This is a genomic window from Bradyrhizobium sp. LB11.1 (assembly GCF_040549385.1).
Taxonomy (GTDB): domain Bacteria; phylum Pseudomonadota; class Alphaproteobacteria; order Rhizobiales; family Xanthobacteraceae; genus Bradyrhizobium.
On record NZ_JBEPTH010000019.1, the window covers coordinates 57,672 to 99,288 of the forward strand.

The 41,617-nt window shown below is 63.2% G+C and carries 41 protein-coding genes (1 of these 41 running past the window's edge); 16 read left to right on the forward strand and 25 right to left on the reverse strand.

Annotation, left to right across the window (positions count from 1 at the left end; genetic code table 11):
* Positions 1 to 720, reverse strand: the 5' portion of a protein-coding gene (locus ABIA96_RS32610) for a SulP family inorganic anion transporter (RefSeq protein ID WP_354141018.1). The gene continues 984 nt to the left of window position 1, outside the view; 720 of the gene's 1,704 nt are visible here — the first part of the coding sequence; its start codon is at positions 718 to 720; its stop codon lies beyond the left edge, outside the window.
* On the reverse strand, positions 717 to 1,337 hold the full coding sequence (locus ABIA96_RS32615; RefSeq protein ID WP_354141019.1) for a YoaK family protein: 621 nt from the start codon (positions 1,335 to 1,337) through the stop codon (positions 717 to 719). Before ABIA96_RS32615 ends, ABIA96_RS32610 begins: the two co-directional genes overlap by 4 nt.
* A gap of 192 nt (positions 1,338 to 1,529) precedes the next feature.
* Between ABIA96_RS32615 and ABIA96_RS32620 the strand changes: the two genes are divergently transcribed.
* Genes ABIA96_RS32620 through ABIA96_RS32630 form a run of 3 tightly spaced genes read left to right on the forward strand, consistent with a single transcriptional unit; the run spans position 1,530 to position 4,714 of the window.
* On the forward strand, positions 1,530 to 3,218 hold the full coding sequence (locus tag ABIA96_RS32620) for an aspartate:alanine exchanger family transporter (RefSeq protein ID WP_354141020.1): 1,689 nt from the start codon (positions 1,530 to 1,532) through the stop codon (positions 3,216 to 3,218).
* 12 nt (positions 3,219 to 3,230) lie between these two features.
* Positions 3,231 to 4,118, forward strand: a complete 888-nt coding sequence (locus tag ABIA96_RS32625) for an alpha/beta hydrolase family protein (protein ID WP_354141021.1) — start codon at positions 3,231 to 3,233, stop codon at positions 4,116 to 4,118.
* 23 nt (positions 4,119 to 4,141) lie between these two features.
* Positions 4,142 to 4,714 carry an invasion associated locus B family protein gene (locus tag ABIA96_RS32630; protein WP_354141022.1) on the forward strand — a complete coding sequence of 191 codons (573 nt, stop codon included), beginning with the start codon at positions 4,142 to 4,144 and terminating at the stop codon, positions 4,712 to 4,714.
* A gap of 44 nt (positions 4,715 to 4,758) precedes the next feature.
* Here ABIA96_RS32630 and ABIA96_RS32635 read toward each other — a convergent pair whose 3' ends face one another.
* Positions 4,759 to 5,382: a response regulator transcription factor gene (locus ABIA96_RS32635; RefSeq protein WP_354141023.1), complete on the reverse strand. Its 624-nt coding sequence runs from the start codon at positions 5,380 to 5,382 to the stop codon at positions 4,759 to 4,761.
* Positions 5,383 to 5,682: 300 nt separating this feature from the next.
* Between ABIA96_RS32635 and ABIA96_RS32640 the strand changes: the two genes are divergently transcribed.
* Positions 5,683 to 6,366: a helix-turn-helix domain-containing protein gene (locus ABIA96_RS32640; RefSeq protein ID WP_354141060.1), complete on the forward strand. Its 684-nt coding sequence runs from the start codon at positions 5,683 to 5,685 to the stop codon at positions 6,364 to 6,366.
* Positions 6,367 to 6,562: 196 nt separating this feature from the next.
* Here ABIA96_RS32640 and ABIA96_RS32645 read toward each other — a convergent pair whose 3' ends face one another.
* Positions 6,563 to 7,015, reverse strand: a complete 453-nt coding sequence (locus ABIA96_RS32645; RefSeq protein WP_354141024.1) for a potassium channel family protein — start codon at positions 7,013 to 7,015, stop codon at positions 6,563 to 6,565.
* 9 nt (positions 7,016 to 7,024) lie between these two features.
* A complete protein-coding gene (locus tag ABIA96_RS32650; protein WP_354141025.1) occupies positions 7,025 to 8,146 on the reverse strand; it encodes an AI-2E family transporter in 1,122 nt (373 codons plus the stop codon).
* 364 nt (positions 8,147 to 8,510) lie between these two features.
* Here ABIA96_RS32650 and ABIA96_RS32655 point away from each other — a divergent pair, with 364 nt between their 5' ends.
* On the forward strand, positions 8,511 to 10,109 hold the full coding sequence (locus ABIA96_RS32655) for a sensor histidine kinase (protein ID WP_354141026.1): 1,599 nt from the start codon (positions 8,511 to 8,513) through the stop codon (positions 10,107 to 10,109).
* A 112-nt stretch (positions 10,110 to 10,221) separates the two neighbouring features.
* Here ABIA96_RS32655 and ABIA96_RS32660 read toward each other — a convergent pair whose 3' ends face one another.
* From ABIA96_RS32660 to ABIA96_RS32690, 7 genes are all read right to left on the reverse strand, one after another.
* Entirely contained in the window at positions 10,222 to 11,958 is a 1,737-nt protein-coding gene (locus ABIA96_RS32660) for an FAD-dependent oxidoreductase (protein ID WP_354141027.1), read from the reverse strand.
* 15 nt (positions 11,959 to 11,973) lie between these two features.
* Entirely contained in the window at positions 11,974 to 12,792 is an 819-nt protein-coding gene (locus tag ABIA96_RS32665) for a sugar phosphate isomerase/epimerase family protein (RefSeq protein WP_354141028.1), read from the reverse strand.
* A complete protein-coding gene (locus tag ABIA96_RS32670; RefSeq protein WP_354141029.1) occupies positions 12,792 to 13,448 on the reverse strand; it encodes a hypothetical protein in 657 nt (218 codons plus the stop codon). The genes ABIA96_RS32665 and ABIA96_RS32670 overlap by 1 nt, the downstream gene beginning before the upstream one ends.
* 17 nt (positions 13,449 to 13,465) lie before the next feature.
* The gene (locus tag ABIA96_RS32675) at positions 13,466 to 13,960 is read right to left on the reverse strand and encodes a type II 3-dehydroquinate dehydratase (protein ID WP_354141030.1); all 495 of its coding nucleotides are present in this window, start codon (positions 13,958 to 13,960) and stop codon (positions 13,466 to 13,468) included.
* A 27-nt stretch (positions 13,961 to 13,987) separates the two neighbouring features.
* Complete coding sequence (locus ABIA96_RS32680; RefSeq protein ID WP_354141031.1) at positions 13,988 to 15,268, reverse strand: TRAP transporter large permease; 1,281 nt, start codon at positions 15,266 to 15,268, stop codon at positions 13,988 to 13,990.
* Positions 15,269 to 15,323: 55 nt separating this feature from the next.
* The gene (locus ABIA96_RS32685) at positions 15,324 to 15,833 is read right to left on the reverse strand and encodes a TRAP transporter small permease (protein ID WP_283043917.1); all 510 of its coding nucleotides are present in this window, start codon (positions 15,831 to 15,833) and stop codon (positions 15,324 to 15,326) included.
* Between the two features lie 73 nt (positions 15,834 to 15,906).
* Positions 15,907 to 16,926 carry a TRAP transporter substrate-binding protein gene (locus ABIA96_RS32690; RefSeq protein ID WP_354141032.1) on the reverse strand — a complete coding sequence of 340 codons (1,020 nt, stop codon included), beginning with the start codon at positions 16,924 to 16,926 and terminating at the stop codon, positions 15,907 to 15,909.
* Between the two features lie 225 nt (positions 16,927 to 17,151).
* On the opposite strand from ABIA96_RS32690, the gene ABIA96_RS32695 reads away from it, so the two are divergent.
* The 3 genes from ABIA96_RS32695 to ABIA96_RS32705 are packed head-to-tail and all read left to right on the forward strand — an operon-like array spanning position 17,152 to position 19,907.
* A complete protein-coding gene (locus ABIA96_RS32695; protein ID WP_354141033.1) occupies positions 17,152 to 17,811 on the forward strand; it encodes a GntR family transcriptional regulator in 660 nt (219 codons plus the stop codon).
* Between the two features lie 51 nt (positions 17,812 to 17,862).
* Positions 17,863 to 19,035: a M24 family metallopeptidase gene (locus ABIA96_RS32700; RefSeq protein ID WP_354141034.1), complete on the forward strand. Its 1,173-nt coding sequence runs from the start codon at positions 17,863 to 17,865 to the stop codon at positions 19,033 to 19,035.
* The gene (locus ABIA96_RS32705) at positions 19,032 to 19,907 is read left to right on the forward strand and encodes an SMP-30/gluconolactonase/LRE family protein (protein ID WP_354141035.1); all 876 of its coding nucleotides are present in this window, start codon (positions 19,032 to 19,034) and stop codon (positions 19,905 to 19,907) included. The genes ABIA96_RS32700 and ABIA96_RS32705 overlap by 4 nt, the downstream gene beginning before the upstream one ends.
* On the opposite strand, the gene ABIA96_RS32710 is transcribed toward ABIA96_RS32705, so the two are convergent.
* On the reverse strand, positions 19,904 to 20,719 hold the full coding sequence (locus ABIA96_RS32710; protein WP_354141036.1) for a hypothetical protein: 816 nt from the start codon (positions 20,717 to 20,719) through the stop codon (positions 19,904 to 19,906). The two genes, ABIA96_RS32705 and ABIA96_RS32710, sit on opposite strands and share 4 nt — an antisense overlap.
* Positions 20,720 to 20,919: 200 nt before the next feature.
* On the opposite strand from ABIA96_RS32710, the gene ABIA96_RS32715 reads away from it, so the two are divergent.
* Positions 20,920 to 21,492, forward strand: a complete 573-nt coding sequence (locus ABIA96_RS32715; protein WP_354141037.1) for a helix-turn-helix domain-containing protein — start codon at positions 20,920 to 20,922, stop codon at positions 21,490 to 21,492.
* 134 nt (positions 21,493 to 21,626) lie between these two features.
* Here the strand turns inward: ABIA96_RS32715 and ABIA96_RS32720 are convergent, their stop codons facing one another.
* From ABIA96_RS32720 to ABIA96_RS32730, 3 genes are all read right to left on the reverse strand, one after another.
* Positions 21,627 to 23,069 (reverse strand): DASS family sodium-coupled anion symporter, encoded by a 1,443-nt coding sequence (locus ABIA96_RS32720; RefSeq protein WP_354141038.1) that lies wholly within the window; start codon positions 23,067 to 23,069, stop codon positions 21,627 to 21,629.
* 105 nt (positions 23,070 to 23,174) lie between these two features.
* On the reverse strand, positions 23,175 to 24,413 hold the full coding sequence (locus tag ABIA96_RS32725) for a sensor domain-containing diguanylate cyclase (RefSeq protein WP_354141039.1): 1,239 nt from the start codon (positions 24,411 to 24,413) through the stop codon (positions 23,175 to 23,177).
* Positions 24,414 to 24,539: 126 nt separating this feature from the next.
* Positions 24,540 to 25,346: an enoyl-CoA hydratase/isomerase family protein gene (locus ABIA96_RS32730; protein WP_354141040.1), complete on the reverse strand. Its 807-nt coding sequence runs from the start codon at positions 25,344 to 25,346 to the stop codon at positions 24,540 to 24,542.
* Positions 25,347 to 25,467: 121 nt separating this feature from the next.
* On the opposite strand from ABIA96_RS32730, the gene nthA reads away from it, so the two are divergent.
* The 3 genes from nthA to ABIA96_RS32745 are packed head-to-tail and all read left to right on the forward strand — an operon-like array spanning position 25,468 to position 27,133.
* On the forward strand, positions 25,468 to 26,103 hold the full coding sequence (nthA, locus tag ABIA96_RS32735; protein ID WP_354141041.1) for a nitrile hydratase subunit alpha: 636 nt from the start codon (positions 25,468 to 25,470) through the stop codon (positions 26,101 to 26,103).
* Positions 26,100 to 26,762: a nitrile hydratase subunit beta gene (gene nthB, locus ABIA96_RS32740; protein WP_354141042.1), complete on the forward strand. Its 663-nt coding sequence runs from the start codon at positions 26,100 to 26,102 to the stop codon at positions 26,760 to 26,762. The genes nthA and nthB overlap by 4 nt, the downstream gene beginning before the upstream one ends.
* Positions 26,759 to 27,133: a nitrile hydratase accessory protein gene (locus ABIA96_RS32745; protein ID WP_354141043.1), complete on the forward strand. Its 375-nt coding sequence runs from the start codon at positions 26,759 to 26,761 to the stop codon at positions 27,131 to 27,133. Before nthB ends, ABIA96_RS32745 begins: the two co-directional genes overlap by 4 nt.
* 152 nt (positions 27,134 to 27,285) lie before the next feature.
* Here the strand turns inward: ABIA96_RS32745 and queC are convergent, their stop codons facing one another.
* Complete coding sequence (queC, locus tag ABIA96_RS32750) at positions 27,286 to 27,999, reverse strand: 7-cyano-7-deazaguanine synthase QueC (RefSeq protein WP_354141044.1); 714 nt, start codon at positions 27,997 to 27,999, stop codon at positions 27,286 to 27,288.
* A gap of 126 nt (positions 28,000 to 28,125) precedes the next feature.
* Between queC and mazG the strand changes: the two genes are divergently transcribed.
* A complete protein-coding gene (mazG, locus tag ABIA96_RS32755; protein ID WP_354141045.1) occupies positions 28,126 to 28,944 on the forward strand; it encodes a nucleoside triphosphate pyrophosphohydrolase in 819 nt (272 codons plus the stop codon).
* A gap of 167 nt (positions 28,945 to 29,111) precedes the next feature.
* On the opposite strand, the gene hflX is transcribed toward mazG, so the two are convergent.
* The 4 genes from hflX to ABIA96_RS32775 form a co-directional block, all read right to left on the reverse strand.
* Positions 29,112 to 30,491: a GTPase HflX gene (gene hflX, locus ABIA96_RS32760; RefSeq protein ID WP_354141046.1), complete on the reverse strand. Its 1,380-nt coding sequence runs from the start codon at positions 30,489 to 30,491 to the stop codon at positions 29,112 to 29,114.
* 11 nt (positions 30,492 to 30,502) lie between these two features.
* Positions 30,503 to 30,751 carry an RNA chaperone Hfq gene (gene hfq / locus ABIA96_RS32765; RefSeq protein ID WP_007591126.1) on the reverse strand — a complete coding sequence of 83 codons (249 nt, stop codon included), beginning with the start codon at positions 30,749 to 30,751 and terminating at the stop codon, positions 30,503 to 30,505.
* Positions 30,752 to 30,999: 248 nt separating this feature from the next.
* Complete coding sequence (gene ntrX, locus ABIA96_RS32770; protein WP_354141047.1) at positions 31,000 to 32,370, reverse strand: nitrogen assimilation response regulator NtrX; 1,371 nt, start codon at positions 32,368 to 32,370, stop codon at positions 31,000 to 31,002.
* A gap of 17 nt (positions 32,371 to 32,387) precedes the next feature.
* Entirely contained in the window at positions 32,388 to 34,766 is a 2,379-nt protein-coding gene (locus ABIA96_RS32775) for a sensor histidine kinase (protein ID WP_354141048.1), read from the reverse strand.
* A gap of 212 nt (positions 34,767 to 34,978) precedes the next feature.
* Here ABIA96_RS32775 and ABIA96_RS32780 point away from each other — a divergent pair, with 212 nt between their 5' ends.
* Entirely contained in the window at positions 34,979 to 35,116 is a 138-nt protein-coding gene (locus tag ABIA96_RS32780) for a hypothetical protein (RefSeq protein WP_354141049.1), read from the forward strand.
* Between the two features lie 169 nt (positions 35,117 to 35,285).
* Here ABIA96_RS32780 and ntrC read toward each other — a convergent pair whose 3' ends face one another.
* Genes ntrC through dusB form a run of 3 tightly spaced genes read right to left on the reverse strand, consistent with a single transcriptional unit; the run spans position 35,286 to position 38,905 of the window.
* The gene (ntrC, locus tag ABIA96_RS32785; RefSeq protein ID WP_354141050.1) at positions 35,286 to 36,728 is read right to left on the reverse strand and encodes a nitrogen regulation protein NR(I); all 1,443 of its coding nucleotides are present in this window, start codon (positions 36,726 to 36,728) and stop codon (positions 35,286 to 35,288) included.
* A gap of 9 nt (positions 36,729 to 36,737) precedes the next feature.
* The gene (locus tag ABIA96_RS32790) at positions 36,738 to 37,907 is read right to left on the reverse strand and encodes a two-component system sensor histidine kinase NtrB (RefSeq protein ID WP_354141051.1); all 1,170 of its coding nucleotides are present in this window, start codon (positions 37,905 to 37,907) and stop codon (positions 36,738 to 36,740) included.
* Positions 37,904 to 38,905 (reverse strand): tRNA dihydrouridine synthase DusB, encoded by a 1,002-nt coding sequence (gene dusB / locus ABIA96_RS32795; protein ID WP_354141052.1) that lies wholly within the window; start codon positions 38,903 to 38,905, stop codon positions 37,904 to 37,906. Before dusB ends, ABIA96_RS32790 begins: the two co-directional genes overlap by 4 nt.
* Positions 38,906 to 39,186: 281 nt before the next feature.
* Here dusB and ABIA96_RS32800 point away from each other — a divergent pair, with 281 nt between their 5' ends.
* Both ABIA96_RS32800 and ABIA96_RS32805 read left to right on the forward strand, forming a co-directional pair.
* Positions 39,187 to 40,368, forward strand: a complete 1,182-nt coding sequence (locus ABIA96_RS32800) for a bifunctional 2-C-methyl-D-erythritol 4-phosphate cytidylyltransferase/2-C-methyl-D-erythritol 2,4-cyclodiphosphate synthase (RefSeq protein WP_354141053.1) — start codon at positions 39,187 to 39,189, stop codon at positions 40,366 to 40,368.
* Positions 40,369 to 40,372: 4 nt separating this feature from the next.
* On the forward strand, positions 40,373 to 40,984 hold the full coding sequence (locus tag ABIA96_RS32805; protein ID WP_354141054.1) for a CinA family protein: 612 nt from the start codon (positions 40,373 to 40,375) through the stop codon (positions 40,982 to 40,984).
* Between the two features lie 67 nt (positions 40,985 to 41,051).
* Here the strand turns inward: ABIA96_RS32805 and ABIA96_RS32810 are convergent, their stop codons facing one another.
* A complete protein-coding gene (locus tag ABIA96_RS32810; RefSeq protein ID WP_354141055.1) occupies positions 41,052 to 41,246 on the reverse strand; it encodes a hypothetical protein in 195 nt (64 codons plus the stop codon).
* Between the last annotated feature and the right edge of the window lie 371 nt (positions 41,247 to 41,617).

The window sequence follows — 41,617 nt, forward strand, 5'->3', positions numbered from 1 at the left end:
CGGAATCTTGCCGGTTACGGGCACCCCGAGGCCCGGGAAACCGAACACCGTCGCCACCACGATCGCCAGCGCCACGATGGTGATCCCGACCGGCTTGCCTGGCAGAAGCCGTTCGCCGAGCAGAAGCGACAGGAGCGCGACCGCACCGATCGCGAAGACGAGTGGATCGAGATGACCGAGTTGTCCGGTCAGCTTGATGATGCGGTCGAAAAAATTATGGCCGCCGCCCGCAACGCCGAACAGGCTCGGCAACTGGCTCATGATGATGGTGAGCCCCGCCCCCGCCTTGAAGCCGACCAGAATGCTGTCGCTGACGAGGCGGACAAGCACGCTGAGCTTGAACAACCAGGCGATGAAGCACAGCACAGCAACGCCGAAAGCCGCGAGGCTTGCGATCTGCGCATAGCGCGCAGCATCGCCGCCGGCGAGCGTGCCGACGGTTGCAGCGATCATCAGGGAGATCGCCGAAGTCGGACCGATCGCCAACTGCCGCGATGCCCCGAGCAGAGCATAGCCGATGCCCCCGAGCATGTAGCCGTAAACGCCGATCTGCGGCTGCAATCCGGCAAGCGCCGCGTAAGCCAGCGAGACCGGAATGGCGTAGGCGGCAAGCGTGATGCCGGCTATGGCGTCGGAGGAAAGCCATTCGCGACGATAGGCCGCGAGCCAGCCGGCCGGCGGAAAGAGGCGCGTCCAAGTCGGTTCAGAAGGCGAATTCATTTGACCACCTCTTGTGGCACCGTTTGGCAGCGCAACAGGACGATCAGCAGCGCGAGTACGGGAATACCGAGCGAGAGGTTGGGAATGATCTTGGTGGTGAACGCCCCGACCGCTGCACCGAAGCCGAATGCGGCGCATAGCGCGATGAATATCCACGTGCGGCGCGTTGTCCCGGCCGGCGTACCGCCGGCGACCATCGTAAAAATGTTCTCGACGGCCTGGCGCATGTTGCCGGTGATCATCACGGTGCTGCACAGCGTGCCTTCCACCTTGGTAAAGATTCCCGCCTGAATGGCGGCTACAAGCGACAGGCCAAGCGTGCCCGCGACCTCAGACATTCGATTGTGCAAAATGCCGATCGCGACCAGCAGGACGATCTCGATCAGGACGCTGAGGGCGCTCGCCCGTTCGCCCGCAGCGCGGCGCAACCAGGCGGCCAGCACAATGCCGCCGGCAAAGGACAGGATCGGGGGCACGAAGTGCAATGCCTTCGCCCAGATGCCAGCCATCGCGTTGACCCAGAGAAAAATCAGGTTGGCGGTCTGGGCATTCGCCAGCACGCCATGCAGGATCCACGCATAGGCATCGATGAAGCCGCCGGCGAATGCCAGCAGCAAGACGATCGCGACCGTTTCGTCGCGGCGGATTGCGCTGGCTGCGACGTCCAGAGAACTCATATCAGCTGCTGTTGCAAACGCCTCATCAGCTCATAGGCATTGCATCGCACGTTCCGAGGCTTGATCTGGATCAAGCAATCTGCGGCCCTCCCGGATCAAATTTGCCGCAACGCGCGCGGGGGACATGCGACCATGGAGACCGTCAGGTGGATCATCATGACCGCACCGGAAATCTTCCTGCTGCTGGCGATTGCCATCGGCACGATCCTGGGCCGGATCAAGATCGGCGGCTTCTCGATCGGCACCACCGCCTGCATCCTCATCGTCGCCGTATTGATCGGTCAACTCGGCAGCTTTTCCTTCCCGCCGATCCTTCGGACGATCATGTTCAGCCTCTTCGTCTTCACCATCGGTTATCGATCGGGCCCGGAGTTCTTCGCCTCCTTGAGCATGCGGACCCTGGCGCAGGTCGTGCTGGCGCTGGTGATCGGCGGGACTGGCATCGTGCTCGTGCTGATCTTCGCCTACGCGTTCAAGCTTGATACCGGCACGGCGGCTGGCCTCACCGCCGGCGCGCTGACCCAGTCCTCGGTGATCGGCACCGCATCGGGCGCGCTGGCACAGCTTGACCTGCCTGCCGATGTATTGAAGCACCAGGAGGCCAATATCGCCGCCGGCTACGCTGTCACTTACGTGCTCGGCTACATCCTGACGCTGCTGTTCGTTCCGTTTATCGCGCCGCGCCTGATGCGGGTCGATCTCAAGACGGAGGCCGCCAAGCTGGAGGCGGAGCTTGCCGGGGGCGCCCCGGCGAGGACGGACAACCTGTCCTATCGCAAGTTCCAGGCCCGCGCCTATCGCGTTTCGGCGGCTGCCGGCCGCACGATCGAGGCCATCGAGACGGAGATAGGCCAGCGCACGGTCATCGAGCGGATCGTCCGCGGCGATGCCGACGTCGCGCCACATCGGGACGTCGTGCTCGAAAATGGCGACGATATCGTCCTGACCGGGCCAACCGCGGCCATCGTCGTGGCAAAGCCCGTCATCGGCGCGGAAATCGATGCTAACGAGCTCTTGCACAGCCTTCCCGGCAACGTGATCGACGTGCTCGTGGAGAACCGCAAGCTGCACGGCCGCTCGATCCGGAAAGTCGCCGACATCGTCGGCGATAACGCGCGCGGCGTCTTCCTGCGGACGCTGACCCGGATGGGCCGGGAGGTTCCCCTTGGTCCCGATACGCGCGTCTATATCGGCGACATCATGACGCTGGTCGGCAGCACGGGCAATATCGCGCGGGCGACGACGCAAGTCGGCCACGCGCTGAACGCGAGCGACCGGACCGATATCGCCTTCCTGGCAGTCGGCATCGCCGCTGGTCTCCTGGCCGGCCTTGCCAGCGTCAAGATCGGAGCAGTCGCGCTGACGCTCGGTGGCGGCGGTGGCGCGCTGATTGCAGGCCTCGTTTGTGGCTGGCTGCGGTCGCGCAGGCCGACCATGGGCGCGCTGCCACCGGCGGCACAGCAGATGCTGAGCGATCTCGGGCTTGGCGGCTTCATCGCAGCCATAGGCCTCGGCAATGGCCTCGCCGCCTGGTCGGCGATCCAGGCCCATGGCCTTCTGCTGATCGGCATGGGGATCGTCGTTACCCTTGTCCCGCTGGCCGTCGGAACGCTCGTCGTTTACCATCTGCTGCGCATGAATCCTGTCGTGACTTGCGGCGCGCTGGCCGGCGCCATGACCGTCGATGCAGCCGTCACCGGCGCTTGCGACGTCGCCGAGAGCCAGACGCCGGTGCTCGGTGTCGCCGTACCCTATGCGGTCGGCAACGTCGTGCTGACGGTGCTCGGTCCGATCGTCGTGGCGGCTACGTCCACGGGCTGAAGGAAAATCGCAATGGATCGGCGCCTGCCTGCCATCCTCCGGTCTGTCGCGACCGCACTCCTCGCGCTTCTCATCTGCGCCACGTCGGCCCGCGCCGAAGATGAGGTCAGCATCCAGGAGGAGATCTGGGCCCTTCCACTGCCGCTGCCCATGTTCGCCTATCTGGTCCGCCCGGTCGGCGACGGTCCCTTCCCGCTGGTGATCATGAACCACGGCGTCTCGCTCAACCCAACCGATCGCAGCTTCTTTCCGCTGGTCGAATTTCGCGACGCAGCAAAGTGGTTCGCCAAGCGCGGTTATCTTGTGGTGGCGCCGGTCGGCAGCGGCTATGGCGCCATGGCGATCGACATCCCCGAACGCGGCATCTATGGCCCGTTCTTCTCCAAGATCGGCAAATGCACCAACCCCAACTTCCACGATGCGGGCTTAGCGGTCGCACAGACTGATCTCTGGATCATCGACTATCTGGCCGCCGAAAAGCGCGTCATTCCAAGGGATGTGATCGTGGTCGGCCAATCTGCGGGCGGCTGGGCGGCCATCGCACTATCGAGCGTAAACCCGGCGCCAGTGAAGGCCATCATCACCTTCGCCGCCGGCCGCGGCGGCCGCGTCGGCGGCAAGCCCAACAACAATTGTGCGCCGGACAAGCTGGTCGAGGCGACCGCCGATTTCGGCCGTACCTCGCGCGTGCCGATGCTGTGGATCTACATCGAGAACGACACCTTCTTCGGCCCCGATCTGTCGAAGCGCATGCATGCCGCCTTCACCGCCGCCGGCGGGCGGGCCGAGTATCATCTGATGCCGTCATTCGGCAACGAGGGCCACTTTTTCATTGGTTCCCCGGACGCGATTCCGCTCTGGTCGCCCCTGGTGAGAAAATTTCTCGATACGCTAAAATAGAGCCCGGCTCCGGAGACGCGAGCATGCAAGACGCCCGTCACTATCTCGCAGCCCTTGCTGTCGCCGCCATCGCCGCGACCGCGGCATTGCCCGGTCTCGCCGCACAGTCCGATAAGCCTGCCGAAGTCGCGACACGAGGTCAGCGCGAGGCTAAAGACATCACCTATGGCGACTGGCAAAAGCTCTGCTTCAAGGCCGGTGGCGCGCCGATGCTGTGCCGGACCTCGATCACCGGTAGATTCCCGACCGGGCAGATGGCGGTGCGCGTGGACCTGATCGAGCGCGAGGGCAGTCCGACGGCGCGGCTGCAACTCTTCGTGCCGGTCGGCATGTATCTGCAACAACCGGCCAAGCTGACTGTCGACCAGGGCAGTCCTGTTCGTATTCCCTATATCTGGTGCCTGACCAACGCCTGCATCGCCGCCGACGTCGCATTGGCGCAGACCATCAAGCAGATGGAGTCCGGAAAGACGCTGACGCTCGAGACCGTTGACTCAAATCTGCTGGCGCTGATGACATCGATACCGCTGGCCCAGTTTGCGTCGGCTCAAAAGGCCGCCCCGGCCAAGACGCTGGAGCAATATGTGGATGAATGAGCCGACCTCGGGTCGCTCGACCAAGGCGCCATGTCGTGCAGCGGCTAGTGGCTGTTCGGATCAAGCATTCCAAGCCGTTCCGCGATCGAAACGAGCTCCGCGAGCGAATGGACCTGCATCTTCTCCATCACCTGATGGCGGTGCGCTTTTATCGTGCGTTCAGTCGTCCCGAGCTCATGGGCGATCTGCTTGTTGATCTTGCCGCGCACGACGAGATCGAACACCTGCCGTTCGCGCTGGGTCAGCGTTGTGATGCAAGCGCGGAATGCATCGAGCCTGTTGCGTTGATCACGCGCGGCATTCTGTCGCGCCAGTGCGCGTTCGATCGCATCCAGCAAGTGCTCGGAGGATACCGGCTTGGTCAGGAAATCCTCCGCCCCGGCCTTGATCGCCCGCACAGTGGTCGGTGTATCGGCATGACCCGTCAGGAATATGATTGGAAGTGTCGAGCCGGACACGGCCAGGAGGCTCTGCAGATCCGGACCGCTCAACCCCGGGATCTGAACATCGAGCAGGATGCATCCCTGTTGGGTGTTGTCCGGCGCCGCATCCAGCAGATCCTCGGATGAGGCGTAAGTCGCGACATCATATCCTGCAAGCTTCAAACGGCGTTCGATCGCCGTTCGAAATGAGGCGTCATCGTCGACCACGTGAACAAGGCCAGGCACCGCTCACCTCTCAAAATCGAACACACGTCAATTCTGCAAATCAGGGTAGCGCTACTGCCCAATGTGACCAAAAAGCAAACCATGTGCTTCGCAATAGGGTGCGCCGAACTCTTTTCTCAGTTCTCAATTTGTGCAGCAAACGCATGCTCTGTCCTTTGGTACAGTGGCCCTTGGGACAATGGATTGAAATACAGCATTGGTCGTAAATCAACCTCGGCGGGAGCGGGACGGCGTAGCGCATTTCCTCCAATGAATTTCTGTCTGACCGACCAATTCGGCGATGAGCCTGAGGAGTTGGCCATGTTCGTTCGCACCACTACGGATTCCGCATTGCGTCCCAATTCCCTCCGAGACCTTGGCATGGCCAGCGATTCAAATCCGCTCGTCAGTTTAAGCGAATTCTCCTATAAAAAAGGCAGTGAAATTTACGGCGAAAAAGAGCCCGCCGAATATGTCTATCAGGTCAAGTCTGGTGCAGTGCGAAGCTACAAGCTGCTGTCGGACGGCCGCAGGCAGATCGGCGCCTTTCATCTGGCCGGCGACATCTTTGGCCTGGAGAACGGTGGAGAGCATCGCTTCACCGCAGAAGCGATCGTCGATACTCATGTGCGCCTCGTCAAGAGGCAGAGCCTTGAAATCGTGGCCGAGAGCGACGCCATGGTCGCGAAGAACCTGCTCAGCATGACCACGAACAATCTCCATCATGCGGAAGACCACATGCTGCTGCTCGGCCGCAAGACCTCGCTGGAGCGGGTCGCAGCCTTCCTGCTTGAGATGGACAAGCGCTTGACGGCTGCTGGCGTCATGGCGCTGCCGATGTCCCGGCGCGATATCGCCGACTATCTCGGACTTACGCTCGAGACGGTCTCCCGCGCTCTGTCGCGGCTGCATGAGCTCGGCATTCTCGGCTTCATCGGCAATACCCAGCGTCAGATCGTGCTGCGCGACCGGGACAAGCTCGCCGGCCTCGATTTGCAGCCCTGATCCGGCCGGAGCCGGCATTGCGCATCCACGTCAGCCGGATCTGCTGCACCACAGCAAGGTGCGGACGTGGGGAGGCTGGCACAATTTGCACATCACAGCGGCTGCGCCCGGTGATACCGTCGGTCCATGTCGAACGAGATCGCATTTCGGATCGCCGTCGTCGTCTTCGGCGCGCTGCCAGTCGCGTTCACGGCTGTTATCCTCTTCCTGGGATGACGTCGTCTTTGATCAATCCGACGTGGTCGAGCGTCTTGCGCAGGACCTCGAACAGTATCGCGGCCGACCAGCCGAACAGCAGCACACCGTTCATGGCTGTCAACGGCCCGATGAGCCGCCATTCGCGGACCGGCGTGATGTCCCCATAGCCGAGCGTCGTGTAGTTGACGAAGGCGAAATAGAGCAGATCGCTGCCGGGCGCCGCGACCTGGACGATGTGATACGTCCAGGCCCACACCAGGACTTCCAGTGCGTGTGCAACCATCAGTACCGCCGCGGTCGCAACCATCACGCCCATCAGTTGCAATCTCGGTCGTCTGGCCCTTCGATGGCCAGCACTGCGGGCGATCGCGACGGCGACGACAGTAACAAGCGCGTGGCCCCCGATATTGATCGTGCTCACCAGCGCGCCGATCGTCAACTGCAACATCATGAGACTCACTCAAAGGTGCTGTGAGGTGGCATCGATCGTGGGGTTGGCACTCTTGCCCAAGTCGGCCGGCGCAGCGCGCTCGATGCGGATCCAGGCGGCCGCGAGCTCCCAGGCAACAGCCCGGATGATCGGCCCGATGAAGAGGCCAATGATGCCATGCGCCAGCGTTCCGCCGATCACCCCGATCAGGATCACGAGCGTCGGCGTGGTCAACCCGCGTCCCATCACCAGCGGCTTCAAGATATTGTCGAGGACGCCCACGATGACGAAGAATATCGTCAGCGGCAGCGCCGTCATCACGTCCTTGTCGATCCAGATCCAGATGACAACGGGAATGAGCACGATGGCGGCGCCGAGCTGCACGATCGAAAGCAGGAGAACGACGACGGCAAGCAGACCCGCGCTCGGAATCGCGGCGAGCTTGAAGCCGATGCCGGCGAACAGCGCCTGAATGATCGCAACGCCGATCACGCCTTGCGACACCGCGCGGATGGTCGCACCGGAGAGCTCGAGAAAATGCTCGCTCTGCTCCGGCACGATGCGGAACAGGAAGCCGCGGATCGCGGCGGCCAGTTGCGGCCCGTACGGAAACAGGATTCCAGCGACCAGCACGGACAGCAGGAACTGGAGCGTGCCGATGCCGGCACTGCCCGCGAAGGACAGCATGATCCCGGCGAGCGGTTTCAGATATGGAGTCACCTCGCGCAGCACCGCGCGAACATTGGTATAGGCCAGATTCCACAAATCGTAGAGCTGCGGGCCGATCAAGGGCCAACTCTTGACCTGCTCCGGCGCAGCCTGAAGCGCGAGATCGCCGGCGCTGATCTGGCCTGCGATGCTGCTGATCCCCTCGACGGCGCTGAGGCCCAGCCACGCCGCCGGACCGATGACGATGCCGAGCATGACCAATGTCAGAATGGTGGCCGCAGCGCGCGGACTGCCGCCGAGCAGTTTGGCGAGCCAGCCGAAGGCCGGATAAAACGACACCGCCAGCACGGCGCTCCAGGTCAGAATTGGTATGAACGGCCTGATGATCAGGAAAGTCCATACGATCAGCAGCGCCAGCAATCCGAGCCGGAGCACAAGGTGAACGACGACGTCGGTAGATAGCAACTGGCGAAATCTCTTCAAGGACGGCTGCCTGCATGACGGCGGTCGGAGCCCGCTTGCAGAACTTGGCCGCCCGCCCGGGATGATTGGCTTGATCTGGATCAAGCCGCGGCCGGAGTTACGAACTCCCGGACGATACTCCCTCCAACACATTGTCTTGAGAACGCAGGGTTTTTCGACGTTGGTGTTAGCTGCGGTTGCAATCCACGATTTGGTCTCGAAATGCTGCGCTGCGCCAGTCGCCTATGCGCGTCTCGATAAACTCCCGCCGCGAAAGCGGAAGCCGCCGGGCTTGATTGATTGTCCGTTCGTGAGCCCCGAGCAGACATTTAGCCAAATGCCAAGCATTCGATATGCTGCTAACATTGGTACGGACGGGGCCACAATGCTGAACGCTGACACTCGCCAGTTTACGCTCGCTGCAGAACGCGACCCTCCGATGGTGGTGGCTTTGATGCCTTATACCCCACGACACCGAGCGGTGGCTCTTGGTGTCGTGGCCAGCATGCTGGCAGTTTCAGCGCTTCTTGCTCCCTTCGTTAACCTGCAAATTGGCAGAATAGACAGCTTTCTTCCGGTCGTTCAGACGGTCATGAGCGTGGCAGATCTGCTGACGGCGACCCTCTTACTCGCTCAATATTCGGTGCAGCCGCACCGCGCGTTGCTGGCCGTAGCGAGCGGATACATCTTCGCTGGCTCGTTTGCCTTTATACAAACGTTGAGCTTTCCGGGTAGCTATGCCCCCAACGGGCTCATAGGTGACGTCTACAACACACCCGCCTGGCTTTTCGTACTCTGGTACACCACATTTCCCTTGAGCATCCTCTCATATGCGCTGCTCAAGGATAAGGGAAAGATATCGCGGGGATCGACGACAGCGGATATCGCTATCACGCTGATATTTGCATTGGGGATGATGGGTCTGTTGTCGTGGCTGGTGATAACACAGGTCGAATACCTGCCGAAGTTTTTCACGACAGGCCTCATGCTGCAGACGTCGCTCAGCAACCAATTCAACATCGGCCTCACACTATTGGGTTGTTTCGTACTACTGGTGCTTTTCGCCAGCCGACGCACGGTGCTCGATCTGTGGCTGATGGTCACGTTGTTTGCAGCGGTCCCTAACTTTCTAGTAGCGGCATACGCGGGCTCGGCTCGATTTTCCGTAGGCTGGTATACCGCTCGCGGATTTGCCTTGATCGCAAGTTGTATGCTGCTGTCTGTATTGGTCACAGAAATGACCGTACTCTATTCGCGGCTGGCCAACGCCCTGGTGATGCAGCGACGCGAGCGTGCCAATCGCTTCGCAAGCATAGATGCAGCTACTGCGGCGATTGCGCATGAAATCAGGTCACCCTTGGGATCAATCACGTTGAACGCGGAAACCGCTCAGCAGGAGCTTGTTGCAAAACCTCTCCGGCTCGATGAGGTACGTTCCATTCTCGAGGATATTGGACGAGCCAGCTCTAGAATAAATGAGACAATCACAAGCGTTCGCGAGCTATTCAAGGGTACAACGGATCAACCGTCCATGGTCAGCGTCGAGGACGTCGCACAGCAGGTGCTACGGCTGTTGCAGCACGAACTGCAGTTCAACGAGGTGCTCGTCGAGACGGCGTTTGGGACCGAAGTGCCCTTCGTAAATGCCGATCCGGTACAGTTACAACAGGTCATTCTAAACTTGCTCAAAAACGCCATCGAGGCGATGGCTTCCACTCCCCGCAACGGCCGCCGATTGAACATTAGCACGCGGATCGAGCGAAATGGGTTCGTTCTCTTGTCCATCCAGGATAGTGGCACCGGAATTGTCCCGCAGGACCGTGACCGCATCTTTGAGGCTTTCGTTACGACAAAGCCGGCGGGCATGGGATTAGGATTGGCGATCTGCCGCAGGATCATCGAGAGGTATGAAGGCCGCTTGGATCTTGGCAAATCGGGCGCTCAGGGTTCAACGTTTGAGATTGCACTGCCGTTTGTAGGATAGGCCGGAAAGCAGCGTGGTGAGCTTCTTGGTTTCCTCCGGGCCCTCGTCGGCCATGGCCGACGACTCTTGTTCTTCACTTGTGGACCAGATTGGACGAGTACGGCCTTGAGCGCTAATGCCGTATCGGAATGATTTGAGAACAAAACGGTATCTCAGCGCGAAAGTCGCATCCTGCGGCGTCCATCGCGGCGCACCAGCCGAAGACGATGGCGGGACCGATCATCGTACCGGGACCTGGATAGGTGCCGCGGAAGATCGACGATGCGTCGGTTCCGACTGCGTACAGCCCGGACAAACTCTTCCCGTTGCCACACAAGACCCGGCCGCATGAATCAGTGCGCAAGCCGGCGCTGCTCGCAAGGTCTGACGGCCATACGGCGACGGCGAAATAAGGTCCCGGGCCGATCCGCCGCAGACAAGGGTTCGGCTTGTTCGCGGGATCGCCATTGAACCGATTCAGCTCGCTGGAGCCTCTGCCGAAGTCTTCGTCGACACCTGTTTCCGCAAAACCGTTGTATCTCGCGATTGTTTGCGCAAGCTGGTCGGCATCCACGCCGATCTGGCGGGCCAACGCCTCGATGGTTTCGCCTTCCATCAGATATCCGGCCTCAAGGAAGCCGCTCAAAATCCTGGTCGCGGGGTGAACCAGCCCGAGGCCAAATTCCCTGATGAAGCTGCGATCGCAGATCAAGAAGGCCGGTGTAGTTGACGCTGCCAACATCGCTGCGACGAAGTCGTGGTAGGAATCGGCCTCATTGACGAAGCGGCGTCCCGATTTGTCCACGGCCAGCAGTCCCGGCTTGGCCCGATCGAGCATGATATGCGGGAAGACCGAGACATGGCCGTCAGCCTGCGCCATCACCGAGCTCGGCATCCACAAGGCGGGGCTTTCGAGGTCGCGCTCGATGACGGCGTTGACGCGCTCGGCCGCCAAAATGCCGTCTCCGGTATTCGATGACGGCGCGAGCGAAAAGCGCCGTGCGTCGTCCGGAAACAATCGCTCGCGAAGCTCGCGGCTCCATCCGATGCCGCCTGTCGCCAGCACCACGCCCTTGCGGGCACGTATGGCTACCTCTCCGCTCGGAGACGACAGGACGGCACCGACGATGTCGTCGCCTTCGCAGATGATCTCGCGAAGTGCAGTCTCAAATCGCAAGTGGACGCCGGCGCGACGGACGCTGTCGAACAGTCTGGCGACCAGCGCATTGCCCATGATCAGGTGCGTTCCGCGCTTGTGGCTAATGCGATCCAGCGCATGCCGCGTGAGAAGGCCGATGACGTGCTTGAAGCCTGTCCAGCTGTGGAAGGGCGCCAGCAAAGGCGGAATGTCCGCCTTCCCGACCATCATGCCGCCGAGAACCGTGAACTCCCGGCGTGGCGGCCTGACGCGGGCAAAGTCGTTACCGAGCTTGCGACCATCGAACGGAAGCGCCCCAAGGGCCCGCCCCCCGATGGCCGCGCCGGGCAGGTTCTTGTAATCGGGGTGGACCGGCGGTGCAGCGAACTGCACGCTCGTCTTCTGCTCAAGATAATCGAGAACGATCGGGCCAACTTTCAGGAATGTGTCCAGACGTTTGTCCGTCGCGTGCGCGCCGAGCATCGCGGCGAGATAGATGCGCGCGGCTTCGACCGTGTCAGGCATGCCAACGCGCTGTCCTTGCCGGTTGCCCGGAATCCAGACGGTCCCGGCGGAGGTTGCGGTCGTGCCGCCCACCATGTCCGACTTTTCGCAAAGGATGACATCGAGCCCTTCGAGGGCACCGACCAACGCGGCCGTCATTCCGGCCGCACCTGCGCCTAAGACCAGCAGATCGGTCTCGACGTCAAAGGAGCGATCGCCTTGTGGCATCCGGAGCGCCCTCCCTCATGAATTCCCGCGCGCCCTCTCGACCACGGCCTTGCCCGCCCCGAGCGCCCGGCGCGCCCGCGTTTCGGCATCAACGGTCTTCGCCAGTTGAACGGTCGGAACCTCGATGCTGATGGTGAGGTGGTCCGGCATCGCCCTCGTCAGTCCAATCAGATCGATGCCGCCCTCGCCCGGAAACATGCGCTCCTCGCGCGCGGCAAGGATGATCTGCTCCGTCGTCGCCGGACGCTCGGCGGGGCCGTCGCAGAGTTGCCAGTAGTGAAGCCGCTGTGCCGGGACGGTGCGAAGATCCGCAAGCGTGCTCTGCGATCGATCGAAATGCAACGCATCGACCAGAACGCCGGCAGCGGGATGATCGATGTCGCCGACGATCCGCATCGCGGTCTTGAGGTCCGGAACACTGGTCCAGGGCATGAATTCGAGATCGGACGTCAGTCCATACGTTGCAGCCGCTTCGCAAAACTGCCGGTAGCGATCGGAAAACCGGACCAGATCCGGATCGTAGGCGGCAACGAGGATGTGCCTGGCGCCGAGGCGCGCGCCCGCCTCGAAGAACGACGTGAAGGACGCGACGTCCGTCTCGGGCCTGAACGCAACGACCTCGAGATCGGCGACGGTCACGCCCGTCCCCTGCAACCGCGCCAGCGTCTCCCGCAGCAGCGGTGCTTCGTCCATCAGGCGATAGGCAATTCCGCCCGGCGTTGCCGGCAGCAACCTCAGCCCAACCTTCTCGTAGCCGCAGCGGGCCGCTAGCTCGATCATCTCGGGCGGCGCAAGCTCGAGCACGGTCAGGGCGGCGAGCGAGAAATTGGCCATCAGCCATAATCCGCGATGCGGGCGTCGAGTGCAAACATGGCTTGATAGATTTCCGGCTCGCTTGCTCGGCCCAGGACGTCGGGGGCGATCGTGCGCGCCTGCTGCAAAGCGGCCTGCAAGGAGGCCACATCGAGCGCCTCGATCAGCAGAAGGCCTGCGAAAAAGCCCTCGTCCTTGCGCATACCCTTTTCAGCTGTTGGCACCGATGTCCGCGCTTCGTCGGTTGCTCCGATCTGTGCGGCCGCGATCCCGTCGCACGCAACCAGCGCCTCCGCCAATTCCTGCGGATTGCCAGGCAGCTGCTCGATGCGCAGCGCTGTGATCGTCGCCCCCTCGCCGCGCCCTGCCCACGCCACCGTGGTGCCCCCGCCCCGCACGAAATTGCCGAGCTTTGGCATGATGCGCTGCGACCACGGCGTCGGCGCGTTGAGGCGTGCCAGATAGGCTTCGCCATCGAGGACCTCGGGTGTCTCCAGTTCGTACAGGATGAAGATGCGATTGACGTCCTCCCGCGTCGCGCGGAAGACGCGCGATGCCAGAAACCCCCTGGTGGTGACGCGCTCGGTGGTGTGCTCGCGCGTCAGCCAGTGCCGGTAATCGGTCAGATCCTGCGCCGTGACGTCGCTCCAGATGGCGAGAAATCCCGATCCGCGCATCCCGCTTCTCCTTTAGCTTAGGCCTGGCTCGTCGCTGCGAGCCCGTGAAGAGCCGGCGGGATCGTTACAGGCAATTGTCCGAGCCGCTGAACGGCGGCCAGCATCGCGGCGAGATAGCCGTATGGGCCGAGGCCGCAAATCACGGCCGTGCAGGCGCTCGACGTGATCGAGTGGCGGTGAATCTCGTCGCGCGCATGGATGTTCGAGATATGCAGCTCGATCTTCACACCCTCAAAAATCTTCAGCGCATCGATCAGCGCGATCGACGTGAAGGAATAGGCGGCCGGGTTGATGATAATCGCGTCCGCGTTGCCATGAGCGGACTGGATCAGGCTGACGAGCTCGCCCTCCATGTTGGACTGATGGAACGAGATCGACACGCCGATCTGCTTGGCCAGCGCCTGGCAGCTCGCCTCGATCTCCGTCAGCGTCGTCCGGCCGTAGATATGCGGCTCCCGGATGCCGAGGAAATTGAGATTGGGCCCATTGAGGATCATGATTTTAGCGGCCATTGTCCTGCTCCTTCGTTTTCGATGCGACTAGCCGCCGAACCATTTTGCCGGGATCGTCACCAGTCCCGGGAAGAATACCATCGCGAACAGGACGATCAGTTGCGCGATCATGAACGGCCAGACGCCCTTGATGATATCCTCCATGCTGATCTTGGAGACGCCACAGACGACGTTGAGCACGATGCCGACTGGCGGCGTGATCAGGCCGATGGAGTTGTTGATGATGAAGAGTACGCCGAAATAGACGGGGTCGATATGCGCCGCCTTGATGATCGGCATCAGGATCGGCGTCAGGATCAGGATGGTCGGCGTCATGTCGAGTGCCGTTCCCACGACCACCACCACGGCCATGATTGCGAGCATCAGGATGGTGTTGTTCCCCATGAAAGGCTTCAGGAGATCGACGACCTGGGCGGAGATTTCGGCCACCGTGATCAGCCAGGACGACACCAAAGCCGCGGCGACGAGGAACATGACGACGCTGGTCGTCACGGCCGACGACACCATGACCGCGTAAACCTCCGACCATTTCAGCTCGCGATAGATACAGGTCGCGACGAACAGCGAATAGACGGCGACGACGACGCCGGCCTCGGTCGGCGTGAAGATGCCGAAACGCAGGCCGACGATGATGATCCCGGGCAGCATCAGCGCCCAGAAACCGTCGGTGATCGCGTGCAGGATTTCGCGCAGCGAGGCGCGCGGCGGCGGCGTCAGGTTTTCCTTGCGCACGACCCAGTACCAGGCGGCGCAGAGGCCAATTCCAAGAAGGAGACCGGGAACGATGCCGGCCAGAAACAGTTTTGAGATCGAGACGTTGGCGGCGACGCCGAAGATTACGAAGCCGATGCTGGGCGGGATGACGGGACCGATGACGCCGCCGGCGGCGACGAGACCCGCTGCGTAGGTCTTCTTGTGACCCGCTGCCACCATCATCGGCACCAGCAGCGCGGCGAGCGCGGCGGCGTCGGCCGCAGCGGATCCTGACAGCGACGACAGGATACAGGCCGCCATGATCGTGACATAGCCCAAGCCGCCGCGGAAATGCCCGACTGCAACGAGCGCGACATTGACGATGCGTTTCGCCAGACCGCCCTTGTTCATGACCTCGCCGGCGAGCATGAAGAAGGGAATGGCCATCAGCGGGAAGCTGTCCGCGCCGTTGATGACGTTCTGCGCCACGATCTGGGAGTCGAACATGTCGATCGTGCTCATCAGGGCAACGCCGCAGATGAGGAGCGCAAACGCGATCGGCATGCCCAGCGCCATGGCGCCGAGCAGCGAGAAGGTGAAAACGGCGATCGTCATGACATGATCCGGGTGGCGCGAAGGGAATGAACGGGCGCGAAGATGATGAAGGACATCATTGCTCCTCCGATTCCCTGACGGCCACCATGTCCTCCTCGCTCGCCTGCCCGCTGATCACGCGGTACAGGTCGTAGAGAAGGATGATTGCGGTCGACGCGCCGAAGATCACGCCGACCGCGTAGAAGATGCCCATCGAAAGACCGGTGGCCGGCGCGCGGTCGTCGAGGTTGATGATGGTCTGCCGCCAGCTGCCCGAGAGCAGCAGCCAGTCGGCAAACAGCATCAGGCAGTAATTGAGCACAAAGCAGATGCGCTTGCCGGAAGCCGGCAGTTTCCGAATCAGGGTGTCGACGCCAAGATGGGCATGCTCGCGCATCGCGACGATCGCACCGAGGAAGGTCAGCCAGACCAGCAGCCAGCGCGACAGCTCCTCGGAAATCGTGATTCCGGAATTGAAGCCGTAACGCAGGACCACATTGCCGAAGACGAGGACCACCATGACCGCGAGACACGCCGCAATGACAGCCTTCAGGAAGGTGCAGTAGAGGTCGAGAGCGCGCGCCATGCGTGATGTCCAAGCCAAAGAGGGCGTGAGCCGGCTTTGGCCGGCCCAGCCGCCTGCGTGATGAAGAGGTCGGCTACTTCACGTCCTTGTGGATGCGTTCGACTTCGTCGTTGAAGAGCTTGACCGTCTCGGGACGAAAGCTGGCTGAAATCTTGTCCGCGACCGGCTGCGACGTCTTGCGCATGCGCTCGGTCTCCTCGGGGGCGATCGCGTTGTATTGCATGCCCTTGGCCTGCAATTCCGCGAGCGCCTTTTCGGTCTGCGCGCGGGTCTGCTCCTTCTGATAGCCGCGGCTCTCTTCATAGGCTTCGTGCATCAGGCGCTGCTCGGTCGGCGACAGCTTGTCCCAGAACGCCTTGCTCACCAGAATGATGTTCAGGGTGAAGGTGTGATTGGTGGCGGAGACATATTTCTGCACTTCGTAGAATTTGTTCGAGAGAATGACCGTGTAGGGATTCTCCTCGCCGTCGACGGTGCGGGTCTCCAGCGCCGAATACAGTTCGCCGAAGGCCATCGGGACCGGATTGGCTTTGAAGGCGCCGAAGGTCTCGAGATAAACCGGGTTCGGAATCACGCGAAGCTTGAGGCCGCTGAAATCCTCGAGCTTGGTGATGGGACGGGTGCTGTTGGTGACGTTGCGGAAGCCGAGGCCCCAATAGCCGAGACCAATCAGCCCCTTCGACGGCAGCGTATCCAGCATTGCCTTGCCGAATTTGCCGGTCGCGAGCGCGTCGGCCTGTTCGGTCGTGTTGAACAGGAACGGGAAATCGATAAGCCCGAACTCCGGGATGACCGTCGCGAGCGAGGTCGTCGATGCCGACAGCATCTCCTGGGTGCCGCCGCGTAGCGCGGATTGCTGCTGCAACTCGTTGCCGAGCTGTGAAGCCGCGAACTCGCGGACCTTCATTTTGCCCCCGCTCTTCGCCAACAGGATCTCGGCGAATTTCTGCACGCCAAGGCTGACGGGGTGATCGGTGTTGTTCAGGTGTCCCCACCTGATCGTCCGCTCCTGAATGTCATCAGCGGCGGATGCGCCGACCGTCAGCGCCATGCAGATCGCCGTCGCAGACAGCGCCCGTACCCACAAGCTCATCGTTTCCTCACTGTTCCCTTGGGGCACCGGCGGCTTAAGCGCTTATTTTCCGTACCCTCAGCTAATTTACACATCATACATATATTCTAGCGTCAACCGACAATCACAAGTTCATATGATATTTCTTTACATATCTGACGTCGTTGATCTGCTATAGTGCTGGCAACATTGATGGTTCGCCTGCCCCACGGCGGACGGCGGTGCGGACAGGCGGGATCAGAAGGCATGACGGCACTTGAGGAACGGCCTTTGTCGGCGGGCGATAGCGGCTATCAGCGCATCCGGTCCGACATCATTTTCGGCGTGCTGACGCCCTCCGGGCGTCTCAGGCTCGATGCCATGAAGGAAGACTACGGCGTCAGCATCTCGACACTGCGTGAGATCCTCAATCGCCTGACGTCAGAGGGGTTCGTAGTGGCCGAAGGCCAGCGCGGATTCGAGGTGGCGCCGATCTCGATCCAGAACCTGCGCGAGCTCGCTGATCTCCGCATTCTGCTCGAGCACCACGCGATGGCCGAGTCGTTCCGCGCCGGCGACGTCGAGTGGGAAGGCCGCGTGGTCTCGGCGCATCACAAGCTGGCGGCGACCGAGCGCACCGTCCTCAGGGACGGCGACGATCCCGAGTTGCGCAAGCGCTACGACGGTGAATTCCACCAGGCGCTGATTTCGAGTTGCGGGTCGCGCGAGCTCATGCACACCCACGCGATCGTGTTCGACAAATACTTCCGCTATGCGCTGCGCTATCGGGGCACCGAGACAATCAACCAGCACAAGGCTCTGCTGGAATGCGCACTGAAGCGCGACATCAAGAGCGCGAGGGGCGTCCTCAGCGAGCACATCAACGGCTGCGTCGCGCACGCTTTGTCCTCCTGGAAGGACGCCTGATCGCCCTCGCCTTGCCAGCAAGATCAAATCGTCGACGCAGAAGAACTATCGATGCACGCCAACATTCCATTCTCCACGGTCAGGCTTGACGGCTTGCTCGATGATTTCGGCATCGACGTCCTGATCGTGACGTCGAAGCACAACATCCAGTACCTTCTCGGCGGGTACTATCATTTTCAGTTCGCGTACATGGAAGCGATCGGCATCAGCCGGTATCTGCCGATCCTCGTTTACGTGAAGGGCGAGCTCGACAAGTCGGTCTATATCGCCAACCGGAACGAGCGCGACAGCGTTCAGAACCGAACCAGCGCCGGCTATTGGATGCCGCTGGTTGTGTTCGGATCGTCCACCTCGGTCGAGGCGATGACGCTCGCTCTCAAGCACGTCAAATCCGTCGCGACGCCCGCACTTCGCGTCGGCGCCGAGATGTCATTCCTGCCGGCCGATGCGGCGGATGTGCTGCGCAAGGAGCTACCCGATTGCCGGCTCGTCGAGGCGATGCGGCCGCTGGAGAAACTGCGGTCGATCAAGACCATGGCCGAACTGAAAATCCTTCGCGAGGCGTCCGAGCGTGTGGTCGCGTCCATGATGGATGCCGTCAGCCGAACCCGTCCCGGACAGAGCAAGCGCGAGATCGTCGAGCACCTGCGCCACGCCGAACTGGCGCGCGACATGATCTTCGAATACGCGCTGGTGACAATGGGAACGAGCCTCAACAGGGCACCTTCCGAGCAGCGCCTTGAGCCCGGCGATATCGTCTCGCTGGACTCAGGCGGAAACTACAGGGGCTATATCGGCGATCTCTGCCGGATGGCAGTCCACGGGACGCCGGACGGCGAACTTGTCGATCTGCTCGACGAGATCGACCTGATCCAGCAGGCAGCCCGCGGGCCGATACGTGCCAGTCTCACAGGCAGCGAAATCTACGCCGCCGCGACCGAAGCGATTGCGCGGTCCCCTCACGGCAAGCAGATGCATTTCGTCGCCCACGGCATGGGCATCGTCAGCCACGAAGCGCCGCGTCTGACCGCGAGCGGACCCGTCCCTTACCCCGCCGACGACGCCAACGCGCCTCTGGAGGCCGGCATGGTCATCTCGATTGAGACGACGCTGCCGCACCCGCGACGAGGCTTCATCAAGCTCGAAGACACCATCGCCGTGACCCCGGACGGATATCAGGTGTTCGGAGACGGCGCGCGCGGCTGGAACCGGATTCCGGCATGACCGTGAATCCAATTTCCCCTGGCAAGGTCGAGACCGCGGTCGCCAGCGCGGATATTCTCGGCGAGACCCCTTTGTGGTGCGACCGGTCCCACAAGCTCTGGTGGGTCGACATTGACGGCAGGCTGCATCAATCCTTCGATCCGGCCACGGGCGCGCATCACGTCACCTCCTATGATTGCCAATTCCTCGGCAGCCAGGCCTTGACGGCAGACGGTTCGCATCTGCTCGCGCAGGACCTCGCGCTTCACCATCGCCAGACCGTCATCGAAGTCGAGCGCGGCCTCGACAACCGCCTCAATGACGGCCGCGTCGACGCGCGTGGCCGCCTGTGGATCGGCACCATGGACAACCAGCTGCATCGTCCGAATGGCGCGCTGTATCGCGTGACCGGAGACGGACAGGTGGCGCGCATCTTCGACGACGTCATCGTGACCAACGGGATTGCGTTCTCGCCTGATAGTCGCACGCTCTATTTCACGGACACGCGGCGATACTGCACCTGGGCGTTCGACTTCGATCTCGACGATGGCGCGGTCCGAAACCGACGCCTGTTTGCGGATTACAGCGCCTCGCAGCAGAGACCCGACGGCGCCTGCGTTGATGTTGCCGGCGGGCTGTGGACGGCGTTCTTTTCAGGCGGCCGGGTGGTGCGTTATCGACCAGACGGAACGATCGACACGGTCATTCCGCTGCCTGTGACCAATCCAACGTGCCTGTGCTTCGGAGGCAGCGATCTCAAGACGCTGTTTGTGACGACGGCCAGAAAATTCCTGGGGCCGCAACAGCTCGGCGTCGAGGCTCAGGCTGGTCATCTCCTTGCCATTCACGGCGTCGCACAGGGACTGCCGGAACACCGCTTCCTGATCGGTTAGCGCAGCGGCAGAAGCTCCAGCTGGCTCTGCGCCTTCTTGATCGCTGCCGCAAACCAGCTCTGGCTTGGCGCCTCCTTGACGAAGCATTTTGTGTAGGCCTCCATGGCCTGGTCTTCCTTGGCCATGGAATCCTGCGGGACCTTCCTGGCGATCATCTGCTTCCAGGTCTTTTCGCAAGCCGGGATTTCGGCGGTCTTCACGGCCTCGGTTGCAGCGAGGAAGAACACCTTGTCGCCCTCGATCGCGACCACGTCGATCTCGTCCGGCGGCCCCTTGAGGTCGCCATTGCCGCGCACGCCGAGCACCGCCACCGCGGCACTCGCGGATGCAGGCCTGGTGATCGGCAGCTCCGCATATTTGGCGAAGGCTGAGTCCTGGATCGCCTGATAGTAGAAGCGATCCGACCGGAACGCCGCATCGATCGCCTGCGGCATGCCGTCCTTGCTGTGTTCGCGCAGCCAGTGCTTGAGCAGCGATGTCGTGGTCACCACGGCCTGCTGCTTGTCGCCTTCGGTGGCGAAGGCGAGCCCGTCGAGATGGCCGAAGCCGCTGTCGCCTTTGAACAGCGTGTCGGCGTTCGACTTGCCGTCGGCCGGCAACCCCTTGATCGTGACCGGGCCCACCAGGCCACGCAGCACTCCGGTCAGCTCGTCGAGCGCAGCATCGTGCTGCTTGAATGTCTCGTCGCTCTCCTTGGCCTTGGAGAATTTGGCGATGTAGCGGTCGCGCAGATCGAGATAGTGCTGCTCGGGAGAGGCCGCATGTGCTGGCGTGGCGAATGCGAGCAGGCAGAGCAAGGCAAGCGATCTCATTGGGGTGTCCGGAAGGCGAAGGGCGATCTCCAATCTTGGTGGCGTCGCCCGGCTGGAAGGTTCATTCCTGGCGGCCCGCCCTGCTCCACCGAGAACGAATCCTTCACCATGGCTTGCGGGTTCGATTGAGCGCAGCAAGCCCGAGAGGTAAAATCGGCTGCAGATTTTTCAGCGGTGCCGGGCATCCGGGGGCGACGTCCATGAGCGAATTGCGCGCTGCGACCAGGCAGTCCACGGCGAGAACCGGGATCATCGAGTTTGATGGCGCCCGAGGCGCCGTGAGTATCCCCTGTACCATCGCGGACGTGTCCGGGACCGGCGCACGGCTGAAGCTCGACTGGTCGCTGTCGTTTCCGAAAGAAGCCACGCTGGTCTTTGCCGATGGCTTGCGTAAGGCCTGCCGCGTGGCGTGGCAGAAGCGGCGGCTGCTGGGCGTCGCGTTTGCCGATGGCGTCGCAAGCGCGGACGAGCAGGCCCTGATGATGACCGAGGAAGAGCAGGCGTTGCACAGGCGCCATATCGGCGCGCAGGTCAGAGGCGCGCGCGAGGCGCGTGGCTACACCGAGGCCCAGATTGCGAACCTCGTCGGCGTCTCGCCCGAGTTTGTCGCACATGCCGAAAGCGGTGAGATCAGCATCCCGCTCCACCAGCTCACCCACATGGCGGATCTGTTTCTCGTCGATCTCGACAGTCTGGTTGCCGGCCCGGCGTCGGCTGGATTGCCGCCGGCTGAGCCAGATGCAGACGCCCCTGCCGAGGCTCTCCTCGGCTAGCTCTTGTAGCAGCACGTGCCGCTGCCGGCGCCGGAGCGGCCGATCACGCCGGTGATCGGAGTTGGGCGAAGTTTTCCCAATCCCCCGCTCTGGAAGAAGATTCGTCTGCCGGGGATATCCACCTGCGGCAGGGCTCACCGAACCATTGCTAGCCAGGGCATCACGATCACCAGCAGCCCGGCGAAATAGAGCCCACCGAAGATCAGGCCAAAGCCCCAGAATTGCCCCTTCCCGATATAGCCGCTGCCGTAATACATCGGCGCCGGCCCCGTTGCGTAAGGCGAGATCACGCCCATCAGGCCGAGCGAATACATGCAGAGCATCGCAAGCGTCGTGACCGGCAGACCGGGAATGCCGGAGCCGACCGCGAGCACGACCGGCAGTACGGCTGCCGCATGCGAGGTGATGCTCGAGAAGAAATAGTGGATCCAGAAGAACAGCGCGACCAGCAGGATCATCGCGGTCGATGGCGAGAGCCCCGAAAGCGGTTTGGCGAATTCATTGGCGAACCATTTGATGAAGCCGATCTCGTTCAGTCCCGAAGCCAGCGTCAACAGCGAGGTAAAATAGAAGAACACCTCCCAGGCGCTCTTCTCGGCGACGATGTCGGCAAACTCGATCACGCCCGTGACCAGCATCAGCGAGATGACGATGAAGACGACGGTGGTGGCATTGACGAAGTTCGAACCAAGCAAGGGCACGTGGATGTCCGGGCTCGAGCCCGCGATCCACAGGAACATCGCCAGAATGATCAGCGCCAGCATGATCCACTCGTCGCGCGACATCGGGCCCATCTCCGCGAGCTCGTTCGCGGCCCAATCGGAGATTTCCGGGCTGCGCTTCACCTCAGGCCTGCAGATCGCGTAGCTGAGCAGCGGCACCAGGATCATCAGGAGAATGCCGAGCGGCGCGAAGCCGATGAACCACTGGCCCCAGCTGACATCGACGCCGACCGTCTTCTTGGCGATCGCCAGCGCCGCCGCGTTCGGCGCCAGCGCCGTGAAGAACAGCGAGCTCGTGATCGCGGTCGCCGCGAACGCGGTCCACATCACGTAGGTGCCGATTCTGCCGGCGGTCGGTCCGGGCTCGGATCCGTAGATGCGCGGGATGTTGCTGATGATGGGATAGACGATGCCGCCGCTGCGCGCGGTGTTGGACGGCGTCGCCGGCGCGAGCAGGAAGTCGGACATCGCGACGGCATAGCCGAGCCCGAGTGTGTTGGTACCAAGACGCCGCACCAGCACCAGCGCGATGCGCCGGCCGAGCTGGCTCTTGCGGTAGCCGATCGAGAACACGAAGGCGCCGACAATCAGCCACACCGTGCTCTCGGCAAAGCCTGCCAGCATCCAGCGCAGCGATTTGTTGGGATCGGCATCGATATAGCCGCCGACGCCGGCAACCGTGAGCCCGATCAGGCCGACCGCTCCGACCGGCATCGATTCCAGGATCAGCCCGGTGATGACGGCCGCGAACACGGCGAAATAGTGCCACTGATTGGCGTTGAGACCCGCCGGCACCGGCCACAGATAGATCGCCAGCCACACCACGAGCGGTGCGATCAACTTCCAGCGATGCATTATCGGTCCCTCCCGCGGCGCGTGCGGGATGGTTGACCGAGCCGCTGCCGCCAAAACCTGTTACGGCACAGATCGGCGGGCGATTCAATGCCTGCGGGAATCCGTCTAGCCGTCCGTCCCCGTCTTCGCGAGCGGCGCCATCAGGGCGCGGCGGTCGGATTCGACGACGCGGTTACGGCCCTGCCCCTTGGCCTGGTACAGCGCAGCGTCGGCGGCCGCGACCAGCATGTCGCCCTTCGGCACATGCAGTGGCGTCACGGCGAGGCCGATCGACGCCGTGATGTTGCGCAGCGGCGCGCCGTTGGGGATGTCGACATGCATGGCCCTGACAGCATCGAGCACGGCATTGGCGCGGGCGAGCGCGGCATCGATATCGGCGCCGGGCATCAGCACCAAAAACTCTTCGCCGCCGAAGCGGCCGACGATATCGGTCCTGCGGATGGTCTTTTCCAGCACCGCGCCGAGCTCGCGAAGCACGGCGTCGCCGGACTCGTGGCCAAAGGTGTCGTTGATCTTCTTGAAGTGGTCGACGTCGATGATCAGCAGCGCCATCGTCTCGCCGGTGCGCATCGCACGGCCGGATTCGCGTGCCAGCGCGTCCTCGAGGAAGCGGCGGTTGTAGAGCCCGGTGAGCTGGTCGCGGATGGCCTGGCTACGCAATTGCTCGCGAAGCTGAAGGTTGGCGAGCGCCAGCGATATCTGCTCGGCGAGCATGGTGGCGAGCTGATCGGTGCCGTCGGTGAACGATGCGCCGCTGCTCTCACGATAGAGCACGCCGAGCAGCGTGTTCTGCGCAACCAGCGGCTCGCAGACATAGGTGCCCACACCGGCCTCGCAGCAGGCATGGCCGCAGACAAGACCCTGGCTCGCTTCAGAGACGGGGAACTTGGTGCCGCGGCGCAACGCCCAGCAATCCTCCAGCGCGAAGGCTTGGGACGTCGAGGCCATCTCGCCCCAGCGGGGTCCACGCATGACGCCATCGCGGGCATCGTTCATCAGGTACAGCGCGCCCGCTTCGTCCGGAAACAGGAATCCGGCATAGGTCTCGACCGCAGCGAAGATTTCTTCAGGCTTCTGGCAGGACTGCAGCAGACCAGAGAGTTCGGTCAGCAGCGCGATTTCCTTGGTGCGGATCTCGGCCGCCTTGAGCGACGACGTCAGCCGGGCGTTGGTATCCTGCAATTGCCTGGCGTGCTCGGCGCGTTCGGCCTCGAGCGCCCTAAGCTTGCTGAATAGCCGACGAGAGCGCAGCCAGATGCCGGCGATCAGCGCGATCAGCAGCGCAATGACGGTGCCACAGGCGAGTGCCAGATCAGGCACGACGTGCGTGTCGGCGGCGAGCATGTCCGCAATCCCTTAACCACGAGCGCCCACCCTTGGGCAGAAACTTGCGGGGTGGATATCGCAGGCGGCATTGAGAATCGGTTTGTGGCGCATCTCTCCCGCGCAAAGCGGTAAAGAAAGCGTTGGCTACCTTCCTCTAAACTTAGGTTTGCGCCGCGTCAGGAACGCCTCGACGCCCTCCTTGTGGTCCTCGCTGAGGCTTGCCAGCGCGAACTGGTCGATATCCATATGGCTGGCGAGATCGTCGAGCGCATGCGCGAGCCGGTTGACGGTCAGTTTGGTCATGGCGACCGAGAGCGGCGGTTGCGCCGCGACCTTGCGGGCCAACTCCATGGCGGCATCGAAGGCGTAGCCGGGGTCGACGACCTGCTCGACCAGGCCCCATTGATAGGCCTCGTCAGCGGAGATGCGCTCGTCGGCCAGGATCACCGCCTGCTTGGTGCGGGCCGGTCCCATCAGATGCAACATGCGCGGGATGCTCTGCCAGCTCATATTCATGCCGAGCCCGATCTCGGGCACGCGCAGATGCGCGTCGCTCCCCATCACGCGGAAGTCGAGCGCGACCGCAAGCGCCACGCCGCCGCCGACGCAGAAGCCTTCGATCGCCGCGATCGTGATTTGCTCCATCTCCTGCCAGGCATGCGTCAGGCGCGGCCCGAGTTTGAGATGCCGCCGCAGCGTGCCGAGATCCATCTCCTTGCGCGAGCGCCCTTCGTCGTCCTTCAGATCAAACCCTGCGCTGAACGCGCCCGAATTCCCGGTCAGTACCACGACGGATGTCGCCGCATCATCTTCGAAGCTGCGGGCGGCTGCGGTGAGCTGCCGAAGCGCCTCCGGCGACAAGGCATTGATGCCGTCATGACGGTCGAACCGCACCACTGCGATCCGACCCTCGGGCCCGAGGCCCTTCTCGATCTTGACGAAGTCTTTCATGGAGCGTCTCCGATGTCGATTTTCGTCTGATCGTAGCGCACAAACGGCGTCACGAATATGGGACCGATCGCGCTGCAACGAAGGCTCGACAGGACGGGGCCATGCGCTTAATCTTTCGCGCATGAGCCACGATCACGATCACCATCATCACCACGACCACGATCATTCGGAATTGTCGCAGACCGAGCTGCGCGTGCGCGCGCTCGAGACGATTCTGACCGAAAAAGGCTATGTCGAGCCGGCCGCGCTCGACGCCATCATCGAGGCCTACGAGACCAAGATCGGTCCGCACAACGGTGCGCGCGTCGTCGCCAAGGCGTGGACCGATCCGGCGTTCAAGCAGGCGCTGCTGGAGGACGGCAGCAAGGCGATCGGCACGCTCGGCCATGTCAGCCGCGTTGGCGACCATCTCGTCGTGGTCGAGAATACGCCGCAGCGTCACAACATGGTCGTGTGCACGCTGTGCTCCTGCTACCCTTGGGAAATGCTCGGGCTGCCACCGGTCTGGTACAAGGCCTCGCCCTACCGCTCGCGCGCGGTCAAGGATCCGCGCGGCGTGCTCGCCGATTTCGACGTCACGCTGCCGAAGGACATGGAAATCCGGGTCTGGGACTCCACCGCCGAAACACGCTTCCTGGTGCTGCCGATGCGCCCCGATGGCACCGAAGGCTGGAGCGAGGAGCAGCTTGCCGACCTCGTTACGCGAGACTCGATGATCGGCACTGGATTCGCCAAAAAGCCCGGGGCCCCGTCGTGAACGGCGTCCACGACATGGGCGGCATGGACGGGTTCGGCAAGGTCGAGGCCGAGTCGAACGAGCCGGTGTTCCACGAGGAGTGGGAGTCCCGCGTGCTGGCGATGGTGCGCGCGATGGGCGCGGCCGGCGCGTTCAACATCGACACCTCGCGCTTCTATCGCGAGACGCTGCCGCCGCATGTCTACCTCTCCAGCTCTTACTACAAGAAATGGTTCCTCGGCCTCGAGGAGATGCTGATCGAGAAGGGCTACCTCACCCGCGAGGAGGTCGCCGCCGGCCATGCGATGAAGCCCGGCAAGGCGCTCAAGCACGGCAAGTTCGACCTCGCCAATGTCGAGCGCATCATGGTGCGTGGCAAGTTCGCCCGCCCTGCGCCTGCAACCGCCAAATTCAACATCGGCGACCGCGTCCGCGCCAAGAACATCCATCCGACCACGCACACGCGGCTGCCGCGCTATGTGCGCGGCCATGTCGGTGTGGTCGAGCTGAATCATGGCTGCCACGTGTTTCCGGATTCCGCGGCGATGGAGCTCGGCGAGAATCCGCAATGGCTCTACACCGTGGTGTTCGAGGGCCGCGATCTCTGGGGCGCGGATGGTGATCCGACGCTGAAGGTCTCGATCGACGCGTTCGAGCCGTATCTGGACCCCGCGTCATGAGCAGCACTGCTGCCGCCGCGACGGCGGCCATTCCGAGCATTCCGCGCGATGATGACGGCCCGGTGTTTCGCGCGCCCTGGGAAGCGCATGCCTTTGCGATGGCGCTGACGCTACATGACCGCGGCGTGTTCACCTGGCCCGAATGGGCCGCGGCCTTGGCCGCCGAGATCAAGCGCGCGCAGGCCGCCGGCGATCCTGACACGGGCGAGACCTACTATCTGCACTGGCTCGCCACGCTGGAAGGTCTCGTCGCACACAAGGGCGTTACGTCAACGGAAACGCTGCATCGCTATCGCGACGCCTGGGACCACGCCGCGGACCGCACGCCGCACGGCAAGCCGATCGAGCTGCGGGACGAGGATTTTCGGTAGGCTCGCGCTCGCGCCACACCCGTCATTGCGAGCGCAGCGAAGCAATCCAGAATCTTTCCGCGGAGGGATTCTGGATTGCCTCGTCGCTTCAGCGCAAAATTGCTTCGCAATTTTGTCGCGAGCTCCTCGCAATGACGGCGAAATGACACGCGCTACCTCCCCGCCACAAACTCCCGCCATCCCTTCGCTCGCAGGCTGCAGGCCGGGCACTCGCCGCAGCCATAGCCCCAATCGTGCCGCGCGCCGCGTTCGCCGAGATAGCAGGTGTGCGACTGCTCGCGGATGAGATCGACCAGTCCCTCGCCGCCGAGGTCATGCGCCAGCTTCCACGTCGCGGCCTTGTCGATCCACATCAGCGGCGTATGCAGCTCGAACTTGCGGGCCATGCCGAGCGAGAGCGCGGTCTCCATGGCGCGGATGGTGTCATCACGGCAATCGGGATAGCCGGAATAGTCGGTCTCGCACATGCCGCCGACGATGTGGGTGATGCCGCGCCGGTAGGCCAGCGCCGCGGCGAAGGTCAGAAATACGAGATTGCGGCCCGGCACAAAGGTGTTCGGCAGGCCGTCGGCGCCCATCGCAATCGCAACGTCGCGGGTCAACGCGGTCTCGGACATCGCAGCGAGCGTCGGGATCGACAGCGTATGGCTCTCGCCGAGCTTTGCGGCCCAATCGGCGCGCAAGCCCTTGATGCCGTCGAACAGCCGATCGCGGCAGTCGAGCTCGACGGCGTGGCGTTGCCCGTATGCGAACCCCAGCGTCTCCACGCGCGCAAAGCGGCTCAGCGCCCAGGCGAGGCAGGTGGTGGAATCCTGGCCGCCGGAGAACAGCACCAGCGCGGTTTGTGATGAAAATGCGTCACTCATGGCTCGCGCTTTAGCACTGCGCAAGCGGCCCGCCAATCGGTGGAAATCGGCCTGTTTCGACTCGCTCCGCTGGGAACGGCGGCCCGCTTTTGGCATAAGGTCTGGAACCCTGGAGACCGCCCCGCAATGACCCCTTCCCGCGACATTTCCCGCCTGATCGAGATCATGGCCGCGCTGCGCACGCCGGTGACCGGCTGCCCCTGGGACCTCGAGCAGAATTTTGCGACGATCGCGCCCTACACGATCGAGGAGGCCCATGAGGTGGTCGACGCCATCGACCGCGGCGATCTCGACGATCTCCGCGAAGAGCTCGGCGACCTCCTGCTGCAGGTGGTGTTCCACGCCCAGATGGCCTCGGAGCAAAATGCGTTTACGTTCGGCGATGTCGTTGAAGCCATCACCCGCAAGATGATCCGGCGTCACCCCCACGTCTTCGTGGACAAGGACGGCAATCTCGCCTCGTCCCATGTCAAGGAAGTCTGGGACCGCATCAAGGCCGAGGAGAAAGCCGAACGCGCCGCGCGCCGGCCGCCGGAGCAAACGCCGTCGCACAAATCGCTACTGTCGGGCGTCAAGGCCGGCCAGCCCGCACTGACGCGCGCCATGGAGCTGCAGCGCAAGGCCTCCACCGTCGGCTTCGACTGGAACGATCCGCGCGCCGTGCTGCAAAAGATCCGCGAGGAAGCCGACGAGATCGAGGCCGCGCTCGACCGCAACGACAAGCAGGAGATCGCGGAAGAGACCGGCGACCTGATGTTCGCGCTGGTCAACCTCGCCCGCCATGTCGATGCCGATCCCGAGACCGCGCTTCGCGCGACCAATGCGAAATTCGAACGGCGGTTTGCCTATATCGAGCGCGCTCTGGAGGCGGAAGGGCGCACGCTGGAGCAGGCGTCGCTGGCGGAGATGGATGCGCTGTGGAATGCGGCGAAGACAGCTACCTGATAAGAGGGCATGCAGTGGAAATCAGGCAGGACGATCCGGCGGCGCCCTATGTCGCCGACTTGTTGGCGCTTCATCTGCAAGAGCTACGCAGCGTCATGGGCGAGCATGCGAGGCTTGGCGTGTAGCCCGGATTTCGCTTCGCTCCATCCGGGGCTACGACGTACCGATCAAGCCACGCGCGGCACGGCGTCGAACCTGTTCACCACGATATCCCGCTTGGTCTCGTCCACCCTTACCGTCATGTCGAAGCGGCCATCGTGCAGCTCCTTGGCCAGCACCTCGGAATTCCGATGCAGCCAGGAGATGCCGGCACCATCTGCGGCGTCGATGGAAAGGTCGAGCGTGGTGCGTTTGGCGGCGAGGCGCTCTTCGATCGCGGCGAGCAGCGCGTCGATCCCCTCGCCTGACACGGCTGACACCAGCATCGCCGGGTGATCTTCGGGCCTGCGTGCTGCGATATTCAGAAGCTCTTCGCGCTGCTCGGAATCGTAGCGGTCGATCTTGTTCCAGACCTCGACGATGCGGCCGGAATCATCCGGATTGATGCCGAGCTGGCGTAGCACGGCGTCGACGTCGCCTTGCTGGGCCTCGGCATCCTCATGCGAGATGTCGCGCACATGCAGGATGACGTCGGCTTCCAGCACCTCTTCCAGCGTGGCGCGGAAGGCGGCGACGAGCTGCGTCGGCAGATTGGAGATGAAGCCGACCGTGTCCGACAGCATCGCCTTGCCGCCGTGTGGTAAAGTGAGCGCGCGCAAGGTGGGATCAAGCGTAGCGAACAGCATGTCGGCGGCCTGCACGTCGGCGCGGGTCAGGCGGTTGAACAGCGTCGACTTGCCGGCGTTGGTGTAACCGACCAGCGCGACGACGCTATACGGTACGCGCTGGCGGCCGGCGCGATGCAGCCGCCGCGTCGCCTGCACCTTCTGCAGGTCGCCCTCGAGCCTGGAGATGCGTTCCTGAATCAGGCGGCGGTCGGCCTCGATCTGCGTTTCGCCGGGACCACCCATGAATCCGAAACCGCCGCGCTGGCGTTCGAGATGGGTCCACGATCGCACCAGCCGCGAGCGCTGGTAGTTGAGATGGGCGAGCTCGACCTGAAGCGAGCCTTCCTTGGTCTTGGCGCGGCGGCCGAAGATTTCGAGGATGAGTCCGGTGCGGTCGAGCACCTTGGTGTGCAATTCCTTCTCGAGATTGCGCTGCTGGATCGGCGCCAGCGCGCAATCCATCACCACGAGCTCGACGTCGAGGCTCTTGGCCAGCGCGGCGATCTCTTCGACCTTGCCCTTGCCGATATAGGTCGCAGGGCGAATCTGGCCGATCGGCGTGATGATGGCGTCGGCAATGACGAGATCGATTGCACGCGCGAGGCCGGCGGCTTCATCGAGCCGGGCCTCCGCATCGCGCTGGACATAGCCCTCCGATTGCGCGTCGGCACTTCCCGCACGCACGCGCAAATAGGGGCCGATGACAAGCACCCGCCCCGTTTGCTTGGCCCCTGCCGGCCGTGGACGGTCGGCATCCCCGTCGAAATTCCGGGGTTCCAATCAGATCACTCTCAAGCCGGCTGATCCTCGCCGCCTTCGAACAACTGGATCGGAGCGCCCGGCATGATGGTCGAGATCGCGTGCTTGTAAACGAGCTGCGAGTGACCGTCGCGCCGAAGCAGCAAACAGAAATTGTCGAACCAGGTCACGATGCCCTGGAGCTTCACTCCGTTGACCAGAAAGATCGTCAGTGGCGTTTTGGTTTTGCGAACGTGATTAAGGAAGGTGTCCTGCAGGTTTTGTGCGCGGTCTGCCGCCATTGTTTTTTTCTCGCTTTGAGTTTCTTTTTATTGCGCCGGTTGCGCCCCGCTTTTGAAAATGTGGGGTCCCTTCCGGTTGCCGTTCCTCATGAGATCCCCCTCGGAGGAACAACGGTTCGATTAGAAGGCAGGACGGGTTATTAGGCAAGCCGCTTCAAGCGGCAGGCCAAGCCCAATTGCCCCCGAAAATCTACGGAAATCGATGTATTTCCTCGCTTGTCTGCCACCGGCGGCCGCAACGTCGAGCGTTAGCCGACGCCGAGCGCCTTCAGCTTTCGGTGCAGCGCCGAACGTTCCATGCCAACAAACTCGGCCGTCCGAGAAATATTTCCTGAAAAACGGCTGATCTGCGCAATCAAATAGTCGCGCTCGAACACTTCGCGGGCCTCGCGCAGCGGTAGGCCCATGATGTGCTCGCCATTGTTGCTGGTCGGCATCGCCGGTACCATCGAGCCGACGTCCTGCGGCAGCATATCGGCGGTGATGATCACCTCCGGTCCACCTGCGGCCAGAATCATGACTCTCTCAACGTTATTGCGGAGCTGGCGCACATTGCCCGGCCAGACATGCGATTGCAGTACGGCCATCGCGTCCTGGCCGATCTGGCGCTTGGGCAGGCCGCTGCCGGCCGATATCTGCTCCATGAAATAGTCGATCAGCTCGGGAATGTCCTCGCGCCGCTCTGACAGCGCGGGCACGCGGATCGGCACCACCGAGAGCCGATGATAGAGGTCCTCGCGGAAATGACCGGCCGCGATCTCCTCCTCCAGGTTGCGCGCGGTGGAGGAGATGATGCGCACGTCGACCTGCATCTTGCCGGTACCGCCGACGCGTTGGAACGACTGCTCGACCAGCACGCGCAGGATCTTGTTCTGAGTCTCGCGCGGCATGTCCGCGATCTCGTCGATGAACAGAGTGCCGCCATGGGCCTCCTCGAGCGCGCCGGGCTTGCGCGCATGCTCGCCGTTGGACTGCTCGACGCCAAACAGCTCGTGCTCCATTCGCTCGGGCGTGATCGCCGCGGCGTTGATGACGACGAAGGGGCCGTCGGCACGGCCCGATGCCGTGTGCAGCGTACGCGCGGTCAACTCCTTGCCGGCACCGGCGGGACCGACGATCAGGATGCGGCTGTTGGCCTTGGCCGCGCGCTCGATGGTCTGGCGCAACTGGTTCATGCTCGGCGAGCGGCCGACCAGCTGGCTGGCGCTCGGCGCGAGCTGCTTCAGCTCCTTCACTTCGCGTTTGAGGCGCGAGTTCTCCAGCGCGCGATTGGCGACCAGGATCAGCCGGTCGGCCTTGAACGGCTTCTCGATGAAATCATAGGCGCCGCGCTTGATCGCGGCGACCGCGGTTTCGATGTTGCCGTGGCCGGAGATCATCACGACAGGCAGATCGGCGTTGTCCTTCTTGACCTGCTCCAGCAGCTGCAGGCCGTCGAGCTTGGAGCCCTGCAGCCAGATGTCGAGGAATACGAGGTGCGGCCTGCGGTTGGCGATTTCGGCCAGGGCCGTATCGCTGTCGCGTGCCGTTCGCGTGACAAAACCCTCGTCTTCGAGGATGCCCGCAACGAGATCCCGAATATCGGCCTCATCATCGACAATCAGAATTTCATTTGCCATGGGTCGCGCCTGTCTTGTCAGCTGCCTGTTGAGGCTTCGATCTTCGTAGAATCATTGGTCTTTTCAGCCGGCTCTTTGGTTTCGGCCGCCGGCTCTTTTGTTTCCTGCGCCTTGTCCATGACGGACGCGGCGGCTGCTTCCTCGGTCACTGGTGCCGCCTCGGCTCCCTCGCTCTTGGGCGGAGCGCCGGAGAGCGCAAAGCGCATCCGCATCCAGGCGCCGCGCTGGCCCTCGCGGAAGTCGGAGGCATCCTTCAGCTCGATGCGGCCGCCATGGTCTTCCAGCACGCGGCCGACGATGGCAAGGCCAAGGCCGGTGCCCTTGGCGCGTGTCGTCACATAGGGCTCGAGCAGCCGCGAGCGCGCAACCTTTGGCAGGCCGATGCCGTTGTCGACGACGTCGATCAGCACATCCTCGCCCTCGCGCGACACCACGACATCGATGCGGCCTTTGCCTAGCTCCTCCGCCGGCACCTGCTCGATCGCCTCGGTGGCGTTCTTGACGATATTGGTGACCGCCTGCGAGATCAGCCGCCGGTCGAACTGGGCGCGCAGCGGATCTTCCTTGAACTCGGCTTCAATATCGAGCTCGGGATGGGCGACCTTCATCAGGAACACCGCCTGCCGCACGGCATCGGCGACGTCCTCGCCTTCCATCACGGGCTTCGGCATCCGCGCGAAGCGCGAGAACTCGTCGACCATGCGGCGGATGTCGTCGACCTGGCGCACGATGGTGTCGGTGCACTGCTCGAAGATCTGCTTGTCCTTGCCCTCGGTGATGTCCTTGCCGAACTTGCGGCGGATGCGCTCGGCCGAGAGTTGGATCGGCGTCAACGGGTTCTTGATCTCGTGGGCGATGCGGCGCGCGACATCACCCCAGGCCGAGGTGCGCTGCGCCGAGACCAGCTCGGTGATGTCGTCGAGCGTGATGATGTAGCTGTCGTGCGGCTGGTTCTTCTCGGCGCTGACGCGGACCGACAGATTGCTCTCGTTGCCGTCGCGGGTAATGGTGATCTGGCCCTGCACCAGGCGCTGGGTCCCTTCCCGCGCCGTCTTCATCATCTCGTCGAGCTCAGGCAGCACGTCGGAGAGCGGATGGCCGAGCGTCTCGGCCTCGGAATGCCCGATCAGCTTCTCGGCGGAGCGGTTGAGGATGCCGACGCTGCCGGAGGTATCGACGCCGATGATGCCCGCGCTTGCGGAGGACAGCACGGCCTCGATGAAACGGCGCCGGCTGTCGATGAGGTCGCTGGCGTTGACGAGCTCGTCGCGCTGGCTGCGCAATTCCTGCGTCATCTTGTTGAAGGTCTCACCGAGTTGGGCGAGGTCGCCTTCCGACTGATGCACCGGCACCTTCACATGAAGGTTGCCGGTCGAGACGGTGTGGGCCGCATTCATGAGCCGCCGGATCGGCGCCACCAGCGAGTTGGCGAAGTTCAACCCGATCAGCACCGAGGCCATCAGAATGGTCAGCGCGATCACCGCGAACATCAGCGCGAACGCGACCTGGATGCCGAGCCGGCGCGACTCGATCTGGGCGTATTCGGCGACGCTCACCTCGGTTTGCTTCAGCTGGTTGACGACGTTCGGGTCGAGCGGACGCGCGACGTAAAGGAAGGTGTCGTTGAAGGCGCGCAGGCGGATCACCGCGGCGACGTAGCTCGCGTCGGGCAGCACCGCGATCTCGGGCTCATTCTCGTTGACGTTGCTGAGGAAGTCCGGCGCCGGCGGCGAATAGGCCAGCCGCATGCCGGTGTCGGCGGACTCGAGGATGTTGGTGTTCTTGTCGATGATCATCGCGCCGGGCAAATTGCGGGAGCCGGCGCTGGACGTCAGCAATTCGCGGAACGAGCGGCGATCCTGGTCGTAAAGCGGCCTTGCGTGCGCGATATCGTTGGCCATGCCGAGGATGTCGCCGCGGATCAGCTGGGCATGGTCCTGCATATAGGCCCGCGCGATCGTCAGCGAGTTCTGGATCACCTCTTTGGTCGGCCCCGAGAACAGCCGGTCGAGGCCGCGCTCGATCGTGACGTTGGCAACGACGGCGACCAGCACCGCCGGGAGCACCGCAACGATCGAGAACAGGCTGACGATCTGGACATGGAGGCGCGCCGCCGCCCGGCCCCGCCGACGCGCCAGGATCAGCTGCCAGAGCTCGCGCACGATGATGCCGACCAGCAGCAGGATCGTGCCCGCATTGATCAGGTAGATCGAGCGCACCACTTCCGGCGTCGGCTCGATCTTGGTCAGGCCGGTCAGAACCAGGAAAGTCAGGAACGCCGACAGCAGCGCCAGCGCCACCGCAAACGGCGCCAGCCAGCGTCGCACCGACCAGCGCCGGGGCTCTTCCGCTGGGGCCGTGTCAAAGGATGCGGCCGAGGTATCTGCGCTGGTCATTCCGGCAATGGGGTGCTGAAAACGGGTCCGCGACGCGCGGATACTGATGCATTCATACCACATTGTTGCCTAATTACGACAATTCCGCGGCGTCTATCCCGCGGCGGACAGGCGCGTCCACAGGGGCATGCTCAATCGCTTGCGGGTTTTCCCGGGAACAGAATCCAGCCACTCCGGCTTGACCCCGCATGGACAGGATATTTCTCGCAATCATGGTGTCAGCGGTGCTGCTGCTGATCGTGGCCTCAGACCTCTTGGTCAATGGCCCAAGCAGGCAGGACGAGACGGCGGAGATGGCCAATATTCAACCGGTCTTGATTCAACCGATCTTGGCCCGCCTGATCAGGTAGGTGCGAGGCGAAAGACTTGCGGCCGAATGACGAATTCGAATCTTCCAGAGGAACATTTCAGCCCGCTTCGGACTTCAGCTCACCGCGCGGGCCACAAAGGCCGGCGCGATTCGGACAGGCTCAGCTCCGCTTTGGTAGGGGAGCTGAGCCACCGTCCGTTTGCGAAGGCCTAGCCCCCGCTCCGATACACCTGGATATCGAGATCCCGGATCTTCTTCCGCAGCGTGTTGCGGTTGAGGCCAAGCAGATCGGCGGCGCGGATCTGGTTGCCCCGGGTAGCCGCGAGCGCGGCCGTCAGCAGCGGCACCTCGATCTCCTTGAGGATGCGGTGATAGAGGCCCGGCGGCGGCACGCCGTTCGGGAAGCCCTGGAAGTGCGATGACAGATAAGCCTCCACCGCACCGCCGAGATTATCGACGCCCTGCTGGACCGCAGCACCTGGACTGACCGTGGGCGGAGCCAGCTCACCGTCGATGACGGAACCCGTGATCACGTCCTGGGGATAGAGCGCCGCCAAACGCCGGGCGAGATTTTCGAGCTCGCGCACGTTGCCGGGCCAGCGGTGCTGCTTCATCCGCTCCAGCGCCAGCGTATCGAGTTTCTTCGGCGGCAGGCCGTCCTTCTCCGCCAGCGCGAAGAAGTGCCGCACGAGATCCGGCAGGTCCTCGATACGCTCGCGCAGCGGCGGCAGCCGCAGTGGCACGACATTGAGGCGGAAGAACAGATCCTCGCGGAACAGACCCTGCTGGATCAGCACGCGCAGATCCTTGTTGGAGGCCGCGACGATCCGCACGTCGGTCTTGATCGGGGTGCGGCCGCCGACGGTGGTGTATTCGCCCTGCTGCAGCACCCGCAGCAAGCGGGTCTGCGCCTCCATCGGCATGTCGCCGATTTCGTCCAGGAAGAGCGTGCCGCCCTCGGCCTGCTCGAACCGGCCCGAGGCGCGGGTGTTGGCGCCGGTGAAGGCGCCGCGCTCATGGCCGAACAGCTCGGACTCGATGAGATCGCGCGGGATCGCCGCCATGTTGACCGCGACGAACGGGCCGTTGCGGCGTTTGCCGTAATCGTGCAGCGCGCGCGCCACCAGCTCCTTGCCGGTGCCGGACTCGCCCGTGATCATCACGGTGAGATCGGTCTGCATCAGGCGTGCGAGCACGCGATAGATTTCCTGCATCGCCGGCGACCGGCCGACCAGCGGGATCGCCTCCATCTCGCCGTCATCGTCCGGCGCCGCGACCCGCTCCTTCGGTTCCGCGAGCGCGCGGCCGACGATCGCGATCAGCTCCTTCAGGTCGAAGGGCTTTGGCAGATATTCATACGCCCCGCGCTCGGAGGCGCGAATCGCCGTCATGAAGGTGTTTTGCGCGCTCATGACGATGACCGGCAAGTTCGGCCGCATCTTCTTGATGCGCGGCAGCAGGTCAAAGGCGTTTTCGTCCGGCATGACGACGTCTGTGATGACGAGATCGCCCTCCCCCTGGCTGACCCAGCGCCACAGCGTTGCGGCGTTGCCGGTCAGCCTGACTTCATACCCGGCCCGGGAAAGTGCCTGGTTAAGAACCGTGCGGATGGCGGTGTCGTCATCAGCTACGAGAATGCTACCTGCGGGCATTGTTGATCCTCATTTTGCCCCCTGTGATGCAGACGACGACTTCCCGGCAGAGCCGTCGCGACTGCTGTGATCGGCATGTTTCACCAATGTGGAATACATCGGCATCAGCACGCGGAAAGTGGTCTTGCGCGGCTGAGATTCGCATTCGATGATGCCCCCGTGATCGCCGATGATCTTGGCGACCAGCGCGAGACCGAGGCCACTGCCGGTCTGCTTGGTGGTCACGAAGGGATCGAACAAATTGGGCAGAAGGTCGTCCGGCACGCCTGGTCCGTTATCCCTCACGCAGAACTCAAGTGGCAGGGATACCCGGGATTTTTGACCGGGGACTGACAGACGCACGCCGGGGCGGAACGCGGTGGTGAGCTGGATCTCTCCGTCGGCAACGTCGATCAGCGCTTCGGCGGCATTTTTCACCAGATTCAGGAACACCTGTATCAGCTGGTCCTGGTTCGCCAGCACCGGCGGCAGCGAGGGATCGTAATCCTCGACGAAGCGGATGTTGCGGGCAAAGCCCGACTGCGCCAACCGCTTCACGTGGTCGAGCACGGAATGGATGTTGACGGGGCCGCGCACCACGGGCCGTTCGTCGCCGAACACCTCCATGCGGTCGACCAGCGTCACGATGCGGTCGGCCTCGTCGCAGATCAGCCGCGTTAGCATACGGTCTTCCGAGGAAGCCTGCTGTTCCAGCAATTGTGCCGCGCCGCGGATACCGGAGAGCGGATTCTTGATCTCATGTGCAAGCATGGCTGCTAGCGCGATCACCGAGCGCGCCGCGCTGCGGTGGGTGAGCTGTCGGTCCATCTTGTCGGCGATGGAGCGCTCCTGGAGCATCACCACGATGTGGCCGGGCCGCTCGGTGAGCGGCGCGACATGCAGATCGACCTGGCGGTCTCCGCCCATGCGCGGCGTGCCGAGATCGACCTTGTATTCGTTGACCGGCGAGTTCGACGAGCGCACCTGGTCGATCAGCGCCAGCAAGGGACTGCCGAACGGCACCAGCTCTTTCAGCGACTGCCGCTTCAAGAACTGCGTCGAGATATCGAAGAACGCTTCGGTCGCGATATTGGCGGCGACGATTTTGCCATCAGGCCCGATCATCAGCACGGGATTGGGCAGGGCATCCAGGATCGCGTCGCTGTCGGACGGGTTGCGATGGTCGGCGGCCGAAGTCATGCAGCAGCGCTCCGTGCGAAATCGTCGAAGGCATCCTGCAGAGACTGGTAGACGAGGCCCGGATCCTCGGAGGTGAGGATTTTCCGGCGCCAGGCCTTCAGCGTCTCGAACGGCGCGTCGCTCGCTTCCGCTGCGACGTCGAGCGCCCAGCCGAGATGTTTGCGTGCATGCTTGAGGCCGACCCGCAGGCCATAGAGTGCGCAGACGCCCTCATAGAGCGTGCGGACATAATGAAGTTGCTTTGCGAGCGAGGGCGTGGCTTCCGCCGCCCCACCATTCAGGCGCCGGCCGATCTCGCCCGGGAGCCAAGGCTGGCCTTGCGCGCCGCGGCCGATCATCACGGCATCGGCGCCGGAGGCCTCGAGTGCTGCAAGCGCCTTCTCGTAAGTCGTGATGTCGCCATTGACGACGAGCGGAATGGAGATGGCCTCGCGCACCGCGCGGATCGCATCCCAATCGGCCTCGCCCTTGTAGAACTGGCAGCGGGTGCGGCCATGCACTGTGACGAGCTGGATGCCGGCAGCTTCCGCGCGACGCGCGAGCTCCGGCGCGTTGCGGGTATGATCGTCCCAGCCGAGCCGCATCTTCAGCGTCACCGGCACATTCACGGCGGCAATCGTCGCCTCGATCAGACTGACGGCGTGATCGAGATCGCGCATCAGGGCCGAGCCCGACTGGCCGCCGGTGACGTGGCGGGCCGGACAGCCCATGTTGATGTCGATGATGTCGGCGCCCTCGGCCTCTGCGATCCGGGCCCCTTCGACCATCCAATGCGCCTCGCAGCCGGCAAGCTGGACCACGTGCGGCCCGATCCCGGTCGCCTCGCAGCGCAACCGCGACATCCGGCGGCCATTGGCGAGCTCGTCGCTGGCCGTCATTTCGGAGACGACAAGGCCGGCCCCCAGCTCGGCCGCGAGCTTGCGAACGGGTGAGTCCGTCACTCCCGACATCGGGGCCAGGAAGACCGGGGCGGCGATTGCAATATCGCCTATTTTCAACGGCTTAGAGCCTGATCCTACCGAATCGATCACAGTGGTCCCGTTGAGTGGGCAGCGCCTCATCGCACCTGCCATGGCCTATCTTGCGCACAATTCTTGTGCAGTCAAGCGCCATGCCTACAGTTTAGACAGTTCTGCAAATCTTTCAAGTGCAGTGCAGCAAAATGCTGAATCCCAGATTCCGGGGAAACCCCCTTTTTTTGCGGGCCTGCCGTGCTAGAGGCATGCCGGCAATCCCCCCACGCCCGACGCATTCCTTAACAGTTGAATATTCGAGTCCTATGGCGAAATCACAGCGCACTGCAGTCGTTCTTGTTGCGGCCGGTCGTGGCCTGCGCGCAGGCGCCGGTGGTCCCAAGCAATATCGTGAGATCGGCGGTGTGCCCGTGATCTACCGCGCCATGGAAGCCTTCAGCGTCCACGCCGACGTGTTCGCCGTGCAGCCGGTGGTGAACCCCGACGACAGCACCATATTCACGGCAGCGGTCGCAGGCTTGAAGCACGAGGCCCCGACCAGTGGCGGCGCAACGCGCCAGGCCTCGGTGCTCGCCGGTCTCGAAGCGCTCGCAAAGCATAAGCCCGACATCGTCCTGATCCACGACGCCGCGCGTCCCTTCGTCTCGGCAGGCGTGATCTCGCGCGCGATCGAAGCGGCCAGCCGAACCGGCGCTGCGATCCCCGTCGTCCCCGTCACCGACACCATCAAGGTCACCAGCGCGGACGGCAATGTCGAGGACACGCCTGATCGGGCAAGTTTGCGAATCGCGCAAACGCCGCAATCCTTTCGTTTCGAAGTCATCCTCGAAGCGCATCGTCGTGCAGCGAAGGACGGTCTCTCCGATTTCACCGACGATGCCGCGATCGCCGAATGGGCGGGATTGACGGTTGCGACCTTTGAAGGCGATGTTGCCAATATGAAGCTCACCACCCCCGAGGATTTCGTGCGCGAGGAAGCGCGCCTGGCCAGCCTGCTTGGCGACATCAGGACCGGCACGGGCTACGACGTGCACGCCTTCGGCGAAGGCGACCATCTGATGCTGTGCGGCGTCCGCGTGCCGCACACGAAAGGCTTCCTGGCCCATTCCGACGGTGATGTCGGCCTGCATGCGCTGGTCGATGCCATCCTCGGCGCATTGGCCGACGGCGACATCGGCTCGCACTTCCCGCCGAGCGATGCCAAGTGGAAGGGCGCTTCCTCCGACCAGTTTTTGAAGTACGCCATCGAGCGTGTCACACAGCGCGGCGGCCGTATCGCGAACCTTGAAGTCACGATGATCTGCGAGCGGCCGAAGATCGGCCCGCTGCGCGACGCCATGCGCGCGCGCATTGCCGAGATCTCCGTCGTCGACATCTCCCGCGTCGCGGTAAAGGCGACCACCAGCGAGCGGCTCGGCTTCACCGGCCGCGAGGAAGGGATCGCGGCCACCGCGAGCGCCACCATTCGTCTCCCCTGGAGCGTCTAAGATCATGGGCAGCAGCGACGCACGCGCCCTCTCCCGCTCGCTGCTCGATCTGTGCCGGATGCGCAAGCTGACGATCGCGACCGCCGAGTCCTGCACCGGCGGTCTTGTCGCGGGCGCGCTGACCGATATTCCCGGCTCGTCTGACGTCATCGATCGCGGCTTCGTCACCTATTCCAACGACGCCAAGCGCGCGATGCTGGGGGTCGAGGCCAGCACGCTCACCAATTTCGGCGCGGTCAGCAAGGAGACCGCGACCGCAATGGCGGTCGGCGCGCTGGAGCGCGCCGGCGTCGATCTCGCGGTCGCCATCACCGGCATTGCCGGCCCCGGCGGCGCCACCCCCGGCAAGCCGGTCGGTCTCGTCCATTTTGCGGCTGCTGCGCGCGACGGCCGTATCATCCATCGCGAGCAGCGTTTTGGTGCGATCGGCCGTACGGTGGTGCGCCAGCGCTCGGTGGTCGAGGCGCTGCGCATGCTGATGGAGCTCGCCCGCGGCCCGCAAGCCGCGGCCAAGCCACGCCGTGCCGCCGCTGCAACGAGGCTTCGTCCGCGCGTGACGCGAACGCCGCGCCGGCATGCAACGAAGCGCAGGACGCCACGGTCGCCAAGAGGCTGAGGTCTCGGAGCCCGGATGGAGCGAAGCGCAATCCGGGACCCCTGCGTCCGCGGCAGGAGCTCCGCATTCAAGGCAGGTTCGATCCTTGCGAGGTTCGCTCGATCCGATGGATGACAGGAAGCTTTTGCTCGATCGCCTTCGCGAGCACGGTTCCCGTGGTCCGACCGAGCTCCTTCGCGATCATCGTGATTGGCTTGGTCCCCGCAAGCTTCCTGAGCCGATTCAGATCGTCGTCGCTCCACGATTGCTTCCAGCGCGCCATGTCTCCTGGTCCCGCTACACACGCCCCGCGTCCGACTCAGATTGTAGTTGCCTCCCTTACGAAATGCAGTCGAAACAGGTGTTGCACTCACGACAAGGGGCGTTCCGTCAGTCCACGGCGTTTTGGCACAAACTGCACTTGTCACCCCAAGTGAGCGAAGCTTGAGTCACTGACTGTGCGTCGAGCCGGGGCGTCGTCGGGACCTACAATCCCTCGTGGGGCCTGACGGCCAACACACCAACCGCAAGGTCAATTCTCCCGGGCGAAAATATTCTACTTTACCGAATTTCTGATTTACAGTAGATATCCTGCACCTCATCCCGGTCAGAGGGGCGTATCGCGATCGTCACGAACGTGGGATGAGCCGTGGT

Coding starts and splice junctions, on each gene's coding strand:
- ABIA96_RS32630 (WP_354141022.1), top strand. CDS start 4,142: ATGCAAGACGCCCGTCACTATCTCGCAGCCCTTGCTGTCGCCGCCATC.
- ntrC (WP_354141050.1), bottom strand. CDS start 36,728: ATGCCCGCAGGTAGCATTCTCGTAGCTGATGACGACACCGCCATCCGC.
- ABIA96_RS32620 (WP_354141020.1), top strand. CDS start 1,530: ATGGAGACCGTCAGGTGGATCATCATGACCGCACCGGAAATCTTCCTG.
- ABIA96_RS32700 (WP_354141034.1), top strand. CDS start 17,863: ATGCACGCCAACATTCCATTCTCCACGGTCAGGCTTGACGGCTTGCTC.
- ABIA96_RS32640 (WP_354141060.1), top strand. CDS start 5,683: ATGTTCGTTCGCACCACTACGGATTCCGCATTGCGTCCCAATTCCCTC.
- ABIA96_RS32645 (WP_354141024.1), bottom strand. CDS start 7,015: ATGATGTTGCAGTTGACGATCGGCGCGCTGGTGAGCACGATCAATATC.
- ABIA96_RS32790 (WP_354141051.1), bottom strand. CDS start 37,907: ATGACTTCGGCCGCCGACCATCGCAACCCGTCCGACAGCGACGCGATC.
- ABIA96_RS32625 (WP_354141021.1), top strand. CDS start 3,231: ATGGATCGGCGCCTGCCTGCCATCCTCCGGTCTGTCGCGACCGCACTC.
- ABIA96_RS32775 (WP_354141048.1), bottom strand. CDS start 34,766: ATGACCAGCGCAGATACCTCGGCCGCATCCTTTGACACGGCCCCAGCG.
- ABIA96_RS32710 (WP_354141036.1), bottom strand. CDS start 20,719: ATGAGATCGCTTGCCTTGCTCTGCCTGCTCGCATTCGCCACGCCAGCA.
- ABIA96_RS32675 (WP_354141030.1), bottom strand. CDS start 13,960: ATGGCCGCTAAAATCATGATCCTCAATGGGCCCAATCTCAATTTCCTC.
- ABIA96_RS32660 (WP_354141027.1), bottom strand. CDS start 11,958: ATGCCACAAGGCGATCGCTCCTTTGACGTCGAGACCGATCTGCTGGTC.
- ABIA96_RS32800 (WP_354141053.1), top strand. CDS start 39,187: ATGGCGAAATCACAGCGCACTGCAGTCGTTCTTGTTGCGGCCGGTCGT.
- ABIA96_RS32705 (WP_354141035.1), top strand. CDS start 19,032: ATGACCGTGAATCCAATTTCCCCTGGCAAGGTCGAGACCGCGGTCGCC.
- queC (WP_354141044.1), bottom strand. CDS start 27,999: ATGAGTGACGCATTTTCATCACAAACCGCGCTGGTGCTGTTCTCCGGC.
- ABIA96_RS32805 (WP_354141054.1), top strand. CDS start 40,373: ATGGGCAGCAGCGACGCACGCGCCCTCTCCCGCTCGCTGCTCGATCTG.
- nthA (WP_354141041.1), top strand. CDS start 25,468: ATGAGCCACGATCACGATCACCATCATCACCACGACCACGATCATTCG.
- ABIA96_RS32655 (WP_354141026.1), top strand. CDS start 8,511: ATGCTGAACGCTGACACTCGCCAGTTTACGCTCGCTGCAGAACGCGAC.
- ABIA96_RS32720 (WP_354141038.1), bottom strand. CDS start 23,069: ATGCATCGCTGGAAGTTGATCGCACCGCTCGTGGTGTGGCTGGCGATC.
- ntrX (WP_354141047.1), bottom strand. CDS start 32,370: ATGGCAAATGAAATTCTGATTGTCGATGATGAGGCCGATATTCGGGAT.
- ABIA96_RS32695 (WP_354141033.1), top strand. CDS start 17,152: ATGACGGCACTTGAGGAACGGCCTTTGTCGGCGGGCGATAGCGGCTAT.
- ABIA96_RS32780 (WP_354141049.1), top strand. CDS start 34,979: ATGGTGTCAGCGGTGCTGCTGCTGATCGTGGCCTCAGACCTCTTGGTC.
- ABIA96_RS32730 (WP_354141040.1), bottom strand. CDS start 25,346: ATGAAAGACTTCGTCAAGATCGAGAAGGGCCTCGGGCCCGAGGGTCGG.
- ABIA96_RS32715 (WP_354141037.1), top strand. CDS start 20,920: ATGAGCGAATTGCGCGCTGCGACCAGGCAGTCCACGGCGAGAACCGGG.
- ABIA96_RS32690 (WP_354141032.1), bottom strand. CDS start 16,926: ATGAGCTTGTGGGTACGGGCGCTGTCTGCGACGGCGATCTGCATGGCG.
- ABIA96_RS32670 (WP_354141029.1), bottom strand. CDS start 13,448: ATGCGCGGATCGGGATTTCTCGCCATCTGGAGCGACGTCACGGCGCAG.
- ABIA96_RS32665 (WP_354141028.1), bottom strand. CDS start 12,792: ATGGCCAATTTCTCGCTCGCCGCCCTGACCGTGCTCGAGCTTGCGCCG.
- ABIA96_RS32680 (WP_354141031.1), bottom strand. CDS start 15,268: ATGACGATCGCCGTTTTCACCTTCTCGCTGCTCGGCGCCATGGCGCTG.
- ABIA96_RS32685 (WP_283043917.1), bottom strand. CDS start 15,833: ATGGCGCGCGCTCTCGACCTCTACTGCACCTTCCTGAAGGCTGTCATT.
- ABIA96_RS32745 (WP_354141043.1), top strand. CDS start 26,759: ATGAGCAGCACTGCTGCCGCCGCGACGGCGGCCATTCCGAGCATTCCG.
- mazG (WP_354141045.1), top strand. CDS start 28,126: ATGACCCCTTCCCGCGACATTTCCCGCCTGATCGAGATCATGGCCGCG.
- ABIA96_RS32810 (WP_354141055.1), bottom strand. CDS start 41,246: ATGGCGCGCTGGAAGCAATCGTGGAGCGACGACGATCTGAATCGGCTC.
- ABIA96_RS32725 (WP_354141039.1), bottom strand. CDS start 24,413: ATGCTCGCCGCCGACACGCACGTCGTGCCTGATCTGGCACTCGCCTGT.
- hfq (WP_007591126.1), bottom strand. CDS start 30,751: ATGGCGGCAGACCGCGCACAAAACCTGCAGGACACCTTCCTTAATCAC.